Annotated in this window: 53 protein-coding genes and 2 pseudogenes (2 of these 55 cut by a window edge); 31 read left to right on the forward strand and 24 right to left on the reverse strand. The window is 39.2% G+C overall.

What is annotated here, in order from left to right:
- The 4 genes from ACSQ6I_RS20405 to purT form a co-directional block, all read left to right on the forward strand.
- Positions 1–274, forward strand: the 3' end of a protein-coding gene (locus tag ACSQ6I_RS20405) for a hypothetical protein (protein WP_438892120.1). Its footprint begins 1,325 nt before the window's first position; the window shows 274 of its 1,599 coding nt (coding positions 1,326–1,599); its start codon lies beyond the left edge, outside the window; its stop codon occupies positions 272–274.
- A 330-nt stretch (positions 275–604) separates the two neighbouring features.
- Positions 605–1,555, forward strand: a complete 951-nt coding sequence (locus ACSQ6I_RS20410; protein ID WP_438892121.1) for an ABC transporter ATP-binding protein — start codon at positions 605–607, stop codon at positions 1,553–1,555.
- Between the two features lie 42 nt (positions 1,556–1,597).
- Complete coding sequence (locus ACSQ6I_RS20415) at positions 1,598–3,418, forward strand: ABC transporter permease (protein WP_438892122.1); 1,821 nt, start codon at positions 1,598–1,600, stop codon at positions 3,416–3,418.
- Between the two features lie 289 nt (positions 3,419–3,707).
- Complete coding sequence (purT, locus tag ACSQ6I_RS20420) at positions 3,708–4,877, forward strand: formate-dependent phosphoribosylglycinamide formyltransferase (RefSeq protein WP_438892123.1); 1,170 nt, start codon at positions 3,708–3,710, stop codon at positions 4,875–4,877.
- A 148-nt stretch (positions 4,878–5,025) separates the two neighbouring features.
- On the opposite strand, the gene ACSQ6I_RS20425 is transcribed toward purT, so the two are convergent.
- Together ACSQ6I_RS20425 and crtH are read right to left on the reverse strand one after the other, a co-directional pair.
- Positions 5,026–6,435, reverse strand: coding sequence for a serine hydrolase (locus ACSQ6I_RS20425; protein WP_438892124.1), 1,410 nt, complete (start codon positions 6,433–6,435; stop codon positions 5,026–5,028).
- 195 nt (positions 6,436–6,630) lie between these two features.
- The gene (crtH, locus tag ACSQ6I_RS20430) at positions 6,631–8,130 is read right to left on the reverse strand and encodes a carotenoid isomerase (RefSeq protein ID WP_438892125.1); all 1,500 of its coding nucleotides are present in this window, start codon (positions 8,128–8,130) and stop codon (positions 6,631–6,633) included.
- Positions 8,131–8,706: 576 nt separating this feature from the next.
- Between crtH and upp the strand changes: the two genes are divergently transcribed.
- From upp to ACSQ6I_RS20445, 3 genes are all read left to right on the forward strand, one after another.
- Positions 8,707–9,357 (forward strand): uracil phosphoribosyltransferase, encoded by a 651-nt coding sequence (gene upp / locus ACSQ6I_RS20435; RefSeq protein ID WP_438892126.1) that lies wholly within the window; start codon positions 8,707–8,709, stop codon positions 9,355–9,357.
- 73 nt (positions 9,358–9,430) lie between these two features.
- Entirely contained in the window at positions 9,431–9,781 is a 351-nt protein-coding gene (locus ACSQ6I_RS20440; protein ID WP_438892127.1) for a hypothetical protein, read from the forward strand.
- Between the two features lie 131 nt (positions 9,782–9,912).
- Positions 9,913–10,167 carry a YggT family protein gene (locus tag ACSQ6I_RS20445; RefSeq protein ID WP_438892128.1) on the forward strand — a complete coding sequence of 85 codons (255 nt, stop codon included), beginning with the start codon at positions 9,913–9,915 and terminating at the stop codon, positions 10,165–10,167.
- Positions 10,168–10,235: 68 nt separating this feature from the next.
- Here the strand turns inward: ACSQ6I_RS20445 and ACSQ6I_RS20450 are convergent, their stop codons facing one another.
- Entirely contained in the window at positions 10,236–10,667 is a 432-nt protein-coding gene (locus ACSQ6I_RS20450; RefSeq protein ID WP_438892325.1) for a biotin carboxylase, read from the reverse strand.
- A gap of 138 nt (positions 10,668–10,805) precedes the next feature.
- On the opposite strand from ACSQ6I_RS20450, the gene ACSQ6I_RS20455 reads away from it, so the two are divergent.
- The 4 genes from ACSQ6I_RS20455 (at position 10,806) to ACSQ6I_RS20470 (ending at position 12,873) form a co-directional block, all read left to right on the forward strand.
- Positions 10,806–11,417, forward strand: coding sequence for a hypothetical protein (locus ACSQ6I_RS20455; protein ID WP_438892129.1), 612 nt, complete (start codon positions 10,806–10,808; stop codon positions 11,415–11,417).
- 195 nt (positions 11,418–11,612) lie between these two features.
- A complete protein-coding gene (locus tag ACSQ6I_RS20460; RefSeq protein WP_438892130.1) occupies positions 11,613–11,795 on the forward strand; it encodes a CsbD family protein in 183 nt (60 codons plus the stop codon).
- Positions 11,796–11,865: 70 nt separating this feature from the next.
- Positions 11,866–12,306 (forward strand): hypothetical protein, encoded by a 441-nt coding sequence (locus ACSQ6I_RS20465; RefSeq protein ID WP_438892131.1) that lies wholly within the window; start codon positions 11,866–11,868, stop codon positions 12,304–12,306.
- A 45-nt stretch (positions 12,307–12,351) separates the two neighbouring features.
- Positions 12,352–12,873: a hypothetical protein gene (locus ACSQ6I_RS20470; RefSeq protein ID WP_438892132.1), complete on the forward strand. Its 522-nt coding sequence runs from the start codon at positions 12,352–12,354 to the stop codon at positions 12,871–12,873.
- A 221-nt stretch (positions 12,874–13,094) separates the two neighbouring features.
- Here the strand turns inward: ACSQ6I_RS20470 and ACSQ6I_RS20475 are convergent, their stop codons facing one another.
- The 6 genes from ACSQ6I_RS20475 to rpe all read right to left on the reverse strand — a co-directional run bounded on the left by ACSQ6I_RS20475 (position 13,095) and on the right by rpe (position 17,117).
- Complete coding sequence (locus ACSQ6I_RS20475) at positions 13,095–13,421, reverse strand: Uma2 family endonuclease (RefSeq protein WP_438892133.1); 327 nt, start codon at positions 13,419–13,421, stop codon at positions 13,095–13,097.
- 219 nt (positions 13,422–13,640) lie between these two features.
- Positions 13,641–14,096, reverse strand: a complete 456-nt coding sequence (locus ACSQ6I_RS20480) for a DUF29 domain-containing protein (protein ID WP_438892134.1) — start codon at positions 14,094–14,096, stop codon at positions 13,641–13,643.
- Between the two features lie 53 nt (positions 14,097–14,149).
- On the reverse strand, positions 14,150–14,374 hold the full coding sequence (locus ACSQ6I_RS20485; protein WP_438892135.1) for an addiction module protein: 225 nt from the start codon (positions 14,372–14,374) through the stop codon (positions 14,150–14,152).
- A gap of 176 nt (positions 14,375–14,550) precedes the next feature.
- Positions 14,551–14,880 (reverse strand): hypothetical protein, encoded by a 330-nt coding sequence (locus tag ACSQ6I_RS20490; protein ID WP_438892136.1) that lies wholly within the window; start codon positions 14,878–14,880, stop codon positions 14,551–14,553.
- 814 nt (positions 14,881–15,694) lie between these two features.
- Positions 15,695–16,267 (reverse strand): Uma2 family endonuclease, encoded by a 573-nt coding sequence (locus tag ACSQ6I_RS20495; RefSeq protein WP_438892137.1) that lies wholly within the window; start codon positions 16,265–16,267, stop codon positions 15,695–15,697.
- Positions 16,268–16,409: 142 nt separating this feature from the next.
- The gene (gene rpe / locus ACSQ6I_RS20500) at positions 16,410–17,117 is read right to left on the reverse strand and encodes a ribulose-phosphate 3-epimerase (protein ID WP_042465865.1); all 708 of its coding nucleotides are present in this window, start codon (positions 17,115–17,117) and stop codon (positions 16,410–16,412) included.
- 109 nt (positions 17,118–17,226) lie between these two features.
- Between rpe and ACSQ6I_RS20505 the strand changes: the two genes are divergently transcribed.
- Positions 17,227–18,816 carry a S8 family serine peptidase gene (locus tag ACSQ6I_RS20505; protein WP_438892138.1) on the forward strand — a complete coding sequence of 530 codons (1,590 nt, stop codon included), beginning with the start codon at positions 17,227–17,229 and terminating at the stop codon, positions 18,814–18,816.
- Positions 18,817–18,980: 164 nt separating this feature from the next.
- Here ACSQ6I_RS20505 and ACSQ6I_RS20510 read toward each other — a convergent pair whose 3' ends face one another.
- From ACSQ6I_RS20510 to ACSQ6I_RS20535, 6 genes are all read right to left on the reverse strand, one after another.
- Complete coding sequence (locus tag ACSQ6I_RS20510; RefSeq protein ID WP_438892139.1) at positions 18,981–19,361, reverse strand: response regulator transcription factor; 381 nt, start codon at positions 19,359–19,361, stop codon at positions 18,981–18,983.
- Between the two features lie 108 nt (positions 19,362–19,469).
- Positions 19,470–22,835, reverse strand: coding sequence for a PAS domain S-box protein (locus tag ACSQ6I_RS20515; RefSeq protein ID WP_438892141.1), 3,366 nt, complete (start codon positions 22,833–22,835; stop codon positions 19,470–19,472).
- Between the two features lie 326 nt (positions 22,836–23,161).
- Positions 23,162–24,562 carry a hypothetical protein gene (locus tag ACSQ6I_RS20520; RefSeq protein WP_438892142.1) on the reverse strand — a complete coding sequence of 467 codons (1,401 nt, stop codon included), beginning with the start codon at positions 24,560–24,562 and terminating at the stop codon, positions 23,162–23,164.
- Positions 24,563–24,951: 389 nt separating this feature from the next.
- Positions 24,952–27,888: a response regulator gene (locus ACSQ6I_RS20525; RefSeq protein WP_438892143.1), complete on the reverse strand. Its 2,937-nt coding sequence runs from the start codon at positions 27,886–27,888 to the stop codon at positions 24,952–24,954.
- A 59-nt stretch (positions 27,889–27,947) separates the two neighbouring features.
- Positions 27,948–29,933 (reverse strand): ATP-binding protein, encoded by a 1,986-nt coding sequence (locus ACSQ6I_RS20530; protein WP_438892144.1) that lies wholly within the window; start codon positions 29,931–29,933, stop codon positions 27,948–27,950.
- Complete coding sequence (locus ACSQ6I_RS20535; protein ID WP_438892145.1) at positions 29,920–30,273, reverse strand: hypothetical protein; 354 nt, start codon at positions 30,271–30,273, stop codon at positions 29,920–29,922. The genes ACSQ6I_RS20530 and ACSQ6I_RS20535 overlap by 14 nt, the downstream gene beginning before the upstream one ends.
- A gap of 526 nt (positions 30,274–30,799) precedes the next feature.
- On the opposite strand from ACSQ6I_RS20535, the gene ACSQ6I_RS20540 reads away from it, so the two are divergent.
- Positions 30,800–31,012, forward strand: a complete 213-nt coding sequence (locus tag ACSQ6I_RS20540) for a proteinase inhibitor I4 serpin (protein ID WP_438892146.1) — start codon at positions 30,800–30,802, stop codon at positions 31,010–31,012.
- A 126-nt stretch (positions 31,013–31,138) separates the two neighbouring features.
- Here ACSQ6I_RS20540 and ACSQ6I_RS20545 read toward each other — a convergent pair whose 3' ends face one another.
- Positions 31,139–32,326 carry an AI-2E family transporter gene (locus ACSQ6I_RS20545; RefSeq protein WP_438892147.1) on the reverse strand — a complete coding sequence of 396 codons (1,188 nt, stop codon included), beginning with the start codon at positions 32,324–32,326 and terminating at the stop codon, positions 31,139–31,141.
- Positions 32,327–32,562: 236 nt separating this feature from the next.
- Between ACSQ6I_RS20545 and ACSQ6I_RS20550 the strand changes: the two genes are divergently transcribed.
- On the forward strand, positions 32,563–32,949 hold the full coding sequence (locus tag ACSQ6I_RS20550; protein ID WP_438892326.1) for a hypothetical protein: 387 nt from the start codon (positions 32,563–32,565) through the stop codon (positions 32,947–32,949).
- Positions 32,950–33,317: 368 nt separating this feature from the next.
- Complete coding sequence (locus ACSQ6I_RS20555; protein ID WP_438892149.1) at positions 33,318–34,733, forward strand: LCP family protein; 1,416 nt, start codon at positions 33,318–33,320, stop codon at positions 34,731–34,733.
- Between the two features lie 124 nt (positions 34,734–34,857).
- On the opposite strand, the gene ACSQ6I_RS20560 is transcribed toward ACSQ6I_RS20555, so the two are convergent.
- Positions 34,858–35,010 (reverse strand): nicotinate phosphoribosyltransferase, encoded by a 153-nt coding sequence (locus tag ACSQ6I_RS20560; protein WP_438892150.1) that lies wholly within the window; start codon positions 35,008–35,010, stop codon positions 34,858–34,860.
- Positions 35,011–35,388: 378 nt separating this feature from the next.
- Between ACSQ6I_RS20560 and ACSQ6I_RS20565 the strand changes: the two genes are divergently transcribed.
- The 5 genes and pseudogenes from ACSQ6I_RS20565 to ACSQ6I_RS20585 all read left to right on the forward strand — a co-directional run bounded on the left by ACSQ6I_RS20565 (position 35,389) and on the right by ACSQ6I_RS20585 (position 41,092).
- Entirely contained in the window at positions 35,389–36,798 is a 1,410-nt protein-coding gene (locus ACSQ6I_RS20565; protein WP_438892152.1) for a nicotinate phosphoribosyltransferase, read from the forward strand.
- A 4-nt stretch (positions 36,799–36,802) separates the two neighbouring features.
- Positions 36,803–37,442, forward strand: a pseudogene (locus ACSQ6I_RS20570) (nicotinate-nucleotide adenylyltransferase).
- Entirely contained in the window at positions 37,367–38,113 is a 747-nt protein-coding gene (locus ACSQ6I_RS20575; RefSeq protein ID WP_438892153.1) for an NUDIX hydrolase, read from the forward strand. The pseudogene ACSQ6I_RS20570 and the gene ACSQ6I_RS20575 overlap by 76 nt, the downstream one beginning before the upstream one ends.
- 134 nt (positions 38,114–38,247) lie before the next feature.
- Positions 38,248–39,975 carry an NAD+ synthase gene (locus ACSQ6I_RS20580; RefSeq protein WP_438892155.1) on the forward strand — a complete coding sequence of 576 codons (1,728 nt, stop codon included), beginning with the start codon at positions 38,248–38,250 and terminating at the stop codon, positions 39,973–39,975.
- A gap of 208 nt (positions 39,976–40,183) precedes the next feature.
- Positions 40,184–41,092, forward strand: a complete 909-nt coding sequence (locus tag ACSQ6I_RS20585) for a peptidoglycan-binding domain-containing protein (protein ID WP_438892156.1) — start codon at positions 40,184–40,186, stop codon at positions 41,090–41,092.
- A 96-nt stretch (positions 41,093–41,188) separates the two neighbouring features.
- On the opposite strand, the gene ACSQ6I_RS20590 is transcribed toward ACSQ6I_RS20585, so the two are convergent.
- Entirely contained in the window at positions 41,189–41,872 is a 684-nt protein-coding gene (locus ACSQ6I_RS20590; RefSeq protein WP_438892158.1) for a tetratricopeptide repeat protein, read from the reverse strand.
- 372 nt (positions 41,873–42,244) lie between these two features.
- Between ACSQ6I_RS20590 and ACSQ6I_RS20595 the strand changes: the two genes are divergently transcribed.
- Both ACSQ6I_RS20595 and ACSQ6I_RS20600 read left to right on the forward strand, forming a co-directional pair.
- The gene (locus ACSQ6I_RS20595) at positions 42,245–42,571 is read left to right on the forward strand and encodes a YbjQ family protein (protein WP_438892160.1); all 327 of its coding nucleotides are present in this window, start codon (positions 42,245–42,247) and stop codon (positions 42,569–42,571) included.
- Between the two features lie 247 nt (positions 42,572–42,818).
- Positions 42,819–43,454 carry a hypothetical protein gene (locus ACSQ6I_RS20600; RefSeq protein ID WP_438892161.1) on the forward strand — a complete coding sequence of 212 codons (636 nt, stop codon included), beginning with the start codon at positions 42,819–42,821 and terminating at the stop codon, positions 43,452–43,454.
- A gap of 149 nt (positions 43,455–43,603) precedes the next feature.
- Here ACSQ6I_RS20600 and ACSQ6I_RS20605 read toward each other — a convergent pair whose 3' ends face one another.
- From ACSQ6I_RS20605 to sufR, 3 genes are all read right to left on the reverse strand, one after another.
- The gene (locus ACSQ6I_RS20605) at positions 43,604–44,062 is read right to left on the reverse strand and encodes a YbhB/YbcL family Raf kinase inhibitor-like protein (protein WP_438892162.1); all 459 of its coding nucleotides are present in this window, start codon (positions 44,060–44,062) and stop codon (positions 43,604–43,606) included.
- Positions 44,063–44,187: 125 nt separating this feature from the next.
- Positions 44,188–44,448, reverse strand: coding sequence for a hypothetical protein (locus tag ACSQ6I_RS20610; protein WP_438892163.1), 261 nt, complete (start codon positions 44,446–44,448; stop codon positions 44,188–44,190).
- A 32-nt stretch (positions 44,449–44,480) separates the two neighbouring features.
- Positions 44,481–45,173, reverse strand: coding sequence for an iron-sulfur cluster biosynthesis transcriptional regulator SufR (gene sufR, locus ACSQ6I_RS20615; RefSeq protein ID WP_438892164.1), 693 nt, complete (start codon positions 45,171–45,173; stop codon positions 44,481–44,483).
- 250 nt (positions 45,174–45,423) lie between these two features.
- Between sufR and sufB the strand changes: the two genes are divergently transcribed.
- The 8 genes from sufB (at position 45,424) to ACSQ6I_RS20655 (ending at position 54,175) form a co-directional block, all read left to right on the forward strand.
- Entirely contained in the window at positions 45,424–46,863 is a 1,440-nt protein-coding gene (gene sufB, locus ACSQ6I_RS20620) for a Fe-S cluster assembly protein SufB (RefSeq protein ID WP_438892165.1), read from the forward strand.
- A gap of 63 nt (positions 46,864–46,926) precedes the next feature.
- Positions 46,927–47,712, forward strand: coding sequence for a Fe-S cluster assembly ATPase SufC (gene sufC, locus ACSQ6I_RS20625; protein WP_438892166.1), 786 nt, complete (start codon positions 46,927–46,929; stop codon positions 47,710–47,712).
- A complete protein-coding gene (gene sufD, locus ACSQ6I_RS20630; protein WP_438892167.1) occupies positions 47,712–49,052 on the forward strand; it encodes a Fe-S cluster assembly protein SufD in 1,341 nt (446 codons plus the stop codon). Before sufC ends, sufD begins: the two co-directional genes overlap by 1 nt.
- Before the next feature lie 75 nt (positions 49,053–49,127).
- On the forward strand, positions 49,128–50,393 hold the full coding sequence (locus tag ACSQ6I_RS20635) for a cysteine desulfurase (RefSeq protein WP_438892168.1): 1,266 nt from the start codon (positions 49,128–49,130) through the stop codon (positions 50,391–50,393).
- 139 nt (positions 50,394–50,532) lie between these two features.
- The gene (locus ACSQ6I_RS20640; protein ID WP_438892169.1) at positions 50,533–51,504 is read left to right on the forward strand and encodes a CobW family GTP-binding protein; all 972 of its coding nucleotides are present in this window, start codon (positions 50,533–50,535) and stop codon (positions 51,502–51,504) included.
- Between the two features lie 184 nt (positions 51,505–51,688).
- The gene (locus ACSQ6I_RS20645; protein ID WP_438892170.1) at positions 51,689–52,765 is read left to right on the forward strand and encodes a WD40 repeat domain-containing protein; all 1,077 of its coding nucleotides are present in this window, start codon (positions 51,689–51,691) and stop codon (positions 52,763–52,765) included.
- A gap of 50 nt (positions 52,766–52,815) precedes the next feature.
- Positions 52,816–53,094 (forward strand): hypothetical protein, encoded by a 279-nt coding sequence (locus ACSQ6I_RS20650; RefSeq protein WP_438892171.1) that lies wholly within the window; start codon positions 52,816–52,818, stop codon positions 53,092–53,094.
- A gap of 94 nt (positions 53,095–53,188) precedes the next feature.
- On the forward strand, positions 53,189–54,175 hold the full coding sequence (locus ACSQ6I_RS20655) for a metal ABC transporter solute-binding protein, Zn/Mn family (protein WP_438892172.1): 987 nt from the start codon (positions 53,189–53,191) through the stop codon (positions 54,173–54,175).
- A 60-nt stretch (positions 54,176–54,235) separates the two neighbouring features.
- On the opposite strand, the pseudogene ACSQ6I_RS20660 reads toward ACSQ6I_RS20655, so the two are convergent.
- The 3 genes and pseudogenes from ACSQ6I_RS20660 to ACSQ6I_RS20670 form a co-directional block, all read right to left on the reverse strand.
- Positions 54,236–55,264: pseudogene (locus ACSQ6I_RS20660) on the reverse strand (cytochrome P450); the annotation flags it as partial.
- Between the two features lie 45 nt (positions 55,265–55,309).
- Positions 55,310–56,370 (reverse strand): ISKra4 family transposase gene (locus ACSQ6I_RS20665; RefSeq protein ID WP_438892032.1). Its coding sequence is split into 2 segments (ribosomal slippage): positions 55,310–56,214 and positions 56,214–56,370, totalling 1,062 coding nucleotides; the frame shifts between segments, so codons are not numbered across the junction.
- 27 nt (positions 56,371–56,397) lie between these two features.
- Positions 56,398–56,808, reverse strand: a complete 411-nt coding sequence (locus ACSQ6I_RS20670) for a cytochrome P450 (protein ID WP_438892173.1) — start codon at positions 56,806–56,808, stop codon at positions 56,398–56,400.
- A 165-nt stretch (positions 56,809–56,973) separates the two neighbouring features.
- Between ACSQ6I_RS20670 and ACSQ6I_RS20675 the strand changes: the two genes are divergently transcribed.
- Positions 56,974–57,671, forward strand: the 5' portion of a protein-coding gene (locus ACSQ6I_RS20675) for a cation:proton antiporter (protein WP_438892174.1). It continues 601 nt past the right edge of the window; 698 of the gene's 1,299 nt are visible here — the first part of the coding sequence; the start codon lies at positions 56,974–56,976; its stop codon lies beyond the right edge, outside the window.

Here is a 57,671-nt window from a genome sequence, read left to right on the forward strand (position 1 = left end):
TGATAATATTAAGGACTTCAATGTAGCTGAAGATTTTATTCAAATATATCCGCCTGGTTTTGGTGGAGGGTTAACTGTATCCCCACTTGACCCTAATCAATTTACCATTGGTTCCAGTGCGACGACCGGTGAGCAGCGATTTATCTATAACAATAGTACAGGCGCACTTTTCTTTGACCAAGATGGAAATGGTACCGCATTTGTTCAGACGCAATTTGCACAGTTATCTACAGCACTATCCCTCAGTGCAGCCAATTTCATTGTTTTAGTCTAATTGTGATATCAAATTCTGTTGTCTAGAGTTGACAGGACTCTAGCAGAGAACGTATAAATTAATCCTGTGAGAATCCATCTCTTCAATAACATGAAGGGGTGGTATTTTTCCATTAATCCGGATTTATGCACAGTATTTATCTGTGATAGCGCAGAGTAACGTAAGTCATGGACTGGGTTTAAGGGTGTAGGAGTTTTTCTGTATTCGACCTTGATTTTTTTATCATTTTACATAAATAATAAAGCCTGTTTCCATTTCCGAAACCAAAGTAGATGCAGCTGTAGACACAGGTTAGCTTAACTGTTAAACACAAGCCGCATCTCAGCCGTGATGGTTAAAGAAATAGCAATTAGCACCCGTGGATTAACTAAGCAATTTGAACGACACGTTGCAGTGAACGATGTTGACTTAGAAATTCAGATGGGCGAAGTTTACGGATTAATTGGCCCTAATGGTGCGGGTAAAACAACTTTAATTAGAATGTTAGCCGCAGCAGAAGAACCAACTACAGGAGAGATTTATATTAATGGCGATCGCTTACTTCGTGATCAAAGCAACTCCAACCTCAAGCGTCACCTGGGTTACTTACCCGATGACTACCCACTCTATGAAGATTTAACAGTCTGGGATTATCTAGATTATTTTGCTCGTTTATATCGCTTGCGGGAACCACGACGCACACAACGTCTACACGAAGTTTTAGAACTCATCCAACTTGGTAATAAGCGTAACAGCATAATTTCTACCCTCTCACGGGGGATGAAACAGCGTTTAAGTTTAGCCCGCACCATTATTCACGAACCGATTCTACTGCTTCTAGACGAGCCGGTTTCTGGTCTTGATCCTATTGCGAGAATGCAGTTTCGGGAAATTATCAAAGCTTTGCGAGAAGCGGGAATGACGATATTAATTTCTTCCCATGTTCTTAGCGACTTAGCCGAGTTGTGTACCTCCGTAGGCATCATGGAACTAGGATTTCTGGTAGAAAGTGCCTCACTACAACAACTTTATCAACGTTTAGCCCGACAGCAGATTTTAGTATCAACTTTGGGCAACATAGATGCATTGGTAAGTGAACTCAAAAATTATCCCTTGGTGGAAGAGTGGGAAGTAATACCTAGTAAAAATAGTGTGCGAGTTAATTTTTCGGGAACACAGGAAGATTGCGCTGAATTATTGCGATCGCTTATCAGTACAGGTATACCCTTAACTGACTTTCACTGCACCCAAGAAGACCTAGAAACTATTTTCCTAAAATTAGGTCATAAACAAGCATCCTAATTAGTTAATAATTCTCAGTTTTAAATTTTGGAGATTTTTTCTATGATAGTCAATTTTATAGACAGAGTAGGTGAATGGAATCCCCAACTATTCCGAGAACTGAAAGGACGATTTAAACCTTTTAACGTCCTAATTGCTGTTGCATCATCCTTACTACTGCAAATCATTGTTTTTCTATTTCAATTACGAGAATTTCCCGATGATAAATACTCTCTCAGGGCAAATTATTGTACTTTGAAACAAGGATATCAAAACCAAGAACAACAACTTTTCCATCAGCAAGAGCTACTTTACCAAAAAATAGCTAATTATCGACAAATTAAATTATCAGACAATACCATAATCCCCAATTTAGAAGCGGAAGTTAAGCAAATTGGAACAGAAATAACTAAGTTGGAGAAGTATTTGTCCCAGAATATTTGTCCTCCTGATCAAATTAACTGGCAATTGTGGTGGAGAGATCATTGGGAATACTTCTTTTTAACATTTAGTGTAATTTTTGTTTTTACACTATTAGTAGCTGGAACTTATTCACTCATCAGCGACTTAGCTAAAGAAGAACAACGTGGTACACTGAATTTTATTCGCCTCAGTCCACAGTCAGAAACCACTATTTTGACTGGAAAAATCCTCGGAGTACCCAGTTTAATTTATCTCTTTGTCCTGACAGCAATTCCTCTACATTTCTGGGCTGGACATTCTGCTAAAATCGCCTCTAGTTATATTGTCAGTTACTACATAATTCTTGTTGCTAGTAGCATTTTTTTTTACAGTGCTGCACTTCTATTTGGTTTAGTTAGTCGCTGGTTTAGCAGCTTTCAACCTTGGTTAGGTAGTGGTGCTGTCCTCTTGTTTTTGTTTCTGACAATGACAGTAGTATCGTCTTACACTAATATCAATAATCCTTTAGCTTGGTTTCGGTTATTCAGCCCTTGGGAGATCACAGCTTATCTGTTTCCTAACTTGTTTCGTGTATATAATGGTTCTGCAATGGAAAATTTGCAAATTTTCTATGTACCAATTGGAAAAAATTTAGTTAGCTTAGTTAGCATTCATTTAATCAATTATGGGATTTGCACTTACGGTATTTGGCAAGCAATGAAACGCTGCTTTCGTAATCCCAATGCCACTATTTTGAGCAAGGGACAAAGTTATTTATTTATAGCTTTTTCTCAGTTCATGTTTGTCGGATTAGCAATGCAAAACATTGAAAGAAGCAAACAAGATGTTGATATGATTGCTGTAGTAGCATTTCTCAACCTAGCTTTAGTTCTCTGCTTAATTGCTATTCTCTCACCTCATCGCCAAACTGTCCAAGATTGGGCAAGGTATCGACACCAAAATCAGAGAAATAAATCTTTATGGCAAGATTTATTTTCAGGTGAAAAAAGCCCTGCCCTCATGGCAATAGCCATTAACTTAGTAATTGCTACTATACCTTTGATAGTTTGGATTTCACTATTACCAGAAGATTTATCCACTAGCGATTTTGGGAAGCTTAAAGCACTTTTAGCTATCGCTTTATCTATCAGTTTAATGATGATTTGTGCTACCATTGCTCAGTTAATGTTACTGATGAAAAACCCTAAACGCCATATCTTTTCAATTGGTACTGTGGCTGTAGTAATGTTTTTACCACCCATTATTTTCCAATCTCTTGGTATCTACGCTTCCAAAAATCCCACTATTTGGCTATTTTCTACCTTTCCTTGGGCAGCCATAGAATACTCTGAAGCTACAACAATTTTCATGGCATTACTGGCTGAATTTACTGTTTTAGCTTTGTTAAACTTCCAATTAACAAGACAAGTCAAAGTTTTAGGTGAATCTGCAACTAAAGCATTATTAGCAGGAAGATCATAATACCAATTATATATGAGGCTGTACAGAATGATGACATCAATTGAATTATCCGCCTTTATCTGTGTTTATCTGCGTTTATCTGCGTTTATCTGCGGTCAATTATTCTTGATATCTTATTCTATGCAACTTCATACCAATTTGGGATAAGACCAGATTAAAAGTAAACAATTACCAATTTATAACCGTCGGTATAAGTATTTATCGGCGGTTAAAATTTGTAATAAAAAAGTTAATATACTATCAGATAATGATAATAAAAATTATTGATTGATATGATTCCAATAAATTCATGAAAAATTCGCTAAAACTACCCCAAAAGTTAATGCTGCTAGGTTCAGGAGAACTAGGGAAAGAATTTGTAATTGCTGCACAACGTTTAGGTAATTATGTCATTTCAGTTGACCGCTATGCAAATGCTCCTGCTATGCAGGTTGCTGATTGTGCAGAAGTTATTTCTATGCTTAGTGCCGAGGATTTAGAAACTGTTGTTAACAAACATCAGCCTGATTTTATTATTCCCGAAATTGAAGCGATTAGAACTGAAAAATTACAGGAATTTGAGAACCGGGGAATTACTGTCATTCCTACTGCGGCGGCGACTAATTACACGATGAATCGTGATAGAATTAGAGAATTAGCGCATCAAGAATTAGGAATTAGAACAGCTAAATATGGTTATTCAGTAACTTTAGAAGAATTAATTGCCATTTCTGATCAAATTGGCTTTCCCAATGTTGTTAAACCTGTGATGTCATCTTCTGGAAAAGGTCAATCTGTAGTACAAGATAGAACAGAAGTTGAGAAAGCTTGGAATTATGCTATTTCTAATTCTCGTGGTGATAGTCAAAAAGTAATTGTAGAGGAGTTTATTAATTTTGAGATCGAAATTACTTTACTCACAATTAAACAGTGGAACGCACCGACAATTTTCTGTTCTCCTATTGGACATCGCCAAGAAAGAGGAGATTATCAAGAATCTTGGCAACCAGCAGCTATTTCTGAAGATAAAATATTAGCATCTCAAGAAATAGCGAAAAAAGTTACTGATGCTTTGGGTGGTGCGGGAATTTTTGGAGTTGAATTTTTTATTACTAAAGATGAAGTAATTTTTTCTGAACTTTCTCCCAGACCTCATGATACAGGGATGGTAACATTAATTTCCCAAAATTTGAATGAATTTGAATTACATTTGCGGGCAATTTTAGGCTTACCTATTCCCCACATAGAACAGTTAGGTTTTTCTGCTAGTGCAGTCATTTTAGCTTCTGAAAAATCTGATTCTATTGCTTTTACTGGTGTGGCTGATGCGTTAGCAGAAAAAGATGTAGATATTAAGCTATTTGGTAAACCTACGGCTCATCCCTATCGACGCATGGGGGTAGCTTTGGCGAAAGGTGCTGATGAGAAAGAAGCGAGGGAAAAGGCAACAAAGGCAGCTAATAAAGTTAAATTAGTTTGACATCCTGGAACCTCACCCCCAACCCCCTCTCCGTGAACGGAGAGGGGGCTACTATTTTTTTCCTCCAACAAATGTAAACAGTCAGAGAATACTTAGTATTAGCATAGTTGGGAAGTGTCGATTAGCAATAACTACGAATTGGTAAATTCTATCGAGTAAAACTGTCATTAGAATCAACTGAAGCAACAGGGACTTGTTGATTTAGGTAGTCATAAACTAATCGAGAAACTTCACGAATAAATTCTCTACCTCTCACATCTTTATAAGGACGTTTGACAAAAATTGCTGCTAGATAATGCTTACCATTAGGCATTGTCACGAATCCAGCATTACCAATCAGAAAGCCAATGTCGCCAGTTTTGTGAGCGATAATAGCACCTTTACCCAAACCAGCAGGAAGCAATGTACGAGTTTTGGTATGGCGTAAAATATCTAAAGCTTGTTCTTTGCTTTGGCTAGAAACTAACTTGTCATTTACTAACAAAGCTAATGCACGCGCCATGTCTTGGGAACTGGTGGTATTAGTTCCTTTGAAGTCGCCTAAAAGACGACGAATGACTGTATTTTTTAGCCCCCAACTACGAAAACGCCCATTGAGTTTCGCTGCTCCACCTAAGCGATCAATAATCATGTTGGTGGCGGTGTTGTCACTAATGACAATCATTTTGGTGATGGTTTCTAAAGCGGTGTATTTTTTACCAACTCGCTCATATTGCATCACTCCTGAACCATTTGTGACTAAATCACGCCGCATGGTTAGTTGGTCATTTAGGCTGACTCTACCTGCGTCTAATTCTTGAAAAAAGGCCAGAAGAATAGGCAGTTTAATGGTGCTGGCAGCTGGAAAAACGCGATCGCCCCCTATATCTAAATAATCACCATTATCCAAATCCAAAAAGAACATCCCCGTTTGCAGAAAACTGTAACGATTCATTAACGCTTTAATCTGCGGTTCTAAACCCTTCATGGGCGAATGTAAGGGAACCACACCAGCAAACAGCTTACTCTCAGAAAGATTTGGCGAAGCCTTAATTTGTGGGGTATTCAGCCTCGTGACAGGTTTAGGTAAACGTACAGACAGATTAGCTGATTTTTTAACAGTAGGGGAAACCTGAATTTTAGTACTATTTAGCCTGCTGGAATTTTCTTTAACTGGCTTGGGTAACTGCACAGACCAATGATTAACTGATTCTTGTTGCAGTTTCACCTGTGTGGGGTCGAAGGTGTAACCCGGTGCTAAGGTAACTACTATGCGAGTATTCCCTGGGTTAATTTGTGCTATTTTCACTTCTCTAATTATTACCCCCACCCTTTGACTAACTGGAGAAGATCCCAGAGTAACTCCTGGTAAGTCAATAACTAAACGATTAGGGTTAGCAAGCTGTACTTGCGGTTGTACCTGTTCATCTGTGGAGAACTTGAGATGATTACGGTTACTGTCAAAATACCAACTAGCAATAGTCGCTGCTTTGACAGTTGAACCAAATAGGAAAACACTTAAAAAGCTGGATAAAAGCCAGCTTGCTTGGAAAAGATTGGTTTTGTGTGTGAGTTGCATGAGTGAGGAGTTATCGAGAAGAAAACGAAAAGCAATTGCTCGCTATTAAAACACAATATGGAAAATTTGCATGACTCACACGCCAAAAAGTCAAACAATTTTAGATTTTAGACTTCGTCGTGAGCGCTCAGTCGAACGATTTTGGATTGACCTCAAGGATAAATCTGGTGGGTTGTAACATCCAGAAATCATTGCTCAAAGTCCCAAATCGACAGCAATGCGATGAGCGCAAGCAAACCCAGAAAACGCCACCGCATTCAAACCCTGACCTGGAAAGGTACTATCCCCCACACAATACAGCCCAGGAATAGCTGTACGATTAAAAGGCATTCCCAACAACCCCCATAACTTACGCCTGGGTATAGGGCCATAAGTGCCATCTATACGACCTAAAAAACGACGGTGGGTCAGCGGTGTCCCTACCTCTAGATAATCTAACCCAGCATCTAAACCAGGAAAAATCTTTTCTAGTCGTTCAATAATTCTTCCTGCTGCTTGTTCTTTCTTGTTTTCATATTCACTTGGTGTAAGTCCTTGCCAATCAGCTATCCAGTGTGGTGTAAAAGCATGGATAATGTGGTATCCTTTGGGGGCTAAATCTGGGTCAAGTAGTGTGGGAATAGAAACGAAAATTGTTCCTTCAGCTAACTCCATTTTTTGCCAATCTTCTAACAAAATGTGATGACATTCTGTAGCAGCCTGTAAAACTGACGCTTTTACCCCCAAATGCAAGCTTAAAAAACTAGGCGATTTTTGATATCTTTGTTGCCAATTCTTCTCATTAACTGGTATTCTCTCTGACGGTAGTAATTTTTCAAAAGTATCCCAACGGGTAGCATTAGAGACGATGCGTTTGCCATGATAAACTTTACCATTAGCTAATTGAACACCTACAGCTTGTCCTTGTTCAGTGAGAATTTTTGTCGCCCTGGCTTGGTACTGAATTTTACCTCCAGCTTTTTCTAAACCCTCAACTAATTTTTGGGCAATTTTTCCTACTCCACCTTTGGGATAGTTAACTCCTCCATAGTGTCGATCAGAAAAAACCATGCCAGCATTAATCATTGGTGTCATTGCGGCTGGAACTACTGACCAGCAATAACACTCTATATCAATAAATTTTAATAATAGCGGATCTTGAATATAACGCTTTGCTAAATCTCCTACATTCAAGGGTAAATACTTAGCTAAACCCAGACAGGCTAAGGGATGTTGTAAGAATACTCGCAGTAAATATCCTGGTTCTTCTAATGACAGTAATTCAAAGCTATTCAGATAATTAAAAACTTTTTGGCACTCGTCATAAAAGCGCCGAATACCTTGTTCTTCATGGGGAAAATAAGCTATCAGATTTTGTAGAAATTTTTCATAATTTTGGTCAATTTTAATATCTAAATTGTTAGGTAGGTGATAATGAATCTGTACAGGATCTGCTATTGATTCTAGGCTGACATTCACGGCTTCTAAAGCGCGGGTGAGTAAGTTGGTTGTCCCTTTTTTCCCTAAACCAAAAATCATTGATGCACCAACATCAAACGTATATCCTTGGTGTTGAAAATAACCCGCGCTGCCTCCAGGAATGAGATAACTTTCCAGTACCAGGACTTTAGCTCCTTTGGCCGCTAACTGGGTGGCTGTTACTAAACCACCAATACCAGAACCAATAACAATGACATCAAATAATTCGTAATTCATAATTTGTAATTCGTAATAGAGCCTATGGCAGAATGAATGTAATTTATAATACTGCTACGCAAAAGTAAGCAATTTAATAAAGCCTACGGCAGGATATATGGACTTAATTTAAATGTATTTTACCGAACAGAATTCAGGAGTCAGGAGTCAGAATGAATTCTGTGCGAGTGGCGGATAAATAACCGGGTTTAAGACCCCCACTAAATCGTAGATTTGGTGGTCTTTAATCAGTCGCAGGTCTGAATCCTGGCTACTGACTCCTGACTCCTTCTTCAAATTACTGACATTTTATTGGATAATACGCAAATAAAAATTACATTCCTCAAAATAATCAAAAAAAAGAGGGACAAACCTGCTGCTGCTGGCTATCCCGTCTGCCGATCCTTTAAAGAGAGGAGAACACTAGATAATAATATAGCCTTGATTGAGAATATATGTCAACTATTAATGCAAAAATATCTCAATTATCTGAATGAACCTGACTATCACCCAACCAAAGTTGGGATCAGCCACTTACTGGAAAGAGTATGATGTTGTATCAGTTCCCATATAATTAAAGGCTGTCCATTTCTTGCTATGACACAACAATTGCTTGTTTATGTCCCACCTCATCCGCTAATCAAGCACTGGTTGGCAGTAGCTCGTGATGTGGCTACGCCTCCAGTCTTATTTCGTGCTGCTATCACTGAGTTGGGACGATGGTTAACTTATGAAGCGGCCAGAGATTGGTTGCCGACTCTAGAAACAACTGTGGAGAGTCCATTGGCTCCCTGTCCGGCAACTTTCATTGATCCACAAGTACCTGTGGCAGTTGTGCCGATTCTCCGGGCTGGTTTAGGCTTACTAGAGGGAGCGCAGACATTGTTGCCTTTGGCAAAAATTTACCATTTGGGTTTGGTGCGAAATGAGGAAACTTTAGAACCCTCTTGTTATCTAAATAAATTACCAGAAAAATTTGACCCGGAAACACGGGTGTTAATTACCGATCCGATGTTGGCAACGGGAGGGTCTATAATGGCAGCAATGGCAGAATTGACTAAAAGAGGTGTTGAACCGGCGTTGACAAGGATTGTTTGCGTTGTGGCAGCACCACCAGCTTTGCAAAAGTTGAGTGCTGATTATCCTGGTTTAACAGTTTACAGCGCGACTATTGATGGGGTGGTGAACGATAAGGGATATATTGTACCGGGATTGGGGGATGCAGGCGATCGCATTTTTGGGACTTAGGCTAGTAGGATGCACCTAAAGCATGAAAATAGCTTAAATACTTTGAAACTTGCAGATTGAAGGCGGTAAAAATATGAGTCAAAAAGATGGTTTTGCCAGCGGGTTCTTATTGGGGACTCTTGTTGGTGGAGTAGTTGGTGGGGTATTGGGTACGGTGCTGGCATCTCGACGGGATGCACAATTGGCAGCAGATGAGGAAATAGGACTCTCTGATAGTTCCATCCCTGGAAATAAAATAGCAGCCAAAAGACGGCAGATGAGAGCAGCAGCTAATGAGGGTTTAGAAATGGAAACCGCAAGGCGATCGCTAGAAGATAAAATTGCTCAACTGAATGCCACAATTGATGATGTGCGAAACCAGTTGGGGAATGTCAACGGTACTTCATCGCGGCCAGTTGAAGGTTCCGTCTCTCAGGACTCTTGAAAAGCTTCTGTAACATAGCGCAATCAGGAATTCTCATCAATGTGGGAGCTATTTGCAGACTCAATGCCATTGACTCAATTAAAATCAATCATAAGACCGTTTTTGTCACTTAGCAGGAAACTAACCCATCCATGTATTTACTGTTTAACACATTAGCTACCTTTATTACCATCTATGGCTATTTGCTAATTAGCCGGATTTTATTGACCTGGTTCCCCCAAATCAACTGGTATAACCAACCATTTGCCGCTTTGAGCCAGATAACTGATCCTTATTTGAATCTGTTCCGTTCAATTATTCCTCCATTAGGTGGGATGGATTTTTCTCCAATGGTAGCGATTATATTGCTGCAAGTTTTAGGTAGTGGATTGCAAGGTTTTATGTAACCGATGATTGACAACCGCTCCACATTCAACTAAAAAATGTTAAGTCTGGGCTAACTAGCCCAGATTTATCAACGTCTAACTTGTCCGCTAAAACCAGTAGCTTTAAACTGCTTCAGCTGTAATGGAGTCGGCTGATTTGCAGGTACAGAAATTCTGAACTCAAAATCACTAATACCTGGCGGAACTTCAGCAATTGAACCAATACGGGTGCGATTTTGCATGACTGAATCATTGTTGGCATCATAGATGCGTCCAAAAATATCTGCGTCATAAACTGTTTTGTAAGTGCTATTTTCTGCCTTACCTGTGACAATATAGCAACTTGCGGCCGCTGAACCGCTACTAATAACAGCACCTTTTGCTAGTTCTGCTGGACAATCTTGATAGGAGATATCAAATAGTCTAATTTGTGTCAGCGCTACAGCAGGGGGAGTAAACACCCAGGAAAGAACAACAATGAGGCCAGAAACGAAGATAAGGGTGAGCGATCGCAACCGCATAAAACACACCATCACTTTATTAAAAGATTATACTGAACTTTTAACCTCAGCTTACCTGAATTTTACAGTTAAGGAATTGGAAACTTAAATTTAAGATTGTCATAATTATAAAGATAGACCTTCAATTGCTAGTATCCTATGACGACCGATGAGATTGAAGCAGCCTTGCGAACAGCCTTTAAACGTTGTGATGCAGCCAGCTGTCCTCTCACTGATATGCAGAAACAAATATTACTGCAAATAGTCGAGCAAATTCAGAAAAACCCAAGCTCCCCGGTATCAGATATTGCCAATCCCTTAGATGAACTGACTCCAGAGGAGTTGGAAGCATTTTTACAGTTCGTAAAAGCAGAAGAAGAACAAAACCGCACTTGGAAGGTGCAATTGCTCAATGATTGGTTGTTGGCACAAGATTCGGGAAAAGTGCAATTTATCCGCCAACGCTATGGCTTACAGTGGTTGAATCGGGTTGAATCATACCATTTTGACAAGTATTCTTATTTTGAAGAAGCACTACAGTTCAAAATAGGCGATCGCATAGAAGTTTCTAATGCACTGTGGGAATGGATACCAGAGGATGACTCCTCTCAGCGGGAATGGTTTCCCTGTATAGTCATTAAGGTTGATGAAATTTGTGATGGTGATGATGCCTTTACCAGTTGCCTCATTCGCTTCTTGAATGGCACTGAGTATGAAATTCAAGGCATCTTTGAATGGAATCGCTATAATTGGCGTTGGCCGCAGAAGTAGAATAAATAACTGAGTCAGACGAGCAAGAAGCAACCTATACCTCATTTACTTTTTTAAGCGTTTGGTAATTTTTTTATTCAAAAATATATTTCTTTCTATATAGATATCTAATATAAATTGTATCTCTTATGATGGAGGTTTTTACCTACTTTATTAGATAAATTGAGTAGGTAATCATTAAAAAAGGCAAATTAAATGAGCTTAGAAGAACGGGCTAAAGCCACAGCTAAAAATATTGAAGGTAAAGCGCAAGAAGCCGCAGCAAATATTACTGGTGATCCAAAAGATAAAGCTGAAGGTAAAGCTAAACAAGCAGAAAGTCAAGTCCGTCACGCTGCCGAAGATGTAAAAGATAATATCAAGGAAAAGCTTGATTAGATAAATTCAAAATTTCGTAGTTGCATAACAATGCAACTACGAATAAAAATTATTTTATGAGGAGATAAATATGATTCTGCTTCAGCAGATACGGCAAATTTTGATGCCTTTAATCTTAATTCTAGTGTTAACTTTGACCGCTGCTTGCGGTGGGGGAACAGTTACAGAAGCTGACCGTACAACCACACCATCAGCAATTGGGAGAGATGTTACCTATGCAGAATTAGAGCGTGGTAATACTCCAGGGGGACAGGCTTTTGGCAAGTGGGTAGTGCAGACTTCTAAAGGATTAGTTCAAGATGCTTATGTCAGAGATAATAATAAACTAGGTGTGGTTATTTCTCCTCAAGTTAAACCGAATGAAGTAAAAGCATTAGCAAAATCTTTAGCTCAAGGGTTTCACAAAAATTTTCCTAACCAAGATGTAAAAGTCTTGATGTATGCTCCTGATAAAAAACTGATCCTAACTGCTGATTATGATGCTCAGTCTAACCAAGTTAAGTATAGCTAGGAAAATTAATAACTAAAATCTAGTAAAAATAAGGAGATATATCAAATGGCAAATAGTGAACAATATAGAAGTGAAGTTCTGAAAGATTTAGCACAAGGAAATGTCGAATCTTTAGATAATATTCCAGCCGATACTACAAATGAATATCAAAGCTTTGATGATTTCGCCCAGAGGACAACAACAGACCAACGTCGGCAATTATTTAATCAGTCTTTATCTCCTGAACGTATCCCTGCCAGCGAAATGGAGCCAGAATTGCAAAAGGCAATTTCTCAAATTAAACCCAATGAACGGGATGATGTTGCCAAGGCTTTTTTCAAACAGTTAAAAGAACGAGGACTGGAGGATAAACGTTTAGAACAACAGTTAAATCTTTCTACTCATCACCCTAACCGTATGACCGCTGATGATGTCAGCAAACTTGCATCTTTTACCTATCATAATCACCCTGATGTTTTTCGTGAGGTGTTAGCGGAACAGCCAGGAATTATGAAGTTTCTTAGTAATCCTATTGTCGCCGGAATTATCGGTATTGCAGCAGCTAAATGGTTGGGAAGTCGGAAATGATCATCTGTAATTTTGTAGGGTGGGTAATGCTCACTCTACACTTCATTTAGGGACTTCCAAATAAAAAAACACTCAACCACCTAACGTAAAAAATCTCTCAAATCCTTATTCCTCCGTGTCCTCTGCGCCTCTGCGGTATGGCTAACGCCACGCTCCGCGAACGTTAATCTGGATAATTTATTTCTTGGAAGTCCCTTACCTCATAAATCAAAATATAGATATTATCGTTTAATTTGGTTAGGAAAGTCAGGAAATAACAAAGATTTTTCTAATTCACCTTGTTCATTATAGAATCTTATTTGACCTTGTTCATTACATAACCATACTTCAATTGCTTGAGCTTCTAAATATAATTGTTTCTTAAATTCCATTTCATCAAGGGTGTTACCAGTTGATTTAACTTCTATACAAATTTCTGGTGCGATAGAAGCTGATATTTCATCTTGTATTTGATCAAATCTTGCTTCTGAACACCAAACCACATCAGCTACTTTAACACCATGTGATGTGTTTATTGCACATTCTGGCATTACTTCACCAGTTTTCAATAAAGATTCTAACTAAACGTTGGATTCTTACTTGATAAAATGAATATTAAATTTTCACAGGACTCATTACAATTTGTCCCCATTTATTCAATTCAATCTTAAAGGGTAAATTTTGTAATTGTTTATTGTCACAAACTTATTCCCATTTCATAGTCAATTACCTAGAGGGATCAGATCAATATCATCTTAACTTATTGGTGCTTGATTATCAATTCAGACTTAGGGTATAAAATCTGCATTCAGAACTTCTGTTAAGGAGAAAGGACACTCTTCGGGGAATAGATTTGAGGAAAGTTGATATTTATTAATTGTATCTTTTCTAGCGTCTTGATAACAGTCTAAAAATACATCATTTAAAATAGCTTTTAAACTAGGACTATCTGCGAAAGTATATGCTATTTGTCGTCTTTGCTCCACGACAGTATTACGCCAACCTCTAGCATTATACTCTTTTTCCTCTGTCCAATATTTTAGTTTTAATAAATGTTCAATTAGGAGAACTAGGCGAGTTTTCAGTTCTTTCTTTTCCCTCCTTCCCATACTATCAATTTCTTCAATCAAATTCTCAATATCTAGTTGTTCTAAGTTTCTTTCTTTCAATTGTTGAAGTGTCGTTTGTATCCACAAATAAAAATCTTGCTCATATAATGTTTTATTGTTATCAATTGTCAGCATAAGAGTTTATCCTTCAAGTTCTATTTTTGCATGAGGATGGAATTCCAAAAATATCAGCGATTCCTTAGTCTTTGTAATACTTCATCGGCTGGTATTAACGTAACTTGACCTTCATCTATTGCCTGGATGCGATTTGCAATTTCTGTTTCCCAAGCAGCCTCAACTTCAGGATTAATTTCATCAAGACTTTTGAGAAGATGTTCAGCAAGCATCGCTCTGTATAGGGGAGGTAGGGTTAATACTGCTCCAAAAATTTCGTCGTAAGTAACGTTAGCCATACAGAAAACTCCTTACAGAGTGTGGTAATGGCATCTTAGCATAAATGCGCTTAATCTACCTTACGGACTAGGGGTGATAATTAAGCGTGTGTCAATATATCCCCATCAGAGACTCACACAAATGGTAAGTCTCATAAGGGAGAATATGAAGCGAAATCAAGCTTCAAAAATATACTTTAGACAGCTAACTTCAACTGTTGAGATAGTTGTTGTTGAATTAAGTTAATGACTTCTGGACTCCATTTGAGAACTCGACTACTGAAGTCTGCAAACTGCTTACCTTTAATGGTGGGTTCCCATTGCCAATAATGCTTGTGCTGGTAATTCGTATCTTCCAGTATTTCATTAACACGACGAGGAGTCCATTTTTCTCCAGTCCTTTGACTAAGATGGTAGGCTATCTCTGTAACAGTGAGAGATTTCTGGGGAAGTGCTTGGTTAATGAGTCCCAAGTCTACGTTGACTGTGATTTCTAGAAGTGGTTGAAGATTGCCAATTTGTGCCATAATAAAAACGACTCCTATTTACTGCAAGGGGTTGGATTACCTGATCTGGACAATCAGGAAATAAATTTTTGCTTGTATAAAGATGTCAGCAAAGCTCCGCAAAAGCTAGGCTGACATTTAATCTATGGACGTTAAATAAAAAGCTTTCACATCCATGCTTAAGTCTTGCACTAAAACTGGATGTTGTCAAGAGTATACCCGAACTGAGTATATCATATCAAGAGTAATTTGTCAACTATAAATAAATTATTTGTGATTTGATTCCGACTCTTTTGAGAAAACAAATTTTATCTTGGTATAAAACCTAAAAGTCATACAGGGCAAGAATTAATCGCATTGGTTGAGTAAAAGATATAACAACCGCAACACCAACCATTAATTCTATTGTTGTCCCCCAAAAGCTGCCCGTTCTAGGGTCTATCTGTTGGCAGACAGCAGATGCTTAGGGACTTCCAAGAAATACATGATCCCGATTAACGTTCGCGTAGCGCATACCGCAGAGGTGCAGAGGACACAGAGGAATAAGAGTTTGAGAGACTTTTCTCGTTAGGTGGTTGAGTGCTTTTTTATTTGGAAGTCCCTTATCAGTTTACTCCAAAACAAATGCTAAATCGCTATGTACGAAGTTTATTTTGCTATTCCATATAAGTGGACTTTGCTTGTGCAGATACGATTTATACTCAAAAAGGCTTAATCATTTGATTCTATAGGTAGGGGGTTTAGCACTGCTAAACCCCTACACATCTGGGGTTTTCGTAAATTCTTCAAAAATCCATGTCCCAACGACGTTTAGTATATATTTTGTCGTCATTACTTACCCAGGAAAAACCTTAGATAAATCCAAAACTATATCAGGGAAAGAAGGCAATTTAACAAACTCATTAGGTAATAAAATCAACTTACGACGATAATCAAAATTACCTTGGGAATCTTGATTATCGTCGTAACACTCTAAACGATTATTTATTAAATTAAAAATCCAATAATCAGAAATACCTGCTTCTGCATATAAAGGTAATTTTATTTCTTGATCATATTTCAAAGTAGAATTAGAAATTTCAATTAAAACTAAAATATCAGATGGTGTGGGATGATCTATGAAATAGTCATCAGCACGATTACGGAGAATTGCTAAATCCGGTTCTGGTTCACTGTTTGGAGGTATAGATATAGGATCTTGATTTTGTAAAGTTGCGCGATTACCTAGTAATTGTGTTAACTCTCTGATTAATCGTCTATTGAAGGTTGAATGTGATTTACCTTTTGCAGCCATTTGAATTATTTCACCTTTGATTAACTCAACTCGCTCATCTTCTCTAAAGAAGCCGAGTTCCGCTAGACGGTGATATTCAGCTATAGTGAAGCGTTTAGCAGTAACTACAGTCATAAAAGTTACATAATTACAGAGCTATCTATATATTAACTCTTCCTCAAACTCTGAAAGTCCAGTTCTTAATAGTTAATAAAATAAATCCCCGACTTTTCAAAGAAATCGAGGATCTAGGTTTTACTTAATTACCAGGATTAAATTAAACTGCTGCTAATTCTGGTGTGGGACGCTTGCTGTTGCGGATACTGCTAATAGCCTCAGCATAATCTGGAGCATTAAACACAGCAGAACCAGCTACAATAGCATTAGCTCCTGCTTCCAAAACTTGCCAAGTGTTATTGGCTTTGAGTCCCCCATCAACTTCAATCCAAGGATCTAAACCGCGTTCATCACACATTTGACGCAGTTGACGAATTTTAGGAACTACACCAGGAATAAAGCTTTGTCCACCAAAACCGGGGTTAACGCTCATAATCAGCACTAAATCACACAGTTCCAGCACATATTCAATTAGTTCTAAAGGTGTACCGGGGTTAAGTACAACTCCAGCTTTTTTACCGAGTTCCTTGATTTGTCCCAAAGTGCGGTGTAAGTGAGGTGAAGCGTTATGTTCAGCGTGTACAGAAATAATATCAGCACCAGCTTTAGCAAAACCTTCCACATATTTTTCTGGTTCCACAATCATCAAGTGGACATCCAGAGGTTTGGTTGTAATGGGACGAATCGCCTCCACAACCAGAGGACCTATTGTAATATTAGGTACAAAACGTCCATCCATTACATCAACGTGAATCCAATCTGCTCCTGCTTTGTCTACGGCGCGAATGTCATCACCTAACCGACTAAAATCGGCTGATAGGATAGATGGAGAGATAACTATAGGCTTTTTAGATGGGTTTTGGGTCATGGCTGGTGGGTTTTTAAGCATATTCGTCTGTAGGCATTGTAACAAAATATGGAGTTTTTGGAAATTGGGGATTGGGGATCGGGGACAACTGACTATTAACTATTGAACAATGAACAAATTTTGGATAATTTGCGGTTTGGGTGTATCTTGTTTGAGTTTGCCGGTATTGGCTGCTGTCAAGTTTGGTAGTTCTCTAGAAAGTAGTGGAATTGATGCGCTCAAACTACACAAACCTCCTTACAATTTAACTGGTCGCAAGATTGCCATTGGTCAGGTAGAAATTGGTCGTCCAGGGATGTTTGGCTTGGATAAAGCCGTGTCTAAAAATCGTGCTTTATCTCCAGTTGCTGTGTTTTTACGCAATGCACCAGCTAAATCAAATAGTGGTGTTGATCCCCATGCTTATAATGTTGCTGCGGTGATGGTGAGTAAAGATAAAGCCTGGAGGGGAGTTGCTCCAGATGCGAGGCTATATTCTTCTGCTGTGGGTTCTACAAAGAATATGGGTCAACCAGAGGAGTGTTTATCAGCACAACATATAGCGCTGCAAAATAGTGGTGATGTTCGCGCTATTAACTTTAGTTTTGGTGAACCTTTGAATCGTGATCCCAGAGCAGAAGCTGTTTTGGATGGAAAAGCTTTACTAACGTTGTGTATTGACTGGTCTACGAGAGTTCATAATGTCGTGTATGCGATCGCAGGTAATCAAGGCAAAGGCGGGATTCCCATCCCTACAGACAATTTTAACGGAGTTAACGTTGCTTTTTCATCCCGAAGAGAGGGGATTTTTAATAAAGTTGATGTTTCTAATCTAGCAGGCAATAATCAAGGTGTGAGCGATCGCTTAGTGGGGAAAGAGATTAATATTGGTGGCAGGCGATCTATAGGTTTAGTTGCTCCTGGTAGTAATATTCCTTTACTCAATCCAGATGGTAAGTTGAACAAGTCTACAGGTTCAAGTTTTGCAGCACCCCACGTTACAGCTACTGTTGCTTTATTACAAGAATTTGCTGACCGACAAATACGCACGAATCTACCAAATTGGAGCATTGATTCTCGACATCATCAGGTGATGAAAGCTGTATTATTAAATTCAGCCGATAAAATCCAAGATAGCGGTGATGGTTTACGGTTAGGAATGACGAAGACGTTAATTGATAAACAAAATCAAGATTGGCTAGTTTCTGATGCTTATCAAAATCCTTCTATTCCTTTAGATGCTCAAATGGGAACAGGACATTTAAATGCATTTCGTGCTTATCAACAATTTCTTCCTGGTCAATGGCAACCCTCAGCACCTGTTCCCTCTATTGGTTGGGATTATAACACAATTAATGCTGCATCATCTGTAGAATATGCTTTAGCAAAACCTTTAAAACAAAATAGTTTTGTAGCTGTTACCTTAACTTGGGATAGATTAGTTGAATTAGCAGATAAAAATAATAATCAACAATATGATGTAGATGAAAGTTTTATAGATAGGGGATTAAATAACCTCGACCTTTATCTAGTCAAAGCAGACGACCTAAAATCAGAAATTGCGGCTTGTTCTTCCATGAGTGCAATTGATAATGTTGAGCATATTTTTTGTCCAGTTCCTGCTACAGGTAATTATAAAATTCGTGTGCAGTTTCAACAACAAGTGAATGAAAAAATTCAGCCTTACAGTTTAGCTTGGTGGACAGTTCCGGTCAAGTAGTAAACTATCAGGATATTCATTTAAAGAAAATAGAAACCCAATTTGGTGCTAGTCAAAATTGATGATATAGCAGCATTCAAAGTATTTATAAAATCAACTGTATACCTTACGAGAGTCTTAGGTATTGATAGAACTGAGACACCAAAAGACTTTCAACCCTCTCATCAACAAAATCCCAGCACCTGCTTTGATTTTTCAAGTACTTCTTTGGGACGAAATGGTTTAGTCAGATATAGATCAGCACCAACATCAATTCCTTTTTGTTTATCAAATTCCTGTCCCTTAGCTGTCAACATCACGATGTAGATGTCAGTCATTTGCAATTCGTGTTTAACGATTTGGCAGACTTCCAGTCCACTCATTTTAGGCATCATCACATCGAGAAAAACTAAGTTTGGTTTTTCGGTTTTAATAGTTTCGAGAGCCTCTTCGCCATTTCTGGCAGTTAGAAGTTCAACCCCTTCGTCTTCTAATTCTTCTAGGGCTTGTTCCAACAAAATTACAATATTAGGTTCATCGTCAACAATCAGAATTTTCTGGATCATATGATTTTGGATTTTAGATTTTGGATGAGAATAATTTGTAAGAATTGAGGAGACGCTACGCTATCGGTTCAGAATGCTTGTAATTATGCTTTACTAATCCGCATAATATTACCGATCAGAGAGCATAATAAAGACCACATTTTCTAGCTCCTTTTCAAAGCGTAGAGCTTTGACCAAATCGGCTTCTTGAGAGAAGATAGAATCAATGATGATCATATCAGGTTTAGCAGACCGAGCTTTACGAATACATTCTTGAGGATTAGAAGCTTCAATCACACTGTATCCCTGAGTTTGGAGAACATCAGATATAGTTTTTAAAGTCGAAGCATTTTTATCAACAACCAATACCTTTTTACTAGAAGTACCTTGGGAGAGCAGAGAGCCAATTTCGCCTAGAAGTTTCTCTGTATTGATAGGTTTAGTCAGATAGCGATCAATACCGATGTGATAGCCACGTTCCTTGTCTTCAATAATAGACAACATGATAATCGGAATATCTGCGGTTTGAGGATCATTTTTGAGAACGGCTGCCACATCAAAGCCATTGATTTGAGGCATCATCACATCAAGGAGAATCAGATCAGGACGGGATGTTTTAATCTGATGAATTGCATCGACACCGTCTTTAGCTTCCCGGACATTGTAACCTTCATTTTCGAGTTGTTGACGGAGTAATTCTCGAATGTTGAGATCATCATCAACGACCAGAATGGTTTTACGGTTTTCGTTTTGGACAGTATTTTTGGTAATGACATGATCTTTAAGTTGTTTGACAAGAGTATCTAAATTCAGACTGGAACTAGCTTGTTGTTGGCTGGTATGGGTGGGAACAATAAACGAGAATGTGCTGCCTTTGTTGAGTTCACTTTCTACCCAAATTCTGCCGCCGTGATGGTCGATGATTTGTTTGCAGATTGGTAGTCCTAACCCTGTGCCTTTGGGTTTATCGGTGAGGGTGTCACCAACTTGGCGGAATTTCTCGAAGACTTTCGGCTGGTCTTCTGGGGTGATGCCAACGCCTGTGTCAATAATACTGATGCAAACACCTTCCGGCTCTTGTTTGACACGGCAGGTGACAGCACCTGATGCGGTGAATTTAACGGCATTGGAAATCAGGTTGATGAGGACTTGGAGTAGTCGATTGCGATCGCCTATTATTTGTGGTAATCCTGGTTCAATTTCGCTGACTAATTTCAGTCCATTGGTTTCAAATAACCCGGCTGTGGACTTGGTTGCCCAATCGAGTAATTCGCTGGGGTCTAGGGGCTGCATTTGCCATTCCACTTTCCCTGCTTCCATTTTGGCGATGTCTAAGACATCGTTTATCAATGATGTGAGTCTTTCTGCTTCGGAGACGATGATGTTGAGGTTGTCGCTGACTCGTTTGATGGTTTTTTGTAGTTTGCGGTCTTCGGTTGACAGCATGGGGAAGACATTGGTTTCTAGCTTTTCTTTGATGATGGAGGCAAAACCGAGGACTGATGTTAGTGGTGTCCTGAGTTCGTGGGACACTGTGGAGATGAAGTCGGTTTTCATTTTGTCTATTTCTTTTTCCGCTGTTACATCCCGTATTAGCAATGCAGAACCAAAGCAAACAGTGGGTTCATTGGCTACTGTTCTTTTGAAGACTGCGGTTGCTACTGCCTGCCCAATGCGTTCCCTATCCAGTGCAACTTCGGCTGCAAATACCTCTCCAGGATAGGCTTGAGTTCGTTCCACTAGTTCTGCTAAACCGGATATCGGCAGTTCCTGGTAATGTCCATTGATGGCGGTGGCTGGCAATCCATACATGGCTAAAAAGGCAGGATTAAAGTGAGTAATAAGTCCGGTGGTATCTACCACCAATAAACCATCCGCTAAGTTATCCAAAATAGCATTTAAACCCTGTGCTTCTGCTAGGGTATTTTGCAGGGCGGCTGTCCTTTCTATAACTCTGGCTTCCAGTTCTTGATTTAGTTGCCGTATAGCGATTTCTGCTTGTTTGCGAGCAGTAATATCGGTATTGATTTCTAGGGTGGCGCATGGTTGACCAGATAAATCTCGTTGCACCGTCCAACGACTCTGAACAATAATAGGTACACCATCGCGGGTTGTGTGTTGCAATTCTCCTTCCCAGATACCTTGTTGCCAACACTCTGCATGGATTTCGTCTAGGGATTTGGGAAAGATTGTCTGTAGCAGGTTGTGACTGGTAATTTGGTTTTTCACTTCCTTACTACTCCAGCCATAGAGCCGTTCTGCACCTTGACTCCAGTGGGTGATGTTGTCAGCAAAGTCGCGGACTATTACGGCATCGCTGGAATGATTTAACATATCTAAGAGACGTTGATTTTCGGCTTCTGCCAACTTGCGATCATGAATATCGGTGCAGGTGCCAATCCATTCTCGGATGTTGCCATCGTCTCCTAAAACGGGCGCACCACAAACAAAAAAGTGGCGATATGAGCCATCTTTGTCACGAATTCGGTATTCAACTTCATAGAGACTGCGGTTTGCTACAGCTAGACTCCAGATTTGACCTGTGCGATCGCGATCATCAGGGTGAACGGCATTAATCCAGCCCCAGTCTTGAACTTCGGCTTCACTCTGACCCGTGTACGCTATCCAAGTAAGCATTTCACGGCTCACTGCCAGTCCTTCAGGAGTACTCACCCAGACAATTTGTGAGCTGGCAGTTACCAGAGAGCGAAACCGTTCTTCGCTTTGTTGTAGAGTTTGTTCTGCCAACTTGCGATCATGAATATCGGTGCAGGTGCCAATCCATTCTCGGATGCTGCCGTCTTCTGCTAGGACGGGCGCACCACAAACAAAGAAGTGGCGGTAAAAGCCGTCTTTGCTAAGAATTCGATATTCAACTTCATAGAGACTGCGGTTTGCTACAGCTAGACTCCAGATTTGACCTGTGCGATCGCGATCGTCAGGATGAACGGCATTAATCCATCCCCCATTCTCAGCTTCAGCCAAACTTTGACCTGTATAGGCTATCCAGCTTGCTAGTTCAAAGCAAATTCCTTCAGATGTCGATACCCAAACAATTTGTGTGGTAGCTGTCACTAAGGATCGGTATCTTGCTTCGCTTTGTTTGAGAATTTTTTCGGCATATTGGCGTTCTTGCTGGGCGCGTTGGAGGCTACTTAAGTTTTCTACACTAGACCAGATTAAGCGATCGCCATCCTTCTCAATCATCATTCCAGAAATCCTGACCGGAACTAGATGCCCATCTTTATGGATATATTCTTTTTCATAAGGTCCATATCGACCAGTTTGCTCTAAGTTCTCTAGCATTGCTCGCTCGGTAGCGGCATAATTTTCAGGAGTGATTTGCCAGTAGCTGAGATTCAGAGTTTCGGGAATAGTCCGCCCCAAAATTTCAGCATAAGCGGAATTGATATTAATTAGCGTTCCATCTGTTCGACTGAGTATAAGACCAATCGGACATTGTTCAAATAGCTGGTGATTAATTATATTATTCATCAATTTGCCTAGACATGATAAAGATTTTCCATAGCAATTTTAGATTTTGGCTGCACGCCTGATATCACATCATCGGGTAATACCAAATTAAGATGAAGTTGCATATCATTAAGATTTTAAGGTAAGCATTCAGGATACAAAATGTTTGATATAGCAGGGAACTCTTAACAGTCAGGGGGAGAAATTTCCTTCTTCCTTCTTTGTTCCTCCTGACTCCTGACTCCTGACTCCTGACTCCTTACATTTTAAGAATAATTGACCGTATTTATCTACGGATGATGATTATTCTGTGCAACCTCACATAAAATTGGTATAAGTCATTAAGTTTATTTCAAATAGAGAAAGAAATGAGCAATTAAAGTATTCCTTTCATAGGAGAGGAAATAAAGATGTACAAGATTTGGATTTTCCTGATCTTTATGCATTACGACACCGTCCAGTGCTAGACGATGATGATCTATCCATTTATCTTTTGAATCTAGTAGAACACTGAAATAAGGGCTTTTATCTGGATGAAACTTTGTTAAATCTTCGTAGCTTTGATAAAAAGGAGGTATACCAATTCCCATTGGCATATACAAGCCTTTTGGATAGTCTTTAACAGATAGTGTAGGTAGATTTTGGAGGTTGATACCACTGATGAGTAATTTATTTTTTTCCCCGGTTTTTTTATCTCCTAGTATCAACTCTATTTCCTGTAAATTTTCTTGAACACCAACAGGTTTAATATTTCTTAAAACAGCTTTTTCAAATTTACCTATTCTCCAATATTCATTTTTCCAAGGCTTATTTGAATCATAATATCCTGGTGGTCGAAAACTTGCAAACTCAATTTTATTATCTCCGCTATAGATATCGCTCCAAGTCCTTAAGTTGGTTGCTAGTGTAGTCCTTATTTTCCGACTTTGCTCTCCAGATGCAATGATCTTTTCATCCATTGGGAATTGGGCAACGATTTCTTTTTCATCGACCACATTTCTCAGTAAATTAGCATTTATGACTGTACCGCTAGGATCTTGCCAGTGTTCTAATTTCCACCAATGCTTCCAATAAGACATATTATTATTCTTTTCAAAGACATTTTTATAATGTCCCATTGGGAAGGTAAACCAACTTTGATAATAAAGTGTTTTATTATCATCCTCTTTATTAAAAATCAGAATTTCCCAAAATCCTGCATTTAAGCAATTATTAGCCAAAGCAATTTCTACAATATTTTGCTTTTCAAAACCATCTCCTCCAGTAATTTCTATATTTTTAGAATTTGCAGGAAAGCTAATTTGCTGTCTGTTCCACTCCCGGTCTGTAAAGGCAATTACTTCTAAACCTTGATCTTTTTTCACCCATTCTGGTGCTTTAGGAACTAATAAATTTAAATCAACATTTTTGATAACTATCTTTGCTGTTTTTTCATTGGTTGGCTCTAATACAAAATCAAAGTTATTTTCATCTTTTTTGATAATTGTTAATTTTCGTTGAGAATATCTTTGAAAATTTTTGCCTAATGGAGCAGGATTCGCTGGATATTCCGCATTAGAAAATTCTTTGAGTTTAACTATCATTTGATCATCAAAATCATATCTGGATTTAAACCAGAAAGCTGTAATTCCAAGTAAACCAAGAAATAGGAGAAAAGTAGCCAATAAACTCTTCTTATTGACAACTTTTAAATTAAATTTGTCTGGGAAAATGCTTATTTTTTTGAGTTTTGATAAATGGTTGTTCATTTGTTTTATTACTCTAAACATCTATGAAATTGATTTATCGAAGGCAGGAGGGAAACTGACCCCTAACGTCAGCTGCAACCAAAGGGAGAAAGGGTTTAAAAACCCCACTGAAAAGAGTTTCAGTGGCTTCAAATCAGTCGGGGATTCAGACCCGCCACTGATTTATTCTGACTTCTGAATTCTGAATTCTTCTTCAAATGGCTTACGCCACACTATCAGCAAGCCCTACTTAATATTTATTTTATAAATAGGCTCTAAACTCCACTGTGGTGGAAGCATCCAGTTGGTGAATATATACAATTGCTGGAAATTTAGATTTTAGATTTACAAGAGGAAAATGTGAAGTGTGTAATATGAAATTTAATATTTCATTATCTGGCCTTCTCACATTACCGATCAGAGAGCATAATAAAGACCACATTTTCTAGCTCCTTTTCAAAGCGTAGAGCTTTGACCAAATCGGCTTCTTGAGAGAAAATAGAATCAATAATGATCATATCAGGTTTAGCAGACCGAGCTTTACGAATACATTCTTGAGGGTTAGAAGCTTCAATCACACTGTATCCCTGAGTTTGGAGAACATCAGATATAGTCTTTAAAGTCGAAGCATTTTTATCAACAACCAATACCTTTTTACTAGAAGTACCTTGGGAGAGCAGAGAGCCAATTTCGCCTAGAAGTTTCTCTGTATTGATAGGTTTAGTCAGATAGCGATCAATACCGATGTGATAGCCACGTTCCTTGTCTTCAATAATAGACAACATGATAATCGGAATATCTGCGGTCTGAGGGTCATTTTTGAGAACGGCTGCCACATCAAAACCATTGATTTGAGGCATCATCACATCGAGGAGAATCAGATCAGGACGGGATGTTTTAATCTGATGAATTGCATCGACACCGTCTTTAGCTTCCCGGACATTGTAACCTTCATTTTCGAGTTGTTGACGGAGTAATTCTCGAATGTTGAGATCATCATCAACGACCAGAATGGTTTTACGGTTTTCGTTTTGGACAGTATTTTTGGTAATGACATGATCTTTAAGTTGTTTGACAAGAGTATCTAAATTCAGACTGGAACTAGCTTGTTGTTGGCTGGTATGGGTGGGAACAATAAACGAGAATGTGCTGCCTTTGTTGAGTTCACTTTCTACCCAAATTCTGCCGCCGTGATGGTCGATGATTTGTTTGCAGATTGGTAGTCCTAACCCTGTGCCTTTGGGTTTATCGGTGAGGGTGTCACCAACTTGGCGGAATTTCTCGAAGACTTTCGGCTGGTCTTCTGGGGTGATGCCAACGCCTGTGTCAATAATACTGATGCAAACACCTTCCGGCTCTTGTTTGACACGGCAGGTGACAGCACCTGATGCGGTGAATTTCACGGCATTGGAAATCAGGTTGATGAGGACTTGGAGTAGTCGATTGCGATCGCCTATGATTTGTGGTAGTCCTGGTTCAATTTCGCTGACTAATTTTAGTCCATTGGTTTCAAATAACCCGGCTGTGGACTTGGTTGCCCAATCGAGTAATTCGCTGGGGTCTAGGGGCTGCATTTGCCATTCCACTTTCCCTGCTTCCATTTTGGCGATGTCTAAGACATCGTTTATCAATGATGTGAGTCTTTCTGCTTCGGAGACGATGATGTTGAGGTTGTCGCTGACTCGTTTGATGGTTTTTTGTAGTTTGCGGTCTTCGGTTGACAGCATGGGAAAGACATTGGTTTCTAGCTTTTCTTTGATGATGGAGGCAAAACCGAGGACTGATGTTAGTGGTGTCCTGAGTTCGTGGGAAACTGTGGAGATGAAGTCGGTTTTCATTTTGTCTATTTCTTTTTCCGCTGTTACATCCCGAATGAGGATGACTGAGCCTAGCCACACCGCATCCTCATTCCCAGATGCTTTTTTGAAAATTGTAGTGGCTAGAGCTTGACCGATCTTGCCTTCTGCTAGATCCACCTCAGCGGTGAAGATTTTTTGTGGCTGCTTGCGGGTCTGTTGTACTAAATTGGCGATTTCAGCTTGAGAAATTGCTCGACAGTCTTTTCCTTTGAGGTCAATGTCTCCCAGTTGGAACATTTTTAGCAAAGCTGGGTTAAAGCGTGTGATTTCTCCGATAGTGTTGGTTACAAGTAACCCATCTGCTAGATTGTCAATAATAGCGGTCAGGTCAGCGAATGTTGATTGCAGTTCTGTGTCTGTCTGTTGCCGTCGTAATCGGGATATGGTTAATAACCATGCTCCTACCCCGATTAACCCACTTAAAACAATGTATAAAAGTAGGAGTTGCTTAAAGGATCTCTGCGATCGCGCATTCAACACAACAGAAGGAACATGAGTCAATATTTTCCAGCGGTAAGATTTGGCATCCACCTTGCCTTGACTGGAATCGAAAGCACGGGTCGCCCCTGTACTAGATTTAGCCCCCTGCACTGCCAGTAGCGGATACAGGGTTTTAAAGGTGAATAACCCATCAGTTGTTTGTAATTGTCCTGACTCCTGGGTGCTGATTTGCTGCCAGATATGAGGGTAAGCTTTGGCAAAAGTCTGGTCTTTACGGTCTTCGTACATGAAGCCCCACTCATTTTCTGGCTTTGAACCCTTTAGCCAATAACCATCAGCATTGAGTAGCAACGTTTCACCTAAAGTTGTCGAGTTTTCTTTTTTCAAGTTGTAGATGAACTTTTCACCCAGATAGTTAAGCACAACAACTCCTCGTTTCTGCCCCTGGGCATCAAATACAGGTGTGCCAAACCGGATCATCGGCTTAAGTGGTTGTTCAATCTGGCCTCGCTCAATATTGAGATCCAGCGGTGAAATAAAGACCTCTCCTGATTTGAGGGGAATAGTGTCTTTAAAGTAGTAACGTTTTGCCTGGACTTGCAGTTTTTCTTCAGGGACAACACTGGACTGACCTTTGTTAAAGTTGACTCTGACAACTTCTTTACCAGTTACGTCCAGAAAACGAATCTGGTCGTAGAGTTGCTTGTGCTGAGAAATGGCAAGATACTCTTTAGCGATCGCTTGTTTCAATTCCAGTATTTCAGTTGGACTTACAGCTTGGTTGAGCATTGACTGTAGCTCATTCTGAGTAGCCAGAAACATCAAGTCAGACTTGACCAAATTGAAGTCACTGGCAGCCGTTTTCGCTTGCAAGTCAACGTTACGGGTTTCGTTGATGGAGATTGCAACCCATTCAGCTTTACTTTCTGCTTGGTGAATAATTCGCAGCACACCCCCAAGCAGGACAGACAACGGTAAAAAGGTGATCAGGAATTGCTTGAGAATTCCTGGATGAGCGATTTTGAGGAATTGAGAGTTTCTTAACATAAGAGATTTCTATAGGTGTTGTTGTGAAAACGTGAACTCGATTCGATATTGAGATTTATTTATTGGTCAATATGAGTAGGGTTAGGAGTAGGGAGGTAAGTCAACAAGGTGGCATAAAGCTTTAATGAAATTGGGTACTGTTGGAACATTTGATAAATTTGCTCAGGTGATGAAGTGCTAACATCTGTTTTTTGCTGTAAAAGTCGCCGGATCAATTGAGCATGACGTATAAGTAAATCCGTTGGTTTGAGTATTGGAGTTGTTGAAGAAAAGAATCCTTCTGCATCAGGAGTGGGGGATAATTCGTTAGTAATAGGTAGTGAAGTCTCTATTTTCGGATCTGATGCGGAAATAGAGACTTCATGCTCTTGAACACTGGCTCTCACTGCACAATTCACTGGAATCTGAATCCAGAATTCTGTCCCTTCACCCGGTTGAGAACGACACTTGAGAATTCCTCGGTGTCTCTCCACAACAATTTGGTGGCTGATGGCCATGCCTAACCCTGTTCCTTTGCCTACTTCTTTTGTAGTGAAGAAGGGGTCGTACATTCGGTGCAATACCTCTTCTTTCATACCCAGTCCGTTATCGGCAATGCGAATTACCACCCACTGCTGGTCGAGGACTTCTGTCAGAATCGTGATTTGAGGAGTAGTACGTATTGCTCCATTCTCCATTTCTGCCTCCAGGGCATCAATCGCATTAGACAGGATGTTCATAAACACCTGATTTAACTGTCCGGGGTAGCATTCAATCAGGGGAAGTTTTGCATAGTCTTTAACGATTTCAATTTCCGAACTGCAAATAGCTGCTTTGAGACGATGGCGAAGAATCATCAGTGTGCCATCAATACCATCATGGATGTTGACGGTTTTCATTTGGGCTTCGTCATGGCGGGAGAAATTTTTCAGAGATTGGACAATTTCCACAATGCGATCAGTACCCAACTTCATCGAATCCAGCAGTTTTGGTAGATCCTGGATAATAAATTCTAAATCTATAGTTTCTAACTCTGATTGCAAATCTAAAGGAGCAACAGGTAAAAATTGCTGATAGTCTTGTAGCAAACTTAACAAGTTTTTGGCGTATTCGGCAACATATCTTAAATTGCCGCAAATGAAGTTTAGTGGGTTATTGATTTCGTGGGCAACTCCAGCCACAAGTTGTCCTAAACTTGACATTTTTTCGCTTTGGATCAACCTGGTTTGTGCCATTTGCAACTCACGTAGAGTTTGCTGAAGCTTTTCTGTTTGGGCTTTTGCTTCAACAGCCGCTTGACAACTTTGCTGGTAAAGTAAAGCTTTTTCAATGGCGATCGCACTTTGTGAGGCAAAGATACTCACTAGTTTGAGGTGTTCTGCTTTGTATGCGTCGGGTTTGATTGTGCCAATAGCGATCGCTCCCAGTACCCGCGCCTTGGCTCTCAATGGTACACAAATCAAAGAATTCATGTTGTTGTTCTGCCCTCCTAATCGCGGATCAGCTTGCACATCATTGATGAGTTCTGCCCGACCGGATTGCACAACATGGCCAATAATTCCCTGACCCGGTTTCGGCCGACTATGAACAAAAAACACTCCAAATTCGGCAATAATTTCAAATGCAGTTGCATCTGAATTGAGCAGCAGGATCATCCCCGCAGATGATTCAATCAATTGACTCATTTCCTGAAGTACAAGTTGGGCAATCTGTTGTGTATCCAAACTTGTGGTGAGTTGAGTTGAGATATCCTCAAACAAATCAATTTCCTGGTATCTTTCCAGCAATTCTTTAGCGAGTTCTTTCTTGTCTGCTTCTTGTTTTGCCAGAACCGAGAGTAAAGCCACCACTAGGGTTGCCTGTTTTCCCCCAACAACCCAACCGATTATTTCTCCTGACACCTCGATTGGATATCTGTTGTTCGCAATTTGCTCCCCGATGCTCATCAGTTTAGTGCCGTCTACCAGTTCAATATCAATGGCAATATTCAACTGGTTTACTAAGTCCTGAAGGAGAGACAATAACTCTTTTTTGTGAAGAATTTTCTTAAGGCTAACTGTGGACATGAAACACCTCATTGAGAACAGTTTGCAAATTGACCGTATTCAAACCAACTGGGCTATGATTTTCATGTGTCACGCCTACTACTAAGTTTCGCAATGACATTTTTTCACTTTGTCGCAGTTGCAGCTGTGCATTTTCTAGAAAAATAGCGGCTTGAGTGCAAACTAGGTTGAGGATTTCGAGGCGTAAGCTTTGCCCGTCGCAGATATGGATTGTCAATGCTTTTGTAGACTGTTTGATGGCAACCGGGAATTGTTCAGCATAGTGAACTGCTTGATTTACCATACTCCTTTGTAGAAAGAAGCTACATCTAGCATCTGCAAAAAAGATAGAAATTGTCATAAAAATATAGGAATATATTCATTTACTATATAGACTAGGTTTCCCAAAAATATTTATGGATTAACTACGTACTTTTACTAATTTTGATTATTTAAATAAGGTGATCTAAAGCTCTCCTAAGCAAGAATTATCATTAATTTTACCAGATGTTTTTGTTCTCTGTTCCCTAACTCCACTAAAGAATTTAATTGTGTCCCCATAAGTAGGTGGTTGAGAAAATTTACAACTATGTCATTGCGTATCCCTCGTCGTCACGCAAGCTATAGCCATATGTAACGAAGTGGAGTAAAGCGATCGCCAGGTTTTCAACATTTTTACTTTTCTTTACATACAGCAACCAATTTATAAATTTTAGGTTCTTAACCGAGCAGTATTGAATTGTGTCCAAGTACTTATACTTCCTGAATATCCGTTACTAAAACTGTAACCATCAGCTGGTGATCTGCTAGTAAATGCGATAGTGAAAATCTGACATATCAGGAGCGTCTAACTTGATTGACAGCTGAAAAAATAAATGAGGTAGCAGATGAACGGACAGAAGTTTAATGCTGTACAGGAAAATTTTTTACAAAGACGTTACGCGGTTAATTTGGGTAGACGCTACGTTTTAGCAGCAGCCAGTGTTGTACTGTTGAGTGTATTAGGCTATTCTCAAGTCGATAGTAATAACAATTTCATCACTAAATCTCGTCTAGCTGATACAGAGTCTCAATTTAACAAAGACAAAAATTTCTTCTGATGTTTTTTGTTTCTGCCTCCTGCCTTTCAATTTTGAAGTTGCAATTTTAAATTTTAGATTTTGAATTGAACAATCTAAAATTCTCCTGTCTGTTGTTTTCTACCTGCTGGCACTAGGGTAGAGTTTCTATGGTTTATGCCAAGCTACACTATCAGAAATACTGAGAGAATTTGTAGGTTCAGCTTTTGCAGATTCTTCTGATGTTATGGGTGCAACTATTTCCCCAGGAGAGGAGTTTTCTGTATCATTATGAATAATGATCGGAGGACGGACGGCGCTAATCACTGTTTTGATGACAACAGCACAGGGAACCGCTACAATTACGCCCAAAAGCCCGCCAATTCTCGCTCCAGTCAATACAGAGATGAGAATCCAAACCGGATTTAAACCTGTAAAACTGCCTAAAATCCGGGGTGCAATGATATTTTCGAGAATTTGCTGGACTATGACTGCGGCTAATAAGACTCTTGTACCCATCCAAAAATCTTGGAGGCATACTAATAAGGTTGTCATAGCGATGCCCACAGAACCACCAAAGGGAATGAGAGCCATGATGCCAATAGTTAAGCCAAATAACAACCCATAAGGTACTTTTAACCACAAAAAGGTGGGAATGAGGGCCGAAGCCATACAGGTGGATAAAATTAACTGGGTGATAAAAAAGTTTTGAAAGCTCAGACGTACTGTTCGGGAAAAAGGGTCACGAAATTTAGCAGGTAGCCATTCTACTAAGCTTTGCCAGAGTTCACCGCCATGCTGCAATAGATAAAAGGTCAAAACCATTGTCAGCAGGATGTCTAGCAGGCTGGTAAAGGTGACTACGGCTAGATTTAAAACTTGCCCAGCGATCGCTTGCAATTGTCCCTTGACGCGATCGTTAATTTGCACGACGATCGCATCGAGATTAATTGGTAAGCCCATAGTCTCGGCTTTTTCGTTTAAAATCATTAACTGCGATCGCCCGGAGTCAATCAACTCTGGTAAGCGGGCTACCAGCTGTTGGGCTTGGGCGAGTGCTAGAGGAAAGAGGGTGACACCCAGCGCCAATAAAATGGATAAAGCTAATAAAAATACTAAGATAGCAACTTGTTCTCGTCTCGCGCCGTGGCGTTCCATCCAACTCACCGGGTAGTTGAGCAGAAATGCCAAAACAGAGGCTCCAACTAAAATAGCTATCAAAGAGTGGAAGTAATTGAAAATTGCCAATATAGCCCAACCATTGAGAACTAATAGGGGAGCGAATAGTGCGATCGCCCCGATTCGAGCTATTGGTGTAAATTTTTGCCACCAGTCAAGTAGCTTGCGTGTCTGCATTTTCAGATGATTGGGTATAGAACTAAGGTAAATTCTTCTTTACAGACTATTATCTCTAACTAAATGAGTCTTATTTAAGTAGGTGGGCAGAATAACACCAAACTGTGTAAAGAAAAGTAAACAAGGCTAAAACCCTTTTTCCCCCTGCTCCCTGCTCCCTGCTCCCTGCCTTATCCCAACGACAATTTTTAACGCCAACCCGCTTATTCCTCTAGTTTATGATTAGACCAACCACAATGGACAATCTACCACCAATTGACAATTACCCAACGCCTGACGAGAAGGTTGCCTCGAAAAGATTACTGCTTCTATATTTGATTCCAGTGCTGGGATTTTTCCCCTCCCTCTGGACTCTCTATCACCGTCAGGGCAACCGGGAACAACTAGCCGTTAGTCGTCTGTCCATTACTTTGGGTTTCACATGGATGTTAGGGTACTTATTTTTCACAACTGGGGCAGGAACTTCTGATTTTTTGACACTACGTTTTTTGATTCTTAACAGTTTTTTCACATCAGGTTATTTTTTGCTGAGTATTTGGTTAATTTTGCGTATCATTCAAGGTAAGTCTTACCGATTACCAGGATTGAGCAGTTTGTCCCAGCGAATACTGCGTAAGTACTAGTACAACGAGGCCAGAAAGAAACTGAATCAGCTTTTAAACTTTTTTCACTGGATAGTTATTTTTGCCATACTCTACTAGATTTTGAATTTTTTTAAGTGATTAGCTAGTCATGGTTTTTACGAAAATTACTGCTCTTGACAGTTAATCTAACAAGGCATATGGTCAAATGTGGTTTATTATTGCCATACTTCCAGAAACATCTCCGGATTAGCAACAAATAAATAGAAATCCGGGTATAGGTCTTGTAGTATCTACCTGAGGAAAAAAGTCAGCACTATTAATTAAGATTTATCTGTCATAGTCTGATTTATTTACATATATTGAGTCGGCAAATTTACGGTATTTTATCAGTCAGTGTGAGGGAATCTGTGACTAGTCAAAGAACATCAGCAGAAGATAAAAAATCAGCCAAAGCCAAATCCAGAGCCAAAAACTATCGTAAGTCCAAATCTGGGCGGTGGCTATGGTTTGCTGTGGGTATGGGTGGAATTGCATTGGTGTCAGGTATGGCAGGGGCATTGTTGGCGGTTTCTTGGGAGAGTACACCATTGCAGCAAGCCCAGTTGAGTGCCAAGGAAGCTGCGGTGTTTGATGGCGATCGCATTTCCGGTGATGGATTCCAATTTTCTCAATTAACTCGCCCTGTCAATATTCTCGTTATGGGTATGAGCGTACTACCCCCAGATGTCCAAAACCCACCTAGTGAAACCAAAGAACTCAGGTATCTGCCCCAAGTAAATTCCTTTGATGGTCTTGCTGATGTTATGCTTTTGCTCAAATTTGATCCAGAGAGCAAAAAAATAGTCATGCTTTCCGTTCCCAGAGATACCCGCACAGAAGTTGAAGGGTATGGCGTGAAAAAAATTAACGCTGCTAACGTTGATGGTGGTCCAGCTTTAACTGCTAAAACCGTCAGCAATCTCTTGGGTGGAGTGGGAATTGATCGTTATGTCCGCATTAACGTTTTAGGCGTTGGCAAACTGATTGATGCCTTGGGTGGGGTAACAGTTTATGTTCCCAAGGATATGAAATATCAGGATGATTCCCAGCATTTATATATTAATTTAAAAGCAGGTAAACAACATCTTGACGGTAATCAAGCATTACAATTACTCCGTTTTCGTCATGATGAACTAGGAGATATTGGCCGAATTCAGCGCCAGCAGATGGTATTACGTGCCTTAATTGAACAAACTCTCAACCCCACTACACTCACCCAATTACCCCAAATTCTTAATGTAGTTAAAGATAATATCGATACTAATTTAACAATTGAAGAATTAGTTGCATTAGTTGGTTTTGGCTCACGGACTAATCGTTCTAATATGCAAATGTTAATGTTGCCTGGTCGTTTTAGTGAAAGAAGTGAGTATGAAGCTAGTTATTGGTTGCCAAATAAAACTGCTATTACCAAAGTCATGGTTCAAAACTTCGGTTTAGAATCTACATCCCTCGAATCACAAATAACTGAACCAGCACGTTTACGCATCGCAATTCAAGATAGTACAGGTGGCGATTACTCTCAAATCAGCCCCTTAATTAAAGGATTGGAAAAAGCGGGTTATCGTAATGTCTTCATCTCTAAACCTTGGGGTGAACCTCTAGAAATTACTCACATTGTCGCTCAACAAGGAGATAGTGACAGTGCCGAATCAATTCGTAATACCTTAGGATTTGGTGAAGTCCGAGTAGAAAGCACTGGTAATATCGGCTCAGATATCAGTATCCAGATAGGTAAAGACTGGTTACAAAACAAAGCTATTTTTGAGAATCTTAGTAGGTAATGGTTAATCGGTAATGGGTAATGGGTAAACACCAATTATCTTTAACAATAAAAAGGCGTGGGATTTTTTCTCACGCCTTTATTTTTATTGCTTCTAAAAATCTTAATTATTACTAAGTCTTTACCTACCAAGATTCTGCTCTCCCTTTTTTATAAGGATCACCTGTAAAAGGTTGGAAACCAATCACAGGATAGGCATCATCATTAGGAGAAAAAATCCGCATTGCTGCTTCAGAGATAAACTGAGCCATACTAGCAAGTATTCTGGAGATAGCCATAATATTGAAACTCCTTTTTTATTCGCTATAAACTGCGATATCTATACTTTAGTTCTGTTATTATCTGATTGCTCATATTTGCAATATATTGACAAGTTATGCAATGATTTTTTAGATATATTTGCAATACTTTATCTTATCGAGAAGTCAAAATTATCCCTTCGATTCTAATTGTAACTGCAAAGAAGGAATAGAGTTTTTCTCAAGTCTAATTATTGTGAATCACCATTAAAAAATATGAATTAATAGCTAGTTATATATTACTCTCCCTGTAAAAATAGGGATTTTGGGCATCTTTTACTTTTAATCCGTTCTACCCTTGACATTAATTATGGTAAGTTCTACCATAATAAAAGCAGCACTTGGGGAAGCTCTCAGATGACAACCTTTCCAGATGTGGATTACGGACAGAAAAGCTACCAAAACCCAGAATTGAATCTCAGTGTTGAGGATTATAGCTTGCTGACTGATCTTTACCAGCTAACAATGGCAGCTTGTTACACAGGTGAAGGTATAGAACAAAAACGAGCCAGTTTTGAATTATTTGTGAGACGCTTACCCGAAGATTTTGGCTATTTAATAGCTATGGGTTTGGCGCAAGCTTTAGAATATTTGACTAAATTCCGCTTTAATTCCGCGCAAATTACCGCTTTGCAGGCAACGGGAATTTTTACCCATGCACCTGAGCGTTTTTGGTCATTATTAACAGAGGGCGCTTTTACTGGTGATGTGTGGGCAGTACCAGAAGGCACAGCAGTATTTGCCAATGAGCCATTATTAAGGATAGAAGCACCTTTATGGCAAGCGCAGTTAGTAGAAACTTATCTTTTAAATACCCTTAATTACCAAACTTTAATTGCTACCAGAGCCGCAAGATTGCGTGATATTGCGGGGGAGAAGGCAACACTTTTAGAATTTGGTACGAGAAGAGCTTTTAGTCCTCAAGCCTCTTTGTGGGCAGCACGGGCAGCAATGGCGGGAGGTTTAGATGCCACTTCTAATGTGTTAGCAGCACTACAGCTAGGGCAAAAACCAAGTGGGACAATGGCACACGCTTTAGTTATGGCTTTGTCTGCTTTAGAAGGAAGTGAAGAACAGGCGTTTACTGCATTTCATCAATATTTTCCTGGTGCGCCATTATTAATTGATACTTATGATACAGTTGCTGCGGCACAAAGATTGGCTGAAAAGGTAAATTCCGGGGAAATGACATTAAGTGGGGTGAGGTTAGATTCTGGGGATTTAGTTAGCTTATCAAAAGCAGTGCGATCGCTCTTACCAGATATATCCATCTTCGCAAGTGGTGATTTGGATGAATGGGAGATTCAGCGACTTCAAAAAGAAGGTGCAGAAATTGATGGTTATGGACTAGGAACTAAATTAGTCACAGGTTCACCCGTGAATGGAGTTTATAAACTCGTAGATATTGATGGCATTCCCGTTATGAAAATGTCTAGTGGTAAATTTACTTATCCAGGACGTAAGCAGATTTGGCGCTCATTTGCCGGAGGTAAGTTACAGGTAGATAAACTGGGATTATTAGCTGAAAATTCGGTTTCAGCACAACCTTTATTGCAGTTGGTAATGAAAGAAGGTCAACAATTGCAACCATCTGAAAGTTTAGCAACAATTCGCCAACGTACCTCCGCATCAGTTGCTAGTTTACCGGAGGAAACCAGACGTTTGGAAAATCCGGTTTCTGTCCAAGTTGATATTTCTCCAAGCTTACAGGAGTTGACTGAGGAAACGAAAAAGAGAACTACAAAGAATGCAAAGGTTGCAAAGTAAAATTATGCAAATCGCTTTATTTGGTACTAGTGCAGATCCTCCAACTGCTGGACATCAGAAAATTCTCAAGTGGTTGTCTGAGAGTTATGATTGGGTTGCGGTTTGGGCTGCTGATAATCCGTTTAAGTCACAGCAAACGCCTTTATCTCATCGGGCTGCTATGTTACAATTGCTAATAACAGATATAAATACACCCAGGCAGAATATAACTTTAGAACAAGAATTGAGTAGCTGGAGAACACTAGAAACAGTAGAAAAAGCAAAACTGCGTTGGGGTGATGATGCTGAATACACTTTGGTAATTGGTTCAGATTTAGTGCATCAATTACCACGGTGGTATCATGTTGAGGATTTGTTACAAAAAGTACAACTGTTGGTAATTCCCCGGCCTGGTTATGTAATAGATGATTTTAGTTTGGAGGGAGTTAGGCAGTTAGGAGGGAAAATTGCGATCGCCAGTTTAACCGGTTTAGATGTCTCCTCCACGGCTTTTCGTGAACAAAAAGATCCTGACACCCTCACACCCCATGTCGTTGCTTATATTCATCAACAGCATTTGTACGTTTAGATGCCAGAACGCAACCATAAAAAGAATTCAAATCAGATCAATCAACAACCTTTGGCTGATTTCAAAGTCGGTGTAGATAATGTAATTTTTTCTGTAGATACTGCCCAAAATCGTCTATTAGTGCTGTTAATAATGCGACAGCAAGAACCATTTTTAAATCATTGGAGTCTTCCCGGTACTTTGGTACGTCAAGGGGAATCTTTGGAAGATGCAGCTTATCGCATTATGGCAGAAAAAATTAAAGTCAATAATCTCTATCTCGAACAACTTTATACTTTTGGGGGGCCAAATCGTGATCCAAGAGAAAAGATTGATAGCTATGGTGTGCGTTATTTATCAGTTAGTTATTTTGCTTTAGTTCGATTTGAAGAAGCAGAATTAATTGCCGATAAGGTGGCAGGGATTGCTTGGTATCCAGTTAAACAAATACCCCAGTTAGCATTTGATCATAATGAAATCATCAGTTATGGACACGGAAGACTAAAAAATAAATTGGAATATAGTCCGGTTGCTTTTGATGTTTTGCCAGAAACGTTTACTTTGAATGATTTATATCAGTTGTATACTACTGTTTTGGGGGAAAATTTCTCAGATTATTCTAATTTTCGAGCGCGTTTACTTAAGTTGGGTTTTTTATGCGATACGGGAATTAAGGTTTCTAGGGGTGCGGGTCGTCCGGCAAGTTTATATAAGTTTGATGCTGACGCTTTTGCACCTTTTAAGGATAAGCCTTTGGTGTTTATTTAATTCAAAGTTAGAATATTAAGAAATATGGATTAAATGAACCGCGAAGGCGCGAAGGGCACGAAGGAAGAAGGAAGAGAAGAAGGAAGAAAGGAAGGGAGTAAGCATTTTTAATAATCTAATTACCAATTACTAATATGAAAATAGCGATCGCTCAATTTAATCCGATCATTGGTGACTTGTCTGGAAATGCTAAACAAATTCTTGAGGTTGCTGAAAATGCAGCGTCTTCAGGTGTGCGTTTATTGTTAACACCAGAACTTTCTTTATGTGGTTATCCACCACGAGATTTATTACTAAATCCTAGTTTTGTGGCAGCAATGGATTTCACGTTACAACAATTAGCTCAGGATTTACCTGCTAATTTAGCTGTGTTGGTAGGAACTGTTGTTAAAAATTCTGAAGCACACGTTACAGGTGGAAAAAATCTATTTAATAGTATTGCTTTATTGGAAGCAGGTACAGTTAAGCAGTATTTTCACAAACGACTTTTACCGACATATGATGTTTTTGATGAAAATCGTTATTTTGAACCAGGGTTAAAACCTAGTTATTTCAATTTAGATGATATAAATATTGGCGTAACTATTTGCGAAGATTTATGGAATGATGCAGAATTTTGGGGTAAGCGTAGTTATGCAGTTAATCCTATTGCTGATTTATCATCTTTAGGTGTAGATTTGATTGTAAATTTATCGGCATCACCCTATACTGTTGGTAAGCAAAAGTTACGAGAAGCGATGCTGCAACATAGTGCAGTCAATTTTAAACATCCAGTAATTTATACTAATCAAGTTGGTGGCAATGATGATTTGATTTTTGATGGCCGCAGTTTTGCTTTAAATCGTCAAGGTGAAGTTATCTGTCGCGCTAAGGGTTTTGAATCTGATTTATTAGTTGTTGAATTTGATGAAATACAACGCGATTTACAGTTAGGTGTGGTTTCATCTGTTTATGAATCAGAAGATGAGGAAATTTGGCACGCTTTGATTTTGGGTGTGAAAGACTATATCCAGAAATGTCATTTTTCTCAGGTGGTTTTGGGTTTAAGTGGTGGAATTGATTCGGCGTTAGTAGCTGCAATTGCTACTGCTGCACTCGGTAAGGAAAATGTTTTTGGTGTTTTAATGCCTTCTCCTTATAGTTCCCAACATTCTATTAGTGATGCTTTGGCTTTAGGTGAGAATTTGGGAATTAAAACTCATATTTTACCGATTGGGGAATTAATGCAAGGGTTTGACCATACTTTGGCTGATTTATTTACTGGGACTGAGTTTGGAATTGCTGAGGAGAATATTCAGTCGCGGATTCGTGGTAATTTGTTGATGGCGATCGCTAATAAATTCGGTCATCTCCTGCTATCAACTGGGAATAAGTCGGAAATGGCTGTTGGTTACTGCACTCTCTACGGTGATATGAATGGCGGTTTAGCGGTGATTGCAGATGTCCCTAAAACCCGCGTCTATTCGCTGTGTAAGTGGTTAAATTTTCATACCCAGCAAGAAATTATTCCTGAAAATATCCTCACCAAAGCACCCAGCGCAGAACTTAAACCTGGTCAAGTTGACCAAGATTCTTTACCTGCATACGATATCTTAGATGATATTTTGCAACGTTTAATTAACGACCACCAATCAGCAGTACAAATAGTTGCAGCAGGTCATGATGCAGAAATTGTCAACCGAGTGTTGCAAATGGTAGCACGGTCTGAATTTAAGCGGCGACAAGCACCCCCTGGACTGAAAATTACTGACCGCGCTTTTGGTACTGGGTGGCGAATGCCTATTGCTAGTAAAATTAACTGGATAGCTGTGAATAATTCTCACCACATCAACAATGTCTCTACTGGTATTTCCACTCAATAATGACAGTGGAAATCGAACAAATAAGTCTTTGATTATACAAGAAGCCAATTTTCAGATTTTGCTGTTTCCCATCAATATGAGGAAGCAGCATTATTTATGGGGATTTTTTTAATCTTTAAAATAAGTAAAAATTTGCAGCTATTTTCTAGTTCAGCGTATATATTCGGACATGATCAGCAAAATTAGGTAAATAACGATAAGGTGTAGAATGAAACTACAAGATTTTTTAGGTACAAATGAAAAATGGGGATTTGAAGCGATCGCTCTTGACGCAGAATTACCACGTCAGATTCAACTACGGTTAATTGATTTGGGTTTACTTGAACCCCCATCTGATGGACAATTTGGCCCTGTTTCTACAGCAGCACTCAAAAAATTTCAAGAGTTAATGAAGACCGGAGAGGCTGAGTTTTTAGGAGCAGTCACAGCCAAAGAATTGATTGAAACAAAAAAAGATGAAATACCCCAACCAGCCCTAAAACTTGGAAACGATATTGCCAGCAGAATTATTAAATATATGCTGGCAAAAAAATATGAAGTATTCACAAACCCTCAAGAATATAACATAGTTTATATAGAAGGAATGAATGGGGATTGGACTCTTAATAATGATGCCCCCAATGAATTTAATGACCAACGGATTGTGATCGAAGTAGTAGATGGTATTCCCAAAATGGTCAACAACTGGCAAGCAACTACTGAACCAGGAAAGTACTACACTTATAATCCGATGAACCCCAAAGGTGCAGCTAGAATTCAGTTTGGACAATACAAAGCTTGGGCTGTAGGACTGCACGGTACGGCACAGCCCCATGAAGCATTAAGACAAGTTGGAAATCTCACTGTTTGCAGAGATTTCAACAAAGACTTTAAACGAACTGGTGATAAACTGGATACAAATAATAATTTTTATGTCAATCAACACTGGGGCTATGATGCACCTGTTAATGATATCAAAAATGCCAGTGCAGGTTGTCTAGTAGGACGAAGAATAGACGGACATAAAGAGTTTATGGCGATTGTTAAAAAAGACCGCCGTTATGTAGCGAATAAGAATTATGTCTTCTACACAACAATTATTCCAGGGGATGATTTACTCAAACAGTTTCCTGGATAAAGAGCAAGTTTAAACTAGTGGGTAATGAGTAGAATTCATTACCCATTGCTTTTGATATTGATGTTTTCCATTCCCAATCTCAAAGCCAAAATTGGGTTATCCTCCAATTTCTCGTAATATGGATTCTACCCTATTCATGCCTTCTGGGTCATTGCTACTGCGATATAAACTCAGAGCTTTTCTCAATACATTATTGGCTTGTTGGGTTTGTCGTCGTTGTTGAAACATCGAACCCATTAACTCATAGGTGCGAGCATTGTTTTTATTCAGTTCAATGGCTTGTTCAAAAGCCCATGTAGCTGATTCATAGTCTTTGAGAACAGTTTGGGTGACACCTAAACCTAGATAGGCATTAAGATTACCTCGGTTTAGCTGGATGGCACGACGATAAGCCTCTTTAGCTCCAGGGGTGTCTCCTAAGTTGCCTTTGATATAACCTACAGCGTAATAAAAATCACTATTATTACCGTCGATTGCGATCGCACGACGGTAAGCAGCTAACGCTAACTGGAAATTCCCTTGTTGAGCATACAAGTAGCCAATCCCAGAATGAATTTTGGCATTTCTGTTATCTATAGTTGCAGCTTCTTGATAAACTGCGATCGCTCTATTATAATCCCCCGCATCTACTAGTCTCCGGCCTTCCTCTAGCAGTTCCTTCAGCCTGGGATTACTAGCTTGTGCTACTAATACTTCCGCACCCTCAGCCACCAAAGGAGTGCTAGTAACGAAAATTCCTAATAATAGAACAGTAACTAAAAATGATGTTTGTTTGTACACAGTAAATTTCCTGAAAATTTAGTTAAGTTTTTGTTTGTACATTAAAACAAAAATCTTTAAATTTGAAAACTGTATTTATTCACATTTACAAAATATTCAATCATTGATAAGTAAATCTGCACAATGAAACATAACCATGTGAAAAAATTAACACGTTTCAAACCCTCTTCTCTTCTGCCTCCAGCATAGTTGTCTCATACCTGATCCTGACAATAAATATTCACACATACCTACTTTTCATTTAGAATTGCAGAAGCATCACAAGATAGGATGACAACAACATCCAAAAAGTTCCGGCATTTCTTGCAATTTGCATCATAAAAATGCACAATTAGTATATATCAAGTTACTTGCTATTTATGAGGAAAACTTATGCTTTTAAGTACTACTGATGTAATTCAAGGCGCTGTAATTGATTCCTATTTGGGTATTGTGACAGCAGAAATCGTCTATGGTAGCAATTTCCTACGAGATTTTTTAGCTGGTATTCGTGATATCGTCGGTGGACGCACTGGTAGCTACGAACGTTTATTTGAACAAGGGCAACGCAAAGCACTAGAAGAACTAGAACAAAGAGCGCAACGTTTAGGAGCAAATGCTGTGATCGGCATTGAAATTGATACAGGTACAATCAATGTGGATCAATCAGGTGTTTTATTACTGATTACTGCCACAGGAACAGCTGTAAAGATTCGTTAGTATGTTTGTGAATTTTTCATAGGTAGACAGTTTTTAAGCCTTAGACAAACTAATGATATTTGATAATTAGGGATAATCAAAAATTCAATAACTCCGTATACTCAACATTTCTGGTTCTGACTTAAGACATAGTAGTTAACTCTTTCTGGTGATAGAGATTAAAAACCACAGATAAGTATTTAATTTTAAATATAAGCATAAATATACCTGAAAAACTTTGCTGAAATAGCAAGGGAGAAAATAAACTATGTCATACGTAAATCGGGTAGGTGATGAAATTATTCCTTCTGAGTCTGCGGTAGGAGCTAGAGTAAGTGAATATCGCGATCGCGTGCGTTGGGGTCCCATTGTCTCCGGCGTTTTAGTTGCTTTAGCTACCCAATTAATTTTGAGTTCCTTTTTCGGCGCTCTTGGTGCAGGCAGAATAGCCGACTCTTTAGCACCAAGAACAATTGCTTCAGGTATTATTAGTAATGTCGGTATTTGGTCAACGGTTGGGTTGTTACTTTCTCTATTTTTGGGTGGTTGGGTAACAACCCGTGCTTGTGGCCCAATGCACCGAGATACAGCCCTACTCAATGGCGCAATTCTCTGGGCTACAACCTTAGCAATTAGCTCTTTTCTATTAGCAAGTGGGGTCTGGGGTGCTTTTGGAGTTGCTGCTTACAATGCAGCAGAAGTGATAACTCAACTTCAACAACAAGGTACTACCATACCGCCAAATATACCTCAGTTAACCGCCGAACAAACGCGTGAAGTTGCAGCTGCAACTTCAAGAAGTTTGTGGTGGTTTGTTTTGGGTTCTTTGTTAGGTTTAGCTGCGGCATTAATGGGAGCAGTTGCCGGCACTCGCACTCCTCGGACTAATAATTACAATCATTGACAATCTAATTTGCACACTTGAATAAAATTAAATCTTGTAGGGTGGGCAATTTGTCCACCCTAAGCTCATTCAGGACTTAATTTTTAATTTAAAGTAATTTTAAATTTTTAACTAAAATCTCTAATTAGAAAACTTAATTGCGAATTATTTTAACGCTGGCGTTTATATCGTCCAATGAATTCTGATTTTTCTAAAACATGACCATCAATTGCAGTTATAATTTGAGACTCACTCGCACCAGCAGCTAAACTTAACTTTTTATCTACAGCATAAAGTTGGAAAAAATAGCGATGGGTTCCACTAGGTGGACAAGGGCCACCATAGCCTAAATTACCAAAATCATTTTTTCCCTGTGTCCCCCCATTAATAAGGTTTTTGGTAGCAGGAATTTGGGCTGTCAGTTCGCGCACTGTAGGAGGAATATCGTAAACAACCCAATGCACAAATTTCTCTCCAGGTGCATCTGGATCATCTACAATCAATACTAAACTTTGTGTTTCTAATGGAATTTCATCCCAGCTTAAGGGAGGGGAAATATTTACACCATCACAGGTATATTGAGCAGGAATTAAACCATTATCTGTAAAGGTGCTACTCTTTAATTTCACAGTTTTCGCCCCTTGTTTGGATTGATTACGATTACCAAGTGATAACCCTATCTAATCCAAATATATAGCAAAATTTTAAATCAGAAAAACTCGCCTTCTAGTCATAATAATATTATTGATTATATCTACCACTTTAGATATGCGGATTCAATGCCTTCTTCTCTCCTAATTTTCGCATCTTTTTCAAACCAAGCAATTACTTGTGGCGTTGTTAAATCTTCAATTGCAACTTCATAATCTTTAGCAATATGCTGTAAAATTCTCAAAGAAGAAATCGTCAGCCTGGTTAAAAACTTTTCTGGAGAAGATAATAAAGCAGCATCTACTTTTGCTGACTCTTCCAGAGTTAAAAATTGTGTTGATGATTGGTTTGGAGCTACATCCATAAAATAATATTTTCAAACTTACAAAAATAAACTTAGTCTTTAATCTTGCGCTTTTGCGCTTGTACTAAATAACCACAGCGATGTTCACCGTTATTTAGCCAGTGAGTACGCTCTACAGTACAATCTGGTAAGATTGCTGCAAACATTTCTAATTCATGACCACAGACACTAGGGAAAGATTCAGCAACGTTGGAAATAGCGCAGGTGTGTTCTATAAAAATAAAACTATCCTTGGCTGGGGAACATGAATCAACGGGGTGATACTCAGCCATAAAGCCTTCTGCCTTTCGCAATTGTACCAAATTTGCGACCCGTTCCTGCAAAGACCCATTCCCCACCCGTTCGCGGTATTCCTGGGCTTTGCGTTCCCATTGTTTTTGTAAAATGGTCTTTACCTGTTCATATCCAACAGTTGCGGCCAAGGTGTCCAGTAGGGAAACTGCAAATTCACCATAACCATCACCAAAGCCTTCTCCTCTAGTCCGTCGAAGGCGTTCTTTTCCTCGTTGACTTAATTGATAAACGTGCTGTGGCCTGCCCATTCCCGGTTGTTCTGATACTGAATATAGAACTAATTCTTCAGTATCTAAATCCTTTAAATGACGGCGAATCGCTTGCGGGCTAACATCGAAAAAATTTGCTAACTCAACAGCCGTTGCCTGCGAGTGTTGCAAAAGGTACTCTAGAATATCCTGCTTTGTTGAGGACTGGTGGGTAGTCGTCATCTTCTCTGCGAGACGCTGTTCGCGTTCGTCCCAAAAATTTTTCTGAAAAATTTGACTTTAACAACATTGTTGTTGTTAATCTATCGTAAGATAAAAATAGATTAAACAACACCCCTGTTGTTTTATCCTCTCAATTTATCTTAACAGCCGTGTGAACGCTTGGTAACACGAAACGGGAATTGGCTCAAGCAGCCCGTCTCCCATCCTTTTTTTTAAGAGAACCACTTCCGAACGCGAGAGACTAATACCGATGAGTGCCACTGTCAAAACCTTAGTCAACCAACCCTACAAGTACGGCTTCGTCACCGATATTGAAGCTGATACTATTCCGCGTGGGCTAAACGAAGACGTTATCCGCCTGATTTCCGCTAAAAAGAACGAACCGGAATTTATGCTGGAGTTTCGCCTCCGGGCTTATCGCCAGTGGCTGAAAATGACGGAACCAACTTGGCCAAGTGTCAACTATCCGCCTATTAATTATCAGGATATTATTTATTATTCCGCACCGAAACAAAAGAAAGCAAAGCTCAACAGTTTGGATGAAGTTGATCCTACTCTCTTAGAAACATTTGAGAAGTTAGGTATTTCTCTTTCTGAACAAAAGCGACTAAGCAATGTAGCTGTTGATGCAATTTTTGATAGTGTTTCTGTCGCCACTACATTTAAAGAAAAACTCGCCGAAGATGGTGTGATATTCTGCTCATTCTCGGAAGCATTACAAGAACACCCAGAATTGATTAAAAAATATTTGGGTAGTGTTGTTCCTATTGCTGATAATTATTTTGCAGCCTTAAATGCGGCTGTGTTCAGTGATGGTTCCTTTGTGTACATTCCTAAAGGTGTGAAATGTCCAATGGAATTGTCTACATATTTCCGCATTAATTCCGGTGATACAGGACAGTTTGAAAGAACTTTAATTGTCGCTGAAGAAGGTAGTTATGTTTCCTATTTAGAAGGTTGTACAGCACCAATGTACGACAGTAATCAATTACACGCTGCGGTAGTGGAATTGGTAGCTTTAGATAATGCGGAAATTAAATATTCTACTGTGCAGAACTGGTACGCTGGGGATGAAAATGGTAAAGGTGGAATTTACAATTTTGTTACCAAGCGCGGTTTGTGTCAGGGTGTAAATTCTAAGATTTCTTGGACTCAAGTTGAAACTGGTTCAGCTATTACTTGGAAGTATCCTAGCTGTGTGTTGGTTGGTGATAACTCGGTGGGTGAATTCTATTCGGTGGCGCTGACAAATCATATGCAGCAAGCTGATACGGGGACAAAGATGATTCACGTTGGCAAAAACACCCGTAGCACAATTATTTCTAAAGGAATTTCTGCTGGTAAGTCTAGTAATAGCTACCGGGGTTTGGTGAAGATTAATCCGACTGCGAAGGGTGCAAGAAATTATTCTCAATGTGACTCGATGTTAATTGGAGATAATGCTCACGCTAATACTTTTCCTTATATTCAAGTTCAGAATAATACGGGGAAGGTTGAGCATGAGGCTTCTACTTCTAAGATTGGGGAAGATCAATTGTTCTTTTTTGCTCAACGCGGTATTTCTTCGGAAGATGCTATTTCGATGATGATTAGCGGTTTCTGTAAGGATGTTTTTAATCAGCTACCTATGGAGTTTGCTGTTGAGGCTGATAAGTTGTTGAGTCTGAAGTTGGAAGGTAGTGTGGGTTAAGAGATAAGCTCACGCAGAGGCGCAGAGGCGCGAAGAATAGAGAGAACAGAGAAGAGAGAGAATATGATTGTTGAGAATAGTGATTTGATTTTGTCGGTTAAGGATTTGACGGCTGATGTTGATGGTACTTCAATTTTGAAGGGTGTGAATTTGGAAGTTCGCGCTGGTGAAATTCATGCGATTATGGGACCAAATGGTTCTGGTAAGAGTACTTTTTCTAAGGCTTTGGCGGGACATCCAGCTTATACTGTTACTGGTGGTGAGGTGATTTTCCAAGGAAAAAATCTTTTGGAAATGGAAGCTGAGGAAAGAGCTAGAAGTGGTGTGTTTTTGGCTTTTCAATATCCTTTGGAAATTCCCGGTGTGAGTAATTTGGATTTTTTACGGGTGGCTTATAATTCCCGTCGAAAAGCTCAGGGTTTGGATGAGGTTGACGCTTTTGATTTCGATGATTTGATTGAGGAAAGGTTGGATGTGGTGAAGATGAATTCCTCTTTTCTTAATCGCAGTGTGAATGAAGGTTTTTCTGGTGGTGAAAAGAAGCGGAATGAAATTCTGCAAATGGCTTTGCTAGAACCAAAGTTGGCGATTTTAGATGAAACTGATTCGGGTTTGGATATTGATGCTCTGAAAATTGTGGCGAATGGGGTAAATCAATTAGCAAGTCCTGAAAATGCCACAATTATGATTACCCACTATCAGCGTCTTCTGGATTATATTATCCCTGATTTTGTTCACGTTATGGCACAAGGACGCATTATTAGAAGTGGTGGGAAGGAGTTAGCTTTAGAGTTGGAATCTCGTGGTTATGATTGGGTTCTGGAAGAAGCTTTGGGAGTAGGTGTGTAATGACTATTCCAGTTAATGTAGAGACGTTTCATGAAACATCTCTACAAAAAAATCTACTAGATAGAGATGCTTTTGTGACTGATTTGTTAAATAGTGTAACTACCAAAAAACAAGATGGTTGGTTACAAGATTTACGCGATGTTGCGGCTAATTGGGTACGTCATTCTGTTATTCCAAATACCCGCGAGGAAGAATGGCGTTTTACTGATTTATCACCACTGAAACAGGTAAATTTTAATTTAGGGACGTTTCAGGAAAATTCTATTAAAGATTTAATTTTACCTGAAGTTTCTCAGCGGTTGGTATTTGTAAATGGTGTTTATGCACCGAATTTATCAAATACTGAAAATTTGCCTTCTGGTTTAATAGTTGGTAATTTAGATGTGTTATCTGGTGAGGTTTTACGGAAATATTTAGCCCAGGCTGAGGGAGCAAATGAGGTTTTTACTGCTCTAAATACTGCTGGTTTGTGTGATGCTGCGGTGGTATGGGTTGGTAAAAATGTGGTGGTGGAAACTCCTATTCATCTGCTATTTATTTCTGTGTCGGGTGAGTCGGCTACTATTTCCCAACCTCGTGTTTTAGTTGTTGCGGAATGTGGTTCTCAGGTGAGTTTAATTGAAGAGTATACGAACCGCCCAGACGCAGAGAACGCGGAGGAGGTTTATTTTACTAATGGTGTTACGGAAATCTGGGTAAATGAAAATGCTCAGGTTAGTCACAATAGAATTGTGTGGGAAGGTGACGCGGCTTTTCATGTTGGGAAAACTGCGGTAACTCAGGCTCGATATAGTCGTTATTTTTGTAATGCTGTGACTGTTGGTGGAAAAATATCACGTCACAATTTGGAGATTTTGCAAACTGGTGAGCAAACGGAAACGACGCTGAATGGTTTAACAGTTGTTGCTGATAATCAATTGGGTGATACTCACAGTGCGATCGCTCTCAATCATCCTCATGGTATAAGTAAGCAGCTACATAAGTGCATTATAGGCGATCGCGCTCATGGTGTATTTAATGGTAAGGTTTTTGTCCCCAAACCCGCACAGTTAACTAACGCAGCACAGCTAAACCGGAATTTGCTGTTATCACCCAAAGCCAGAGTTGATACCAAACCCCAATTAGAAATCACTGCTGATAATGTCAAATGCGCTCACGGTGCGACTGTCAGCCAATTGGAAGATGATCAAATATTCTACCTGCAAAGTCGCGGTATTGATGAAGTTAATGCACGCAAGTTGTTAGTTAATGCTTTCGCTGCGGAAGTTATTAATTTCCTACCTGTTCCTTCTTTGCGAGACAAGCTGTTGAGAACCGTCACAAGTCTCACAAATAAATAATGAAATTTGAGAAACCCGCTGCTCTAAAGGGCGGGGAAACTCAGCCCCTACGAACTCCTGAACTCCTTATTAAAAATGATCATCACTTCTACCAAAACTCTAGCAGATCAAGTTCGTGAAGATTTCCCGATTTTACATCAGGAAGTTCACGGTAAACCATTGGTTTATATTGATAATGCAGCTACTTCTCAAAAACCTTTAGCTGTATTAAATGCTTGGCGTGATTATTACGAACAATATAATTCTAATGTTCATCGTGGCGCACATTTTCTTAGTGGTAAAGCTACTGATGCTTATGAAGCCGCAAGAGACAAAATTGCTAAATTTATTCATGCAAAATCACGCCAAGAAATTGTTTACACCCGCAACGCCAGCGAAGCCATTAACCTGGTAGCTTACAGTTGGGGAATGAACAATTTACAGCCAGGAGATGAAATTATTCTCTCGGTAATGGAACATCATAGTAATATAGTTCCTTGGCAATTTGTTGCTCAAAAAACTGGTGCAGTATTGAAGTTTGTCGAATTAACACCAGAAGAAACTTTTGATTTAGAACAGTTTAAACAACTGATTTCTCAAAAAACAAAGCTGGTGTCGTTAGTTCATGTTTCCAATACTTTGGGTTGTATAAATCCAGTCAAGGAAGTTGCCGAAATTGCTCATAGCTACGGGGCAAAATTTTTAATGGATGCTTGCCAAAGTGTCCCCCATATGCATATTGATGTCCAAGAAATTGACTGTGATTGGTTGGTAGCTTCTGGACATAAAATGTGCGCTCCAACAGGCATTGGTTTTTTGTATGGTAAGTTAGATTTACTAGAAGCAATGCCGCCATTTTTTGGTGGTGGTGAGATGATTGCAGAGGTATATTTAGACCATTCTACCTATGCAGAATTACCCCATAAATTTGAAGCGGGTACACCTGCAATTGGAGAAGCAATTGCTCTCGGTGCAGCGATAGATTATCTGACTAATATTGGGATGGATAAAATCCATGCTTATGAAGCAGAACTAACCGCTTATTTGTTCGAGCAATTAGCACAAATACCCCAAATCAGAATCTACGGGCCAAAACCTAATGCTCAAGGAGAAGGTAGAGCCGCATTAGCAGCTTTTACAGCAGAAGGTGTTCACCCAAATGACTTATCTACATTATTAGATCAAGAAGGGGTTGCAATTCGTTCTGGACACCATTGTACTCAACCATTACACCGTTATTTAGATTTACCGGGAACTGCACGGGCAAGTTTATATTTTTACAACACCCGTGAAGAAATTGATATTTTCATCAAGGCTTTGAAGGAAACACTGGACTTTTTTGCAAGTGTGTTCGGTGAGTAAATATGGGGTGGGTGATTCCCACCTTCTACACTCATTAGTGAAAATATTAAAACAATCTTTGACCAATACTACCATTTTTAACCAAGGTGTGTTAAATAGAGAATGATTATCAACAAATCATTAAAATTGCTTTGAGATTATGATTGCTTCAGAAACATCGACTTCAGTGCCTGTAACTGTTTTAACTGGCTACTTGGGTGCAGGTAAAACTACTCTACTTAATCACATTCTTACTTACGAACACGGCAAAAAAGTTGCTGTTATCGTCAATGAATTTGGGGAGGTAGGCATTGATAATCAACTAGTTATTGATGCAGATGAAGAAATCTTTGAAATGAATAACGGCTGTATTTGTTGTACAGTGCGTGGCGACTTAATTCGCATTATCAACAATTTGATGAAGCGGCGTGATAAATTTGACCATTTAGTAATTGAAACTACTGGATTAGCTGACCCTGCACCTGTAATTCAGACATTCTTCGTTGATGAAGATATGCAGAGTCAACTGTCATTAGATGCAGTAGTTACAGTTGTGGATGCTAAACATATTTGGCAACATTGGGAAGCAGACGAAGCCCAAGAACAAATTGCATTTGCTGATGTGATTTTATTGAATAAAACAGATTTAGTCACACCAGAAAATTTAGAAGAACTAGAAAAGCGGATTCGGTCGATGAATGCGATCGCTAAAATCTACCGCACTCGCAACTCAGAACTAGGAATGGATGCACTTTTGGGAGTACAAGCCTTTAACCTAGACCGCGCTTTAGAAATTGACCCAAATTTCTTAGGTGAAGATGCCCATGTACATGATGAAAGCGTCTATTCTGTAGCGTTGGTAGAGAAAGGCGCAATAGACGGAGAAAAATTAAACGCTTGGATGACAAATTTACTAAGCACCCAAGGGACAGATATCTTCCGCATGAAAGGCATTTTAAACATAGCTGGAGAAGATAATCGCTTCGTCTTCCAGGGAGTACACATGATATTTGATGGTAGACCCGATAGACCTTGGAAAACCAGCGAAACTCGGAAAAATGAACTTGTATTCATCGGTCGAAATCTAGATGAATCCAAACTAAAACAAGATTTTCTCGCCTGTCTAGTATGAATTGAGAGAGGAGAAAATAAATAAAATTTAAGGCGTTGCTGAATCGAAGTATAATTTTATTTCACGCAGAGACGCAGAGGCTCAGAGAGTAAAAGTTTGAGAGATAGAATTTTTGACTTTCATTTCTTGATTCAGTAACGCCATTTTCTCTGTGCTTCTATAGGTAGTAAAATCATATCTAGACATGAACTTAACAACTAGCAAACCTCAACAATTTGCAGCCCATTATTCAGGGAAACTTGCAGATTATGTCACATCCCTAATTTGGTCATCTCAAGGAGAGATACTAGCAGCAACTTCCGCTGCGGGAGAAGTTGTTTTGTGGGAAAATGGCGAATTAAAAACCTTACAAACCGCTACAAATCAATCAGTAGATTGTGTTGCATTTTCCAGCGATGGGAAATATTTAGCCGTTGGTGGACAAAATGGACAAGTTAAAATTTGGCGCGAAAATAAATTAATTGCTACTTTAGAAAATGCTCCTGCTTGGGTTGATAAACTAGCTTGGAGTCATACTAATAACCAACTCGCTTTTAGTTTAGGGCGTTACGTTCAAGTATGGGATGCAGACACAGAAGAAATTATTGTCACTCTGAATTTTGAAAACTCCTCAGTTTTGGCTATTGATTGGCGTAAAGATGGGCAATATTTAGCAATTAGCGGCTATCAGGGAGTCAAAATTTGGAATACTCAAGATTGGGATGAGGAACCTTATTTTCTTTCCATGACTACCGTTAGTGTCGCAATGGCTTGGTCGCCTGATGGCAAATACTTAGGTTCTGGCAATATGGATCGCAGCGTCACCGTGTTGGAATGGGGAAATCCTGACCCTTGGGTAATGCGCGGCTTTCCCGGTAAAATTCGCCAATTAGCTTGGTCAGAAGTCACAACAGCCGTAGGTGCGCCGCTTTTGGCTTCTTCCAGTGTTGAGGGTGTAGTAGTTTGGGAAAAATCAGAAGATGAATCCTTGGGTTGGGAAGCGCGGATATTAACCAATCATGTGGATATCATTAATGCGATCGCATTTGCACCCCAAAGTTTTCTTCTCGCTTCTGCCGGTGCTGATGGCTGGTTGTGTTTATGGAACCAAGCCACAGAAGTATCACAGATTATCACAGGTGTCAGCGGCGGTTTTTCTACCCTAGCGTGGCATCCCAGTAGGGGTGGGGTCTCCCCACCCTCCAGTACGATCTCCTCACCCTTATTAGCCGCAGGTGGGGAACAAGGAGAACTACTAATCTGGTCAACAACTACTGACTAATGAATAATAATTGGTTATGCTGTATCAGCAGCAGCCTCTGAGGGTGAACTATGAACATAGCTAAATTGATCTTGCTTGCTTGTCATGTATTTCTCGCATCTCTACTGCTGGTAGTTAGTCCAGCCCACGCATCTACTAAAATGAAATCTGCACCTGTTTCGCAGATAATTGTTGTTGCATCTGCACAACCGAATCCCGAATTAATAGCACCAAATTTAAACCAAGCAAACAATCCAATTGTTGATCATATTGGTTGCACTTGTGGTACTTGTGTACAAGCTAATTTTCAAATGTTGCAAGGTAAGTTACCTGCTGCTGGCTTTCAATAAAGTTAGGCGTTATGAAAATTTTTAAGGCACACTCCTAATGTTGTGCCTTTATTAATTTATAAAACTAGTACAGTATCGCACAAATAACTCTCCAGTGAAATATAAAAACTTATTAAATAATGCAGGGTTGATTTTAACAATTGGATTTTTGGGGTGTGGAAATCAATTTACAAATACAACATACACACAATCTAATCAATCCAATAGAATTAATAAAAATCTTCCTCAAGTTGTCGCAACGAACAGTATATTGTGTGACCTAACTAAACAGGTCGCCGGCACAACCATCAACCTTACTTGCTTGATTCCCCCTGGTATAGATCCGCGTATTTATCAACCGACACCAGAAGATATCCAAGCCATTGAACAAGCTAATCTTATTTTCTATCATGGCTATAATTTTGAACCAGGTTTAATTAAAATTATTACATCAACTAAAAACCGTTCCCCTAAAATAGCCGTCGGTCAACGTGCCGTATCTGAACCCCAAAAAATTCAAAAAAATGGGAGAAATTACACTGAACCACATATTTGGCACAACGTTAAAAATACCATCAAAATAGTAGAAGTAATTCATGGTAATTTAGGTAAAATGTCACCCAAAAATGAAAAAGAATATAGCAATAATACCAAAAAAATAACAAATGAATTAAACCAACTACATAGCTGGATAAAATATACACTTACTAGTATTCCCACTAAAAATCGAAAATTGCTGACAACCCATGAAGCAATGATTTATTATGTCAAAGCTTACAATCTTCCCTATAGAGAAGGTTTATCAAGTATTAGCGACCAAGATAATTTAACAAATACAACAGTAAGAAATTTGGCTCAATATATTCAACAGGCTAAAGTACCAACAGTTTTTGCTGATACAACAACTAACCCCATGCTACTTAAGCCAATTGCCAAAGAAGCAAATGTGAAACTTTTCTCCAGACAACTTTATATTGATGGACTTGGTAAACCTGGTAGTGATGGAGAAACCTATCAAAAAATGATGGATGCCAATACGCGTAGTATTGTGGAAGGACTAGGTGGAACCTATCTAAAGTTTGTGCCGAATAATGTCAAATAAAGGGCGGGCTTTCCCAGCCCCTACAAGCCTGGCGATGAAAAAGTTAAATACTGATTTTAACTAAACTCCAACAACACTTTTCACCTTTTCTCTTTTTCCAGTTGCAATCAACCATTTACCACCAGAAGGTGCTAAAGTTACTCCCCGACGCATAGGTTTAACAGGAATATTATCAACCAAAGCTAAATCTAATTGTGATAACAAAGTAGCTAAAACTAACTTCATTTCAAACATCGCAAACGCCATACCAATACAGGTACGATTTCCACCACCAAAGGGAATATATTCATATTGTGAAAACTGCCTTTCTAAAAAGCGTTCTGGCTTAAATTTCTCCGGTTCTGGATATAAATCTGGACGGCGATGAGTTAAATATATACAAGGTGCAAGTAATATACCTGGTGCAAATTCATGACCCATAATAGTTGTTGGTGACTTCACTATCCGAGGTAAAGTAATCATGGCAATCGGGTAAATGCGTAAAGTTTCCTGACAAACAGCAGTAAGATAAGGCAAGCGAGAAACTTCATTTAAATCTGCATTTTCACCAATACTATTTAACTCATTTATCAGCTTTTCCCGAACTGTTGGTAAATGATGAATCCAATACAATGCCCATGTTAAAGCTGAAGCTGTAGTTTCATGACCAGCAAATAACAAAGTCATCAATTCATCACGTAACTCTGAATCCGTCATCGCTTCCCCATTCTCATCCCGTGCTGATATCATTAATGAAAGAATATCGCTGCGAGATGAATCAAAATTATCTCTGCGTTCCTGAATTTCAGTCTGGAGAAGTTGGTCAATTTTCTTTCTCTGACGTAAAAACATTCCCCAAGGACTCCACGCGCCTAAATCTACTTGCAGTGAAGGGAAAAATGTTACAGCAGAACGCAAAGGAGAACCAGATAAATTTAGCAGGGAACTCACAAGTTCTTCTAATTCTCGAAAACGTTCTCCCTCACATAAACCAAAAACAGCTTGCAAAATCACTTTCAAGGAGATTTCTTGCATTGAGTCCCGAACAGAAAAAGGTTTGCCAATTTCCCAATCATTAATCACTTGTTTTGTAATATTAGTGATAATTTGAGGGGAGCATATCAACTTTGTTAGAACAAAAGAACTAAACAGGCTCTAAAGCTTGGCGTTGAGATAAGCACAGCGATGCTTGAGGACTTGAGAGACATTCGATTCATTCCATTGTGCGCCAGAGATTTTTAATCGGCGATCTATCTGTTTGATAGTAGACTCGACGGCACCAGAACCAATAGAACAAATACCCTCGGTTTGATAATAATCATAATTGACAATTCGATGGCGATGAGTTTCCAAATACTGACAGAAATTTTGAGCTTTTTTAGATTGAAGTGGAGATATGAGAGCGAGAGTTTCATCAACTTTTCCTAGCCAAAGAAAAGTTTCCGCAGCTTTGAGTCGCTTGAGAGAACCACCTACTTTATGTAGATTTTCAACAAGATGAAACCAATCTAAAATCTCCCGTCTTTCCCCTGGACAATTAAATTGTCGAATTATCTTCCAAATTCCCGGATGTCCATCACCTAAACAGGTTAATGGATCTGCCAAATGTTGTTGATTTACCCAATCGATTAAAGATTCATTTTCACCCAATCTAGCTACTTTTATTCCTTGGTTAATGCAAATAGCTTTATAGTCTTTCCAGAGGCATGATTCTCCTTTTTGTTCAGTCCTAAGCCTTACCTTTCCACCGTCCACGCTAATTTCTTCTATTTCTTTTTCGTCTCCTATTTCGGGAAACTCATAACGCTGAACGATTCTTTGTTGTGTACTAGCAGAAATCGACATCCCAGTATATTTATAAATATCTTGTGCTGCATTTTCATAGGATACATTTGCACTTGCTCTCAAGCAACATTGCTCTAAATAAGGACTTATTTTTTGATTGTTTTCTAGTTTTAACTTTCGTGCTTGTTTTTCACTGACTGGCAATTCTCCAAGAATGCTTTTTATTATTCTTACTCTTCCCGATGAAGTTCCTGTTGCTTCTTTGAGAAAAAAACCCCTAATTCTGGCGTAATATATTCTAAAGTCTGCGCTCTAATTGTTTTTTCAATTCCTGCTAAACTCTCTAATTCTTCAGTTTTTGCTTCTTGATATAGAATTCCTGCTATGGCTTTGAGATGCTCCTGGAGTTTTTTCTGATTAGCTGGTTCCATGATTGAGTGGGGGATTGATTTCTTCCTTTATTTTCGCTGATTTTTACCCCTACCTGCTAGTTCATCTGTTCTAACAAACTTGAGATGCTCCCTAATTTGAGCATAGGCTTTCATCCGTTCTCCATGAAATGGCGGTGTTAATAATCGTCTCTGACGTTGGTGAGTTTTACCATCTATCAGTAGTAAAGAATTTTCACCCACTAAAGGCTTGAGAAGTCCATTTCCCCTTCCTGAATCAAAATACTCTGGTGGAGTTGTAAAAATTTCCTGAATCGCTTGGGGGTTAGTAATAAAAACGATTGGTTGTTCACCTGTCAGTCGGAGTGTAAAAAATTCACCATGCGCCTTTACAGATGTTTCCATCAATTGTAAAGGATTAAAAACCCACTGAAGACGTTGTATAAATCTTGAAGTTTGGGATTCACCTGGTAATTGCATAACAAAAATTACTAACTATAAGTTATTTATTTTCTCACTAGGCTAACAAATCTATCCATAAATTCCAAATATTTCCACAAAGTCTACCTTTGGGTGATTTATACCTAAAATTAGATGTGATTAACTTACCAAGGTAGCAATTATTTTTTATACAAAAGAAAGTTTATGGTAGATATTTATATTCTTGATTTGTTGGTAATTGGTCTGCTTTTACTGATTGTTACTTTAGCGTCAGGTTGGATTTCGCGTCTACCTCTTTCTTTTGCCATGATCTACCTAATGGTAGGGATTTTTTTGGGGCCTTATGGCTTAGGACTGATTCAATTACGTCGTGATGAATTATTCAACGCCGAATTACTAGAAAGACTAACTGAATTTGTGGTGATTGTTTCGGTATTTAGTTGTGGCTTAAAAATAGTTACACTGCTAAAGTGGAAATTTTGGAATATTACAGCGAGACTGATTGGATTATTAATGCCAATTTCTATTTTTTCCCTGGCTGCTGTGGGGAAATTCTGGTTAAGTATGAATTGGGGTGAGGCGATTTTATTAGGTGCAATTCTGGCTCCAACTGACCCTGTATTAGCCTCAGAGGTGCAATTAACTGATACAAATGACGAAGATGAGTTACGCTTTGGTTTAACTTCTGAAGGAGGATTAAATGATGCTTTAGCTTTTCCGTTTGTTTATTTTGGTATTTATGCCCTCAAAGATAGTAATTGGTATAATTGGTTGGGAAAATGGGTCGCAGTGGATGTAATTTGGGCGATCGCATCTGGTATCGTTATGGGACTGATTGTCCCCTTAGTCATAGTATGGATTGATAAAAAAATCCAAAAATCTCGTCCTGTTGATGACATAAT

This window comes from Anabaena sp. WFMT, assembly GCF_051781005.1.
GTDB lineage: Bacteria > Cyanobacteriota > Cyanobacteriia > Cyanobacteriales > Nostocaceae > Anabaena.

Excerpts from the sequence above, each read along its gene's own strand:
- ACSQ6I_RS20505 (WP_438892138.1), top strand. The coding sequence starts at position 17,227 with ATGAACAAATTTTGGATAATTTGCGGTTTGGGTGTATCTTGTTTGAGT.
- ACSQ6I_RS20440 (WP_438892127.1), top strand. The coding sequence starts at position 9,431 with ATGAGTCAAAAAGATGGTTTTGCCAGCGGGTTCTTATTGGGGACTCTT.
- ACSQ6I_RS20600 (WP_438892161.1), top strand. The coding sequence starts at position 42,819 with ATGTCATACGTAAATCGGGTAGGTGATGAAATTATTCCTTCTGAGTCT.
- ACSQ6I_RS20545 (WP_438892147.1), bottom strand. The coding sequence starts at position 32,326 with ATGCAGACACGCAAGCTACTTGACTGGTGGCAAAAATTTACACCAATA.
- ACSQ6I_RS20490 (WP_438892136.1), bottom strand. The coding sequence starts at position 14,880 with ATGGCACAAATTGGCAATCTTCAACCACTTCTAGAAATCACAGTCAAC.
- ACSQ6I_RS20485 (WP_438892135.1), bottom strand. The coding sequence starts at position 14,374 with ATGGCTAACGTTACTTACGACGAAATTTTTGGAGCAGTATTAACCCTA.
- ACSQ6I_RS20640 (WP_438892169.1), top strand. The coding sequence starts at position 50,533 with ATGATTGCTTCAGAAACATCGACTTCAGTGCCTGTAACTGTTTTAACT.
- ACSQ6I_RS20495 (WP_438892137.1), bottom strand. The coding sequence starts at position 16,267 with ATGACTGTAGTTACTGCTAAACGCTTCACTATAGCTGAATATCACCGT.
- ACSQ6I_RS20425 (WP_438892124.1), bottom strand. The coding sequence starts at position 6,435 with ATGCAACTCACACACAAAACCAATCTTTTCCAAGCAAGCTGGCTTTTA.
- ACSQ6I_RS20415 (WP_438892122.1), top strand. The coding sequence starts at position 1,598 with ATGATAGTCAATTTTATAGACAGAGTAGGTGAATGGAATCCCCAACTA.
- ACSQ6I_RS20535 (WP_438892145.1), bottom strand. The coding sequence starts at position 30,273 with ATGACAATTTCTATCTTTTTTGCAGATGCTAGATGTAGCTTCTTTCTA.
- sufC (WP_438892166.1), top strand. The coding sequence starts at position 46,927 with ATGATTGTTGAGAATAGTGATTTGATTTTGTCGGTTAAGGATTTGACG.
- ACSQ6I_RS20540 (WP_438892146.1), top strand. The coding sequence starts at position 30,800 with ATGAACGGACAGAAGTTTAATGCTGTACAGGAAAATTTTTTACAAAGA.
- ACSQ6I_RS20650 (WP_438892171.1), top strand. The coding sequence starts at position 52,816 with ATGAACATAGCTAAATTGATCTTGCTTGCTTGTCATGTATTTCTCGCA.
- ACSQ6I_RS20520 (WP_438892142.1), bottom strand. The coding sequence starts at position 24,562 with ATGAACAACCATTTATCAAAACTCAAAAAAATAAGCATTTTCCCAGAC.
- crtH (WP_438892125.1), bottom strand. The coding sequence starts at position 8,130 with ATGAATTACGAATTATTTGATGTCATTGTTATTGGTTCTGGTATTGGT.
- sufR (WP_438892164.1), bottom strand. The coding sequence starts at position 45,173 with ATGACGACTACCCACCAGTCCTCAACAAAGCAGGATATTCTAGAGTAC.
- ACSQ6I_RS20610 (WP_438892163.1), bottom strand. The coding sequence starts at position 44,448 with ATGGATGTAGCTCCAAACCAATCATCAACACAATTTTTAACTCTGGAA.
- ACSQ6I_RS20645 (WP_438892170.1), top strand. The coding sequence starts at position 51,689 with ATGAACTTAACAACTAGCAAACCTCAACAATTTGCAGCCCATTATTCA.
- sufB (WP_438892165.1), top strand. The coding sequence starts at position 45,424 with ATGAGTGCCACTGTCAAAACCTTAGTCAACCAACCCTACAAGTACGGC.
- purT (WP_438892123.1), top strand. The coding sequence starts at position 3,708 with ATGAAAAATTCGCTAAAACTACCCCAAAAGTTAATGCTGCTAGGTTCA.
- ACSQ6I_RS20465 (WP_438892131.1), top strand. The coding sequence starts at position 11,866 with ATGATTCTGCTTCAGCAGATACGGCAAATTTTGATGCCTTTAATCTTA.
- ACSQ6I_RS20565 (WP_438892152.1), top strand. The coding sequence starts at position 35,389 with ATGACAACCTTTCCAGATGTGGATTACGGACAGAAAAGCTACCAAAAC.
- ACSQ6I_RS20410 (WP_438892121.1), top strand. The coding sequence starts at position 605 with ATGGTTAAAGAAATAGCAATTAGCACCCGTGGATTAACTAAGCAATTT.
- ACSQ6I_RS20560 (WP_438892150.1), bottom strand. The coding sequence starts at position 35,010 with ATGGCTATCTCCAGAATACTTGCTAGTATGGCTCAGTTTATCTCTGAA.
- ACSQ6I_RS20580 (WP_438892155.1), top strand. The coding sequence starts at position 38,248 with ATGAAAATAGCGATCGCTCAATTTAATCCGATCATTGGTGACTTGTCT.
- ACSQ6I_RS20460 (WP_438892130.1), top strand. The coding sequence starts at position 11,613 with ATGAGCTTAGAAGAACGGGCTAAAGCCACAGCTAAAAATATTGAAGGT.
- ACSQ6I_RS20515 (WP_438892141.1), bottom strand. The coding sequence starts at position 22,835 with ATGAATAATATAATTAATCACCAGCTATTTGAACAATGTCCGATTGGT.
- ACSQ6I_RS20550 (WP_438892326.1), top strand. The coding sequence starts at position 32,563 with ATGGACAATCTACCACCAATTGACAATTACCCAACGCCTGACGAGAAG.
- ACSQ6I_RS20510 (WP_438892139.1), bottom strand. The coding sequence starts at position 19,361 with ATGATCCAGAAAATTCTGATTGTTGACGATGAACCTAATATTGTAATT.
- ACSQ6I_RS20635 (WP_438892168.1), top strand. The coding sequence starts at position 49,128 with ATGATCATCACTTCTACCAAAACTCTAGCAGATCAAGTTCGTGAAGAT.
- ACSQ6I_RS20525 (WP_438892143.1), bottom strand. The coding sequence starts at position 27,888 with ATGTTAAGAAACTCTCAATTCCTCAAAATCGCTCATCCAGGAATTCTC.
- ACSQ6I_RS20480 (WP_438892134.1), bottom strand. The coding sequence starts at position 14,096 with ATGCTGACAATTGATAACAATAAAACATTATATGAGCAAGATTTTTAT.
- sufD (WP_438892167.1), top strand. The coding sequence starts at position 47,712 with ATGACTATTCCAGTTAATGTAGAGACGTTTCATGAAACATCTCTACAA.
- ACSQ6I_RS20575 (WP_438892153.1), top strand. The coding sequence starts at position 37,367 with ATGCCAGAACGCAACCATAAAAAGAATTCAAATCAGATCAATCAACAA.
- ACSQ6I_RS20445 (WP_438892128.1), top strand. The coding sequence starts at position 9,913 with ATGTATTTACTGTTTAACACATTAGCTACCTTTATTACCATCTATGGC.
- ACSQ6I_RS20585 (WP_438892156.1), top strand. The coding sequence starts at position 40,184 with ATGAAACTACAAGATTTTTTAGGTACAAATGAAAAATGGGGATTTGAA.
- upp (WP_438892126.1), top strand. The coding sequence starts at position 8,707 with ATGACACAACAATTGCTTGTTTATGTCCCACCTCATCCGCTAATCAAG.
- ACSQ6I_RS20595 (WP_438892160.1), top strand. The coding sequence starts at position 42,245 with ATGCTTTTAAGTACTACTGATGTAATTCAAGGCGCTGTAATTGATTCC.
- rpe (WP_042465865.1), bottom strand. The coding sequence starts at position 17,117 with ATGACCCAAAACCCATCTAAAAAGCCTATAGTTATCTCTCCATCTATC.
- ACSQ6I_RS20670 (WP_438892173.1), bottom strand. The coding sequence starts at position 56,808 with ATGCAATTACCAGGTGAATCCCAAACTTCAAGATTTATACAACGTCTT.
- ACSQ6I_RS20530 (WP_438892144.1), bottom strand. The coding sequence starts at position 29,933 with ATGTCCACAGTTAGCCTTAAGAAAATTCTTCACAAAAAAGAGTTATTG.
- ACSQ6I_RS20450 (WP_438892325.1), bottom strand. The coding sequence starts at position 10,667 with ATGCGGTTGCGATCGCTCACCCTTATCTTCGTTTCTGGCCTCATTGTT.
- ACSQ6I_RS20455 (WP_438892129.1), top strand. The coding sequence starts at position 10,806 with ATGACGACCGATGAGATTGAAGCAGCCTTGCGAACAGCCTTTAAACGT.
- ACSQ6I_RS20470 (WP_438892132.1), top strand. The coding sequence starts at position 12,352 with ATGGCAAATAGTGAACAATATAGAAGTGAAGTTCTGAAAGATTTAGCA.